Raw genomic sequence first — 52,582 nt, 5'->3', positions numbered from 1 at the left:
GACTTCGCAAATGTTTTGCTCTTGATTCAAAATCAAGAGACCCTACACATTTGATTCGTCGAAACTTTGTTCAGTTTTCAAAGGTCTAAATCGTTCGTTGATTACCTCAACGCAACTATTAAAGTTTATCATCATCAGAACAAGCTGTCAACATCTTTTTATAAATTATTTTGAATAACTATTCAATGTAAATGCTCACATCAATTTGAATATTCATAATAATGAGTAATGTTGCATATCGCTCTTAACGACAAGAAATATAATACCAAGAATAACGACCCGGGTCAACCCTTTTTATGAATTAATTTCAGAAAAGTTTTAAACACCGCTTAATGTCGCAATAGACTATATTTTACGGGGTTTTTATTAAGATAGCAAGCAAAAGTTCAATAAATCTCCCTTTAATTTTCAACGACTGTTTTTCAAAGTAAACCAACGCTAGCATAATGAATATTATTTCGCTGACAATCTACCAAATCAAGACAACCAATCAGTCAGCATTCCCCACCTCATCACCGTACTTTATCGGTTCACAACATCCGCGACGCGCCTACCATTCCAACTTTGCATTTACTTGGGACTCCAAAATTGGTAATACTTCATCGTTCACCATCAGCGTCAATTCACACTGCGCAACAATCGGCTTAATAATAGTGTACCGCGCTGTGGTCAAAACAAGTGACAGCTTATTTCCGCAACCAAAAAGGGATAACGCTGTCAGCGTTATCCCTTAGTTGATACGAGTTCGATTAATCAGAACTACTGCTTGAACTACTACTACTGTCACTTGAGCTAGACAGTTCTGGTGCATCCGTCTTATACAGACTCTCCGTTGATTTGCCCTTATGCTTCGAGAGAACACTCGTCTTCTTCTCAGCTTGGATCTCTTTCAATGATTTGAGGGTCTTAGTCAGCTTATAACTATAGTCCGACTTATTGACCTTCTTAAAGCCCTTAGGCGTGTAGAACCGTAGTAAGTCACCCTGGATGACCCGATCAGAGAGTGAGAGTTCCGTCGTCACATGATTTTGCATCTGTTTGACAGTATCCTTCTGCTTCGTCGTCATATCCGTTAACTTCTTACCGGTCTTCGAATCATAGACTGTCCCACTGATCTTCGTATATGTCGGTGAGACAAAATCCCCGTTCCGGAAAGCCACTGTCTGGTTATGCTGTTTCGACAGTAAGTCCGTTCCGAACTGGATGTAGCCCTTGTTCTTGATCCCTAACAGGTCAAAAATCGTTGGCAACGCATCAATTTCACCACCATACGTGTGGTTAATACCGCCCTTGATTCCTTCAGAATGAATCATAAATGGTACTTTCTGGAATTGAGCCAAGTCGAAACTCGTTACCGACTTTTTACCCAATAACTGTGCAATGGCAGCCTTATGGTTGTTTGAAATCCCATAATGATCCCCATAAAGCACAATCATACTATTCTTATATAAGCCGGCCTTCTTCAAGTAACTAATGAATTCGGCAAAGGCTTGATCAAGATAATGGGCCGTCTGAACGTAGCCATCAACGGTTGAATCCCCGGTCGTCGTCTTATCGATCGACTGGTTCTTCTTATCCAATTCGTATGGATAGTGGTTCGTCAACGTAATCAGCTTTGCGTAGAACGGTTGTGGTAATTGCTCCAAATACTTAACAGAGTCTTTGAAGAAGATTTTATCCTTCAAGCCATAACCAATATTGTAGTCTGACTTCTCTTTATAGTAAGAAGAGTAGAAGAAGTAGTTATACCCCCACGACTTATACGCGTTATCCCGATTCCAGAAACTAGCCACATCACCGTGGAAAGCCGCAGTCGTATAGCCCTTTTGTGACAGGATTGCTGGCGCTGCCTGGAACGTGTTCGACGTCCCATACTGCGTCATCGCTGACCCGGTTGGTAAACCAAACAAAGAGTTTTCCATCATCATTTCAGCATCAGAGGTCTTCCCTTGCGCCACTTGATGGTAGAAATTATCAAAACTCAAAGTACTCTTATCATGATAGAACTTGTTCAGGTTCGGGGTAACTTCCTTACCATCGACCTTATAATCAATTAAAAATTGCTGGAAACTTTCCAAATGAATCACGAAGACGTTCTTGCCCTTCGCTTTACCAAAGTATTTGACGTTCTCGCCAGCCTGGTTTTTCTTGAGGTAGGCTAGCACACTCTTCATATCACTACTACTTGCTTGGGCGCGCGTCGCACTTTCCTTTTCGGTCTGATAGAAGCTATACCCTGCATATGTGTTGAGTCCCAAGTACTTAACGATGTAGTTGTTATCAAAAGTCCGCGTCAATAAATCTGAACGGTCATGTTCAGACATGCCGAGGTCAACAGCAAACAACGCCACCCCAATCATGGTCAGTGTTGCCGCATACCGAATTTTGAAAGGCCGTGGATCGATCCGAATGACCTTGAAGGCTAATAACAGAATCAGCAACACGACATCTGCATAAACTAGGAAGTCGGTTCCATGAATGATCTGTCCCAAACTCTTTCCGAGGTTATTACTAGCAGCACCGGAACTCTTAATTACCCCCGCCGACATGAAATCAGAGAATTCCCGGTAATACAAGATATTGGCAAATAACCACGTCGTCTGTAGGGCGTCAATGATCATCATAATCCAATACTTTAAGCGACCACGGAAATATAGGGCAATACCGAGCAGCACGATCGCTGTCGGAAATGGATTCAAGAACAAGATAAATTCCTGAACGGGTCCCTTAACCCCTAAAGTAAACTCGCTCTTATAAGCGATATATGTCTTTAGCCAAAATAAGACCACGGTTAGGAGGTAAAAGCCCAACGTTGTGTTGACCTTCCCAACCGTGTTTTTTATAAATTTAGGCATGGTAATTTCTTCCTCCGTTATTGCTATTAACAAATCCATATTATAACGGTTGCGTACTAGTTAGCAATATCTTGAAGATTTCTTCAAAAATTCTTCAACATTACAACGCGTCATAATATGGATCTATCGAAAATCTATCTGGATTTTGGGGGAATCTAGTTATCCGTTAGCAAATCGTATAATTCAATTGCCACGAGGTCAATGTTATCAAATTCAAACGTTTGGTCTGGATTGAATTCTTGTAACGTGTACGTCGAGGTAGCGGGATCATACGCTACTTGCCCACGTTGAACGCCTTCCTTTTCGAACCGCCGTGATTGCACTTCGGTTGCTTCAGTTGTGCGCATGGCTTCTAGTCGTTTGAGAATTGCTGATAGTTCAGATTTATCCATTATACTAATCTCGCTCCTTCAAGTTTTGTTTACATTCTAGCAAAAAATAGGACTAATAACACGTTTTTTTAGTAGAAAGCCCATTTTTACCACAAATTTTCACACTTATAATTATACCCTAACTTCCTGCTAAGACGGTGAGAAGTTGTGCTAAAATTAGAACAACTTATAAATTAAAGGAGTTCGGATATATGACACTATTTAGAGACGATCTCAATGAAACCATCAGTCACATTCAAGTTTCAACCATCCGCCAGTTTGACGAAGAAGTTAGTGCGATACCTGATATGGTCAAGTTAACGCTCGGTGAACCCGATTTCAACACGCCTGAGCACGTTAAAGCGGCTGCTAAAAAGGCGATTGATGACAACTACTCCCACTATACTGGCATGGCAGGTCTGTTGGAGCTACGCCAAGCGGCCGCCCACTTTCAAGAGACAAAGTACGGCGTCCACTATGATGCTGAAGACCAAGTCTTAGTGACCGTGGGAGCGACTGAAGCTATCGCAACTGCATTAACGACGATCTGTAATCCTGGCGACGCCATTATCATTCCGTCCCCAATCTTTCCAGCGTACATCCCCATCATTCAAGAAGCACACGCCAAGCCCCTCTTCATGGATACAGGCGTTAACGATTTTGTCATTACGCCTAAGATGGTCGACGATTTTATTGCTGCTCATCCTGACGAGAACTTCAAGGGAATCGTGTTAAACTACCCGAATAACCCCACTGGTGTCACCTATGTTGAAGATGAAATCAAAGCGCTCGCCGACTGTTTCCATCGCCATAACTTGTGGGTCGTATCCGATGAAATTTACAGTGAACTGACTTACGGTAGCGACCACGTCTCAATTGCTAAATTCATTCCTGACGAAGTGATCCTGATCAATGGCTTATCGAAGTCTCATGCCATGACTGGCTGGCGAATCGGCTTCCTGTTTGCCTCTAAGGAAATGACGGCCCAACTTAAAAAAGTCCACCAATACTACGTCACTGCAGCAACCACGATTGCTCAGAAGGCTGGTGTTGAAGCCCTCACCAACGGAATCGATGATGCGCAACCAATGCGGCAAGAATACCAAGCTCGGCGTGATTTCGTTTATCAAACGATGTCGAAGCTCGGTTTCAAAATCGCACGTCCTACCGGAGCCTTTTATATCTTCGCGAAAATTCCAGCTGGCTTTGAACAAGACTCGATGGCATTCTGTAAAGACTTAGCACGCAAGAATCAGCTCGCGATTATTCCAGGGACTGGTTTTGGTGCCGAGGGGGAAGGCTACGTGCGTCTAAGTTACGCTGCTAGCATGGAAAAGCTCCACCAGGCCATGGATCGCCTCACTGCATATATGCAGGAACCTGCTAACTGTATCAACTAAGCAACGACAGTCCACCAACTAACTGTCCTAGGTCATCACTGTTAGTCATTTCAATGACTGAATTGGATTCAACTCAAAAAGGTGCGCCAACTACTCGTAAATTACGATAGTTGGCGCACCTTTATTTGTCTTCAGCATCACACGATCTATTAAGCGAGCATCACTTTGCGAACGCATACGTGCCCGTGGTGGTCCGTTTTGCGGGCGCTGTTGCCCATTGAAGTGGTCCAAGCATCGTCAGCGCTTCAGGCGTCCGATAAATGACTTCCTTCGTCGTTCCTGACAATGGATCCGTCAATCGCAATTTAAGAACGGCCGTATTAGCAGCCAGATAATTTGGCGCTGTCCGATGTAATGGCCACAAAGCAATTTTGGTCTGCGTCATTGGCTGCTTACTATTCACCCACAGTTTTGAATTGTACTTCGTCACCAGACGCACTTTGGTCTGCGTCCCCGGAATCTGATAATTGATGCTCTTAGGCACAACCTGCTTATACTGCTCGGTCGTTTTGAGCATCAGCCGCAAGTTGTTGTTCGCCGTAAACTGCCACGCACCGCCAAGTGTTGTTGCAATCATCCGGTGGCCGTTCTGCCGGTATGTAGCGACTAAGCAAGCACCGGCCTGATTCGTATAACCGGTCTTCAGTCCATCGACTGGCACGCGGGGATCATAGTACTCGGCGCCCTTCAGGATCTCCACCGAAGTTGGGACCGTATACTTATGAATTTTGACTGAACGTTGATTAGCAACTTGAATAACATCGGGGTAAGCATCAATCAAATGTTGCGCAATGGTCGTCACAGCCCTTGCTGACACCAGATTTTGGTCCTGATCGCTGGTTCCCTTGATTTTTAAATCGTAATTTTTTAAATCAGTATTATCAAGTCCCGAAGCGCTAATAAAACTCGCATCCAAATGCCATTTGGCCGCTTGTTGATTCATTAATTTAATGAACTTATCATTACTGCCAGCAACATACTCCCCCAGCGCAATGGCACCACTATTCGAAGACCCTACCAAGGTAGCTGCGAATAACTCCCTAACCGTAAACGTCTCCTTGGCAGGCATCGGCATTACGGATAAAGTTGCACTGGTTGCCATCTTGCGGACATTTTTGCGAATTGGGACTGCATCCGTCCACTTGATTTGACCATGCTCGATGGCCCGTTCAACTAAATACAGCGTCATGAGCTTACTCAAGGACGCAATTGGTAATTTCTGATCGGCATTCTGCGCATAAACGACCTGACCAGACTTGGCATCCATCACGTAGGCGGCTTTGACCTCATCCGCCTTACTACTGGTCGCGTGTGCCGCTACATTGCAGCTCAACACCCCGCTGACTGTCGCTGTCAACACTAGTCCCCATACCAACCGTTGTTTGATTAACTTTAACATAGTACCTTCCTTTAATTCGTAACCGCGAAAAATGGGTCGAACAATGATGTCGGCCCATTAAAATTACTGTTCTTGTGAATCCGACCGGCTAGGTGCCGCAATCGGAATTTCTTCTGCTTTTTCAGGCCGCATCGCCATGGCGATCATCCCTAAGAATAGTCCTAAATAATACGTTAAGATCCGCCAGATCAGCATCGCTAAAATCAGCTTACTGTGGCTGGGAATGAACTTAGCAAACAACGCCGTGAAACCAAATTCAGCACCACCGGCCCCACCTGGAATCGGGAATAGTGATGTCACTAAGAAGATCAACACGTTCAAACTAGTCACCATAATCAAATTAACATCATCGATTCCCATTGCCCGCATAATAAAATACGGAATCAGGTAGTAAAACAGTAGCTGTAAGAAGGTGACGATACAAACTTCGACCAGCATCCGCCAGTCCTTGGTCATTCGAACGCTTTCTTCGTAGAACGAATCGATTTTTTCACTAATATTGTTTTCAAACTTGGCAAATCGCTCAGCTTTCATAAACCAGCTGACCGGGATCAAGACGATCTTCACTGCTCGTTTTGTAAAGTTATACCAGTACATCACCAGCAACAGACCAACAATCACCGCAAAGTGAATCAGAAAACCTAACAAAACGTATAGTGACAGGTAACTTAACTTTTCAGCTAAGTAATGAAAACCAATTAACATGGCGAATAAGAAATTCAATACCACCATGGCCTGAAAAACAACAAACTTCATCAATGCAACTGAACTTGCCCGCCCAGCGTCAATCCCTGATTGTGCCATCACGAAGATTTGGGCAGGTTGGCCACCCGAAGAAAACGGGGTGATACCGTTGAATAGTTGCTCGGCTAAAGGAACGCGCAGGGCACTCTTAAAGCGATAGTTCCGATAACGGTGCCTGACAAACTTTTGCACCACCACGGCTTCCAGACCGAAGTATAGTCCGACACACCCTAACGCAACTAATAACCACCACCAATTCAAAGTGAGAATATCGTCCATTAGATTGCTTAGTTTGACATTGCGCAGTGAGTACCACGAAATGCCGACGCCTAACGCAACCATTACGAGTAATGACCAGATATTTTTTCTTGTCATTGACTACCCCTCTTTTGCCTGTTGCAAATAAAAATCATGCCAAACTTTGGCAAGGCGCTCTTCCGAATAATCCTGAGCAGCCAAAACCGCCTTGTCATGCAAGAATTGCAACCCGGCTGGATTATGGCGTAACTGGTCGATCTGTCGTTGCATATCATCAACATCACTGGCCGCTTGATAGTAGCCATCAATGATTGCCCGGTACAAATCTAAATCCCGGAGCAATACTGGTGTCCCACAACTGAAAGCTTCCAACACGGACATCGGAAATAACTCGTTATAAGAAGGCAGTAAGAAAAGATCCGCCATATTATAATAGTCCACCAATTTCTCACGAGGAACGATGCCTGGAAACGACAGATTAGCTGGCGGGTTATCCACCACCTGCTTCAACTCCTGATAACCATCCGTAATTCGGCCAAACGAGAACCCACCGGCCCATACAAACTGGATATCTGGATTCTGCTTTGCAAGCGTAATAAAATCAGGAACACCTTTCCGATCCTGAATCTGACCGGTCCCGATAATCATGAATTTATTTTGATCATAGCCGTATTGTTGGCGCAAGCGCAACTGTTTAGCCTTAGTCATTTCGTAAAATTCACGTTTGCTGACAAAATTCGGAATATACGTTACATCCGCTCTTTTGATATGGTATGCTTCCAATTTTGGAATGAAGGTCGGGTTCACCACCACAATGTGGTCCATCCGCTTATAAAATGAGATTAAATAACGATTGAAAATCATTTGGAATGGTCGTGGCAACTTCAAGCTACCCTCGAGCGTCTCTGGTAAGAAATGCACGTAACCGATTTTACGGCCTCGATTAGGCATAAACGTAGACAGGTAAAACATTGGATTAACCGTATGGTAATGTGAAACGGCGGAGCGCCCATATCGATTGACTTTAATATTAAATTCATCCTGCCAATGGGTCCGCAACAACCGCATCAATTCTAGATAGGCGCTGCCGACTCCCTGACCCTTGACGGAGTCAGCTTTTGAAAACATGGTAATGTCTAACATAATTCGTCCCCTTACGCGTCATACGTCGAATAAGCATCCCCGTTTTGGCGGTGCTCATTGACGATTTGACACACGTTAATTACTAATATTCGCCGATTTATCCGCTGATTCAGAATACGCCAGCTGTACGTCTTGATAGTAGTTGATCACTTGCTTGCCGAAATACTCTGCGGAAATTTGGTAAAGCTTCTTCTGCCGTGGCTTGGGATCGTTAAAAGTATTGGGATGTTGTAAATAACGCACAACATCCTTGATCAGATCGGTCTCACTTGTAAAGGTCGTCCCCAGTGACGGATCATCAAGTAATTGATCCGTGTACGGACTAGCAGCCACTACCGTTTTAAGGCCAGCAGCCATTGCTTCAATGTACGTCAGCCCCTGTGATTCTGAGTTCGAAGCCGAAACGAACAGGTCAGCCATCTGGTAATAGTTATAAACTTCATCATTATCAATTTCACCGGTAAATTGTACGTGCGCCGTTAAGCCGGCGTCTTGAACCTGATTTTCCAGTGTTTCACGTGCCGGACCATCACCTACAATCAGGAGTTGGGCATTCGGCACCTGTTCTAAGATCGCCGGTAGGGCTGCAATGACTTCGTGAATGTTTTTCTCGTAGGCCAAACGACTCAAGGAAAGTAATACTGGCGTATCAGACTGATAGCCGAGTCTTTGCCGATAATCCACCGTCGACTGCTGCTCGTACTGATTAATGTCGATTCCAGTCGGAATAATGCGAATTGGCGCTTTAACGCCGTAGCCCGTCAGTGTATTTGCAACCCGCTCACTCGGTGCTACAATCCCGTTCAGATGATAACAATACGCCCGTGTGGCCTCCTTAACGTGGTATGGCTTTAACAACTTACCATTCGCAATATAATGTAGATAATCCTCATACATCGTGTGGTACGTATGGATACATGGGACTTTTAATTGTTTGGCAACAAACTTACCAATCATCCCCATGGAGAATTCTGTCTGCGTATGAACAATATCCAGGCCAAGATCCTTAGCAACCTGGTAAGCCTTAAAAAGCCCGCGAACGGCGATGCGCCGATCCGTGAACGAAACAAATGGAATACTCGTAAACCGAAAAATATTGCGTTCATAAATATTCTTATCAACATGGGGATCCGTGGTCGTAAAGATATAGACTTGATGACCAGCCCGTTCGAGTTGATTGCGTAACACCTTGATTGACGTTGCGACCCCACTCACTTGTGGATAGTATGTGTCTGTAAATATCCCGATATTCACGTAGATTCTCCCCTTATTTCCATCAATTAACCGTGCTGCTAATCGATGTTGCTTAACCGCGCTTAGATCATTATTTCATGATCATCACGAATTCGACTTAATGCCTATATTATAAACATTATATTGGTTAAATATCCGAGTTGCAAATAATCTTAATATAAATTAAGAGTTCATGACAAAATCTATCTGACCAGCTACACCTATAGAAAATGAATTCGAAATGATGAATTGTAATCGCTAGGCATCACTCAACACCGCCATTACATCGTTTCCACTACACCAACTCTTCACCGTCAACAGCGAGTAGCAATGTGCCCTGTGTCCATCATTGACTAGCGCGGTCGCAACTATGGACAATTATCACAATGCCTAAATGTCCAGTCAATTCGCGTCATGTACTGTGCCAGCTCTCATCATACCGGTGCGGGTAGCCCACTCCCCCGTCGTGCTAAACCCGGGGCTAGTACAAACTGGTTAATGACCCGCATTTACCCACAAAAAAAGAGCAAATCCACAGATTTGCTCTTAGTTTGATTGTTTATTTACCGAAGACGTTCTTTTCAACTAATTCTTTGACTTCTTCGTTAGTAACACACTCGTTAAGTGCCTTATCAGCTAATTTAGCCATTTCCTTAGTATCAAGTTTCTTCATTAATGAACGTGTCTTAAGCACGGAAGTTGAACTCATTGAGAATTCATCCAAACCTAAGCCCATCAATAATGGCACCGCAATCTGATCCCCAGCAACTTCACCACACATACCCGTGAAGCGGCCGTTCGCGTGAGCAGCGTCAATAACATGCTTGATCAAACGCAACAACGATGGGTTGTATGGTTGATACAAGTATGACACTTGTTCGTTACCACGATCAGCAGCAAATGAGTATTGAATCAAGTCGTTAGTCCCAATACTAAAGAAGTCGACTTCCTTAGCAAACTGGTCAGCTAAAATAGCTGCCGCTGGGATTTCAATCATGATACCAAGCTTGATGTCGTCAGCAACAGGCGTACCAGCTGCAACCAACTTGGCTTTTTCTTCCTCAAAGATAGCTTTGGCTTTACGGAATTCGTCAAGCGTTGCAATCATTGGGAACATAATCCGTAATTGACCGTAATGTGACGCACGTAATAACGCACGTAACTGGGTCCGGAAGATGTCATCACGATCGAGGGAAATCCGAATAGCCCGATAACCCAAGAATGGGTTCATTTCATCAGGTAATGGCAAGTAAGGTAATTCCTTGTCACCACCGATATCCATGGTCCGAACAATAACGGGTTTGCCGTTCATCCCTTCGACAACCTTCTTGTAAGCTTCGAATTGGGTATCTTCGTCAGGTAATTCTGAACTGTTCATGTACAAGAATTCTGAACGGAATAATCCAATGGCTTCAGAGCCAGCATCCAAAACCCCATCCATATCGTCAGGTGTCCCGATGTTAGAAGCTAATTCAAAGTGCTTGCCGTCCTTAGAAACGGTGGCCTCGTTCTTCAACTTAGCCCATTCAGCCTTTTGCGCAACAAAGTCTTTAGCCTTTTGTTGGTAATCAGCAACTTCAGCATCCGTTGGGGCTACTAAAGCGTCACCGTTGATACCATCCAAGACGACCGTATCGCCTTCTTTGATATCAGTCGTGGCAGATTCAGATCCAACGACCGCTGGAATTTCAAGCGTCCGTGACATGATGGCTGAATGACTAGTCCGACCACCAATGTCAGTAATGAAGCCCTTAACATACTTACGATCAAGTTGAGCTGTATCACTAGGTGTTAAATCGTGGGCAACCACGATTACTTCGGAGTCAATTAAAGCTGGACTTGGTAAGGTTACCCCTAACAAGTGGCTTAAGACCCGCTTCGTTACGTCGCGAATATCACCGGCTCGTTCTTGCATATATGCATTATCCGTCATCGCTTCAAACATTGAAATGAAAGTATCAGTAACTTCCTTCAAAGCTTCTTCAGCATTGACTTTATCATCCTTGATCTTACCTTCAATTTGTCCGAGCATTTCTGGGTCAGACAAAATGGTGATATGAGCTTCAAAAACTTCTGCTTCTTCTTCACCCAAGTTTTCAACCGCTTTGTCTTTAATGACCTTTAGTTCAGCCTTGGAAGCATCGAAAGCGTCATGTAACCGTGCAACTTCAGCATCCGTATCGGAAACTGTTGTCTTTTCGAATGATAAATCTGGATCAACTAGCATATAGGCCTTAGCAATTGCAACACCATCACTGGCCGCAATTCCTTTTAGTACCTTTTCAGCCATTATTCAGATAATCCTTCTTTCTTCATCGTTTCAGTTAAAGCTGCGATAGCGTCGGCTTCGTCGGCACCTTCAGCAGAAATGGTAACGTCAGCGTCTTTACCAACACCGAGTGACATAACACCCATGATGGACTTTAAGTTAACGGACTTGTCTTGGTATTGCAACGTAATTTCTGAGTTGAACTTACTTGCTGATTGTACCAATAAAGTTGCGGGACGTGCGTGGATACCAGTGTCTGCGATAACGTGAAATTCTTTCTTTTCCATAACTATTCGATCTCCTTCAAGATAAATAAATTTAAAATTGGTTCCGAGTCAATTCGAGTTGCCGCCAACACGTATACTCAAGAGCCCTTAATAATGATGATAGCAATTATCCAATTAAAATACAAGCCCTTTCATTCAAGCTAGGCCTATTAATTGGTTGTCTTACCATCCTTCTCGAAATGGTAAACAATGCGGCCATCTAAGTCTGCCATACCAATGACTCGTTTACGATACTCATACTTCATATAGGCATCGTGAAAAGCCATAAATTCATCCGGCGTTACGGTAAAACTGTCGCGTTCGCCATGACGCAACGCTTCCATTAACTGGGTATAATCCGTTGCCAAACAATTACCGCCTCCTCAAAGTTAGGTTGACACATTACTGCATCATTATTTTGATATTTACGAACAAAGTTCTCCGCCGCTCACTGGCTGTTGACGGTCACCAATGAAAAACGATGCGCTGCAAACATCAAAACTGGTCAGGCTCGATACATGCAAAAAAACCGCTTTGTACTATAATATAGACAGACAGTTACATCATCACTTATCCTAACCAGATAATTAATATACAACGAATCCGGTTACATGACAAGCTATGAGTTGCGACTATCCAGACTATTCAGAAATAATTGAATCAATCAGCCATTGCGAATTATCCCGGCCGCACGTCCAGTTTTGACCCTGAGGCTTTTCACTTGCAACAGTCCGTAAATTCGCTATACTAATAGTCAAAGGTCAACAAAGGTCAAAGAGCCGATGAACCTTTAACTATGATCCTAATCGATTTAGTTATATTTCTGATGCGAAAGGTGTGTGACAGCATAATGCTTTGTGACAATTGCCATAAGAACGAAGCGACGATCCATTTATATACGAGCGTCAACGGTCAGCGGCGACAAATCAACCTTTGTCAAAATTGCTATCAACTGCTAAAGAATCAGGAACAGCAACCAAATAACGGAGTTGGAGGTGCTGATATGGCACAAGATCCATTCGGTTTTGGTGGTCTTGACGACATTTTCCGTGCAATGCAGGGTGGCGTTGATCCTAATAACGCTTACCGGCAACAACAGACCCCACCGACCCAGCCAGCTGGTCCTAATGGCGGCAATCGTCGTGGCAATAACAACGGCGGTGGCCTCCTTGGCCAATACGGCTTCAACTTAACAGCACAAGCTAAACAGGGCAAAATCGATCCAGTGATTGGTCGCGATACCGAAATTAATCGGGTTATCGAGATTTTGAATCGCCGGACCAAGAATAACCCCGTTTTAATTGGTGAAGCTGGGGTTGGTAAAACGGCGGTCGTGGAAGGACTAGCACAGAAAATCGTTTCTGGTCAAGTTCCACAAAAACTGTTAGATAAAGAAATTATTCGTTTGGACGTGGCTTCCCTTGTTCAAGGTACCGGTATTCGAGGTCAATTTGAACAACGAATGCAACAATTAATGAAGGAAGTTCAAAGCAATCCGAATATCATCCTCTTCATTGACGAAATCCATGAAATCATGGGTGCCGGTAATGCTGAAGGTGGTATGGATGCTGGGAACGTCCTGAAACCCGCCCTTGCCCGTGGTGATTTCCAATTAGTTGGGGCCACGACATTAAACGAATACCGCGACATCGAAAAGGATGCCGCCCTCGCCCGCCGGTTCCAACCGGTCACGGTCAACGAACCGAGCGTGGAAGAATCTATCAAGATTCTCGAAGGTATTCAGAAGAAGTACGAAGACTATCATCACGTTAAGTACGATCAAGATGCCATTGTGGCAGCCGTCAAGTTGTCAAATCGTTACATTCAAGATCGTTTCTTACCTGATAAGGCCATCGATTTACTCGATGAAGCTGGTTCACGTAAGAACTTGACGTTGAAGACGGTCGATCCAAAGACGATTCAAGAAAAGATCGACGAGGCAGAAAAGCAGAAACAGGACGCCTTGAAGAAGGAAGACTACGAAAAAGCCGCCTACTATCGCGATCAAGTTGCTAAGTTAGAAAAAGCTAAGCCCGATGAAAGTTCAGACCAGCCTAATAACGATACTGCCACTGTAACAGTCAAGGACATGGAACAAATTGTCGAAGAAAAGACAAGTATTCCAGTTGGTGACTTGCAGGCTAAGGAACAGGCTCAAATGAAGACCTTAGCACCCGACCTTAAGAGTACGGTTATTGGTCAAGACCAAGCGGTTGAAGCAGTTGCCCGGGCCATCCGGCGTAATCGAATCGGTCTGAACGGAACTGGCCGGCCAATTGGTTCCTTCATGTTTGTCGGCCCAACCGGGGTTGGTAAAACTGAATTGGCTAAACAACTTGCTAAGGAACTGTTTGGTTCTCAAGATGCCATGATTCGGTTTGACATGAGTGAATACATGGAACCACATTCAGTGGCTAAGTTGATCGGTTCACCGCCTGGCTATGTCGGCTACGAAGAAGCCGGTCAGTTAACTGAACAGGTTCGTCGTCATCCATATAGCCTAGTCTTACTAGACGAAGTTGAAAAGGCTCATCCGGATGTCATGCACATGTTCTTGCAAATCCTCGATGATGGCCGGCTGACCGACTCACAAGGTCGGACTGTCAGCTTCAAGGATACGATCATCATCATGACTTCCAACGCTGGGACTGGCGACAGTGAAGCTAATGTCGGTTTTGGTGCCGCTGCTGAAGGCAAGACGCACGATATCACTAGCCGGTTGACGGACTACTTCAAGCCAGAATTCTTAAACCGGTTCGATGACATCATTCAATTCAACGCTTTATCTAAGGAAAACTTGATGAAGATCGTTGGTTTGATGATCGAAGACGTCAACGGTATGTTAGCTAACCAAGGCTTACACGTCCACGTCACAGAACCTGTCGAGGAAAAACTCGTTGAACTAGGTTACAACCCTCAGATGGGGGCTCGCCCACTCCGGCGTGTTATTCAGGAACAAATCGAAGATCGCATCGCCGATTTCTATTTGGACCACGGCGACGTTAAGAACATGGTTGCAAAAGTTGAAGACGGCAAGATTGTTTTGGCGGCTGAGACGAAGTCCGAATAAGATAATTAAATTTAGAGCCAGAAGCGTAAACAATCGTTTACACTTCCGGCTCTTTTTTGTGCCTACCTCAAATCTTCATTGAGTCGCTATGAAATAGACCGCGTCTCTGCCATAATTAAACACCTAATTTAAAGTCCCATAATTGTCGTTCCAAATTATCACGCTCAATGCCAATATAGCGTTTTGTCACCTGCTCGCTGGAATGATTAAAAATCATCATCAATCCGGCAATGTCACGAGTCTTTTGATAATAATGATAGCCAAACGTCTTGCGCAACGTGTGCGTACCAATATCATCCCGCTCCAGGTACTCACCGGCCGTCTGAAAGACTCGATAGACACCATTAACGGTTAAAGCTCCGCCCCGACCACTACAGAATAACGGTTCATTTGCCCCCCGATACCGCGTAAAGTGGGCTAATTCCGTTTTGAGGTTTTTCAAAAACAACCAGCGCTTCTTGCCCGTTTTTTGTTCCATGATCATAACACGATCTTTGCCACGTACTTGCCCAACCTTCAGTCGTAAAATATCACTCATTCGTAATCCCGTGTTAATTCCAACCAAAACAATCATGCGATTACGCTCCCCATAACGCGCTTGTGAAACAGCCCATAAAAAATCATCGATTTCTTGGTCCGTTCTTAGCGGTTCAACATTATAATGCATACGCTCCATTACACCTCAATCAATCTTATTAAGTTTAAATTACTTAACCTAGAGTAAACTAAACAAAGTAATTGTTAACCTATAATGCTCCCCACTATTAAGTGCTAAAACAAAAGCGCGGGACAAAGAGTCTCCCCTTTATCCCGCGTTAAGGATATTACTTCACTTAATATCCGTGAACGTGTACATCTGCCTATAATTGCAAAGCTGATAATTGATCCGCTAACTGTGTTGCTGGCGTCGTGTCAAGTGATTTAGTCAATTGTGCATCAACATCTTTCATTCGATCCTGACCAGCCTTCGTAAGCGTTAAGACCCGTAAACGCCGGTCTTGTTTAATTGGTTGACTTTTCAACCATCCTTGGGTTATTAAGGTGCCAATGTTTTGTGCCAACGAGGCTTTCGCCACATTCAACGCATTTGCCACATCACCAATCTGGATACCAGGATGTTGTTCGACATAAACTAAGATCCGTAACTCGTTCAAACTAAGCCCTGTGGCGGACGACCAGTTCGACGTAAGTCGTTTTAAGTCCCGTTCAAGGTGCATGATATTCATAATATAATTAATTGGTTGTTGCATACTAACAGCATCCTTCCTGAAATTTGTACTTTTTTCATTAACCGTTCAAAACAAGCCATTGTCCCTTCGCATGATTTTTAAAAAAATATTGCGAATTGATTCCTGTTAAATCAATATTTTTGATACGATTCATCATTGCCGCTCGATAACCGTATCCTTGACGACCTCAATTAAGTCAACGTTTCACTCGCAATATTTTTTTAAAAATGGTGCGAATCAATTATTAAGACGAATAGTTATATTTGTTAACAAACTTTATTAACAATATTATTATTGCATAATTACAAAATTTACACAAATAACTTTGACTACCGGTCACAGTTTAGCTGGTCAAAAATAGCCGTCTATCCCCGATTTAATCGGCTTTTTGACAATTGATTCCATCAATATTTTTTACATATTAAATTTATATGTCAAGTTAACATGAGTTAATTATAATGGTTATTAATTAATAAACTTATCTAAACAGTTAATTAAATGTTCTACTGAATAATAAAACAGACGTCGAGTATTCGCACTCGCCGTCTGTTTTATTAGCCGTTACTCAGAAAATTCCGTAATTAACCCCGCGTCAACAGCCCGCTTGGTGTATATCGGGATTTCGTCTTCAGTTGCCCGGACAAAGTGCCCTGGTGCAATTTCGACCATTCGCCGCTTCTTACCGTCATGTTCGGTCGTTTCGTCATAAGGAACCTGCTTACGGTTACGTTCAAACTCTGGATCAGGTACCGGCACCGCCGAGATCAAACTCTCGGTGTACTTGTGTAACGGATGATTATACACTTCATCCGCAGGCCCAATTTCCAGAATCTTACCGTAATGCATAACGCCGATCCGGTCACTGATATACTTAACCATTGACAAATCATGCGCAATAAATAAATAAGTCAAGTTCTGCTTAACTTGTAATTCCTTCATCAAGTTAACCACTTGGGCTTGAATCGAAACGTCCAGCGCAGAAATTGGTTCATCAGCAATGATGAATTTAGGCTCTACCGCTAACGCCCGGGCAATCCCGATCCGTTGACGTTGACCACCTGAAAATTCATGTGGATAACGACTAGAGTGGTCCTTGTTAAGACCAACCGTCTCCAATAAGTCTTCAACTTGCTTGGTTCGGTCTGCATCATCCTTGGCTAAACCGTGAATATCAATCCCTTCCGCCACGATATCCTTGACTTTCATTCGTGGATTCAATGAGGCGTATGGGTCCTGGAAAATCATTTGGATCTCCCGGCGAAATTCATGGCGTTCCTTCTTAGTGTGTAATTTGGAAACGTCCTTACCGTCAAAAATGATTTCACCATCAGTTGGTTCATATAAGTGAATGATGGAACGTCCGGTCGTGGTCTTTCCTGAACCAGATTCACCAACTAACCCAAATGTTTCACCTTCATAAATGTCAAAGGAGACGTCATCAACGGCCCGGACTTCATCTTTTTTGCCGACATTAAAATACTGCTTTAAATGGCGAACTTCTAGAATTTTTTTACGTTCATCAGGCATGTCTACTTACTCCTTTGCTACGGGATTTGAAATTGGTGCTTGCGGTTTTTGCATGGCCGCAAACTTTTGCTGACGCCGAACGATTTCAGCAGGTGGCGTTACCTTTGGGGCATCTGGATGAAGCAACCAGGTTGCCGCGTAATGGGTATCAGAAACCTTAAAGAATGGGGGTTCCTTCTCCGTATCAATCTTCATCGCGTAATCGCTCCGCGCTGCAAAGGCGTCACCAACTGGTGGTTCCAACAAATCTGGTGGGGTCCCTGGAATCGCTGATAATGAGCCACTTTCAGTATCCAAAGTTGGCATCGAATTGAGTAACCCCCAGGTATAAGGATGTTGTGGATTGAAGAAGATCTCATCGACTGTCCCGTATTCCACGATTTTACCCGCATACATCACTGCGACCCGATCAGCCATTCCGGCCACGACACCTAAGTCATGGGTGATAAAGATAATCGACGTATCGATTCGATTTTGTAAATCCTTCATCAAGTCCAGAATCTGGGCTTGGATCGTCACGTCCAAAGCAGTCGTTGGTTCATCAGCAATCAGGACTTCAGGGTAGCAGACCAATGCAATCGCAATCACAATCCGTTGCCGCATCCCGCCTGAGAATTGGTATGGATAATCATTGATTCGGCCTTCAGGATTAGTAATCCCAACCAATTTCAACATCTCTAGCGCTTGGGCAATCGCTTCTTTTTTCTTCAAGCCCTTATGTTTCATCAAAGGTTCCGCAATCTGCATCCCAATCCGCATTGTTGGATCCAATGATGTCATTGGATCTTGGAAGATCATGGCAATATCCTTACCACGAATGTGTTGCATGTCTTTTTCGGACTTTTTAATAATATCTTCACCGTGGAACATAATGCTCCCACGTTTAATTTCAGCATTAGGTGCTAACAGGCCCATCAGTGAACGTGTCGTCACTGACTTACCAGAGCCTGATTCACCAACAATTGCCAAGGTTTCACCCTTACGTAAATCAAAGCTAACGTCACGGATGGCTTTAACTTCGCCCGCATAAGTATGGAAATTGATTTCCAAGTTGCGGACCTCAATCACATTTTCTGGTTTTTCCATAGTGCTGCCGTCCTCCTAACGTTTTGACTTTGGATCAAACGCATCGCGCATCCCGTCACCTAACAAGTTAAAGGCGAGCATCAAGATGATCAGCACGATGGCTGGGTACCACATCTGATATGGCAAGAATTGGAAGTTCTTCTGCCCATCAGAGATCAACGTCCCCAATGAAGCTTGTGGTGAACTGATCCCAATCCCGATATAACTCAAGAACGCTTCGAAGAAGATCGCACTTGGAATCGTGAACATCGTTTGAATAATAATGACACTTGAAAGGTTTGGTAACAAGTGTTTCCAAGCAATCTTGACGGGTGATTCACCCAGTGTCCGCGCAGCCAAAATAAAATCTTGGTTCTTCAATTGCAAGGTCTGTGCCCGAGTCAGCCGGGCCATCGTGGTCCAACCAGTGATCGCGATGGCCGCAATGATTGAGGCCATCCCAGTCTTCGTGAAGGCCGTGGCCATCAACACCATGATAACCAATTGTGGGATGGACGAGAGGATTTCAATCACACGTTGCATGAATAAATCGACGCGCCCACCTTTCCAACCGGAGAGTATCCCGAATCCGACCCCAATCGTCAGGTCAATCAAAGTAGCAATCAACGCAATTTCAAGTGAGATCCGGGTCCCATACATAATCCGCGCCAGTAAGTCCCGGCCCAGATAATCAGTCCCGAGAAGATAATGTACGTCAGACTTTGCACCGGCCGCCGCATACGCATCAACGTCCTTACCAGATTGAGTCAAGTGACCATTCAAGCCATGGATACTAACACCCGGAATCTTCGGAGGGAGGTTCGCATACCGTGGCGACTGTGCATTAGGATCAACATGGTAGACTGCCCGTCCACCAAATGCCACTAAGAATAAGAATACTAACACGATAAAGCTGATAAAAGCGGTCTTGTTAGACTTCAATCGCCGCCATACATCTTGGCCGAACGTTAAGGAAGGTGCTGCGATCCGTTCATTATCAGGACCCGCTTGTTTATCTAACGGCTCGAAGTCGCCGGGCTTAATATCGATACTACTTGGATTTTCTGCCATTAACTAGTCCCCATTTCCATTTAAACGAATCCGCGGATCAATAATTCCGTAGACAATATCGGTCAACAATAATAGTAAGCAAAGGAGTGCTGAATAGAAAATCGTCACACCCATGATGGTTGGGTAGTCGTTAACCAGAATTGATTTAACGAATTGTTCCCCAATCCCAGGTACTGAGAAGATATTTTCAACAACCATTGAACCCGTCATCAAGGCGGCGGCCAATGGTCCAATCAGCGTAACCATTGGAATCAAACTGTTCCGCAACGCATGGTGATACACGATACCAAACTTCGACAACCCTTTGGCTTTAGCTAGCTCAATATAATCCGAACTCAGCACGTCCACCATGTCGGTTCGGATAAACCGAGCCGTTTCGGCCAGCGGACTGGCGGCCAAAGCTAACGTTGGTAAGATCGTGTAAGCGAAGCCTTCCCAGCCAGCAACTGGGAACCAACCAGCCTTTAAGCCGAGGTAGTATTGTAACAGGATGGCTAACACGAAACTTGGAACTGCGATCCCTAAGATCGATAAGATGGTTGCTAAACGGTCGGCCCAAGTATCCTTCTTGATGGCCCCAACGGCCCCTAGGATAATCCCAAAGACGATTCCGACGACCATCGCTTGGCCACCTAACTGCATTGATGGTCCCATCCGGCTACCAATCAGGTAACTGACGGCTTGATCAGAGAACTGGAAGGATAGCCCTAAGCTCCCCTTGAAGATCCCGCCAATGTAAATGAAGTATTGCAACCAAACGGGTTTGTCCAACCCATATTGGGCCAAGATCGACGCCTTTTCGCTAGGGGTCAATTTAGCTTCATTTTGCAGCGGTGTTCCGGGCATTAACTTCATTAAGAAGAACGTGGCGGTCGCCACAATGAATAATGTCAGGAACAAGTAAAATATCCGCTTTAAAAGATACTTTCTCATGAGAATTCCTCGCATTCTATTAAAATCAACTTAAAAAATAATGACATCCCTCATTATAAAACAAAATGGTAAGGATTAACAATGTGTCAATCCTTACCCCTTTGCTTCACATTCATTCAGTTAAAGCACACACACTTTTTTCTGTGGATTTACATCATTATTTTACGGACATGTACTTGAAGTTGTAGTTTGAGCCCGCAGTGTTGTAGATGATGCCCTTCAGATTGCTCCGAGTCAACGTTGCTGAGGCTTGTTGATAGATTGGGATGACCCCTTGATCATTCATCAATTGCTTTTCAGCAGCAACCATGTCAGCCCAACGTGCAGTCTTGTTATTGGCATCGGCACCTTCCGCCTTCTTCACAGCATCGTCGTATGCGGCACTGTCATACTTCCCATTGTTGTATGAGTTGTCGGACGTGAAGAGTGACAAGAAGGAAATTGGGTCGGTAAAGTCAGCATTCCAGGCAGAGATAACCGTATCGAAGTTCCCGTTTTGTGACCGTTGAAGACGGGTCTTGAATGGGACGTTCTGGTTAGTAACGGTCAGACCAGGTAATTTCTCCCAAGCACCTTGAATAAATTCAGTAGACTTCTTACCACCATCAGTATCGTCAGAAAGAAGCTTGATGTTCAGCTTAGTTTCACCAATTTCTTTCATCCCTTCTTTCCACAACTTCTTAGCTTTCGTTAAGTTGTAGTCAACTGCAGAAGGAACGGCAGCGTCAGTCGTAAAGTCCTTACCAGTTGTCGGGTTTTTAGCTAAGTCTTCAGAAACGTAACCTTTAGAAACGGTCGAACCGTTACCTAACGTATTATTAACGTAGGACTTCCGGTTAATTGCTAATGACAAGGCCTGACGAATCTTCTTGTTCTGGAAAGCTTTGGCTAAAGTCTTATCGCTATCCTTACGATTAAATTCAACGTAGAAAGTTGAAGCCGTCTTCCGAACTAAGTAGTTCTTATCATTCTTATAATTCTTAACTTGTTCGTTGGAAAGTGTCGTAAAGTCGAGCTTATTGGAATTAAATAAGTTCAAGCCAGTTGAAGGATCCTTAACGACTTGGTACTTGATGCTGTCCATCTTAACAGCTTTCTTATCCCAATAATCGTTATTCTTCTTCAAGGTCCATGACAAGTTTGTCCCAGTCCAACCAGTCATCTTGTAAGGGCCGTTATAAACCATGGCCTTACTGCTCGTCCCATACTTAGAACCGTACTTCTTAACCACTTTTTCATTTTGTGGGAAGAAGTTGACAAAGCCCATCAGCTTGTCAAAGTAAGCAATTGGCTTATCCAAAGTGACCGTCAACTTGTAATCGCCATCAGCCTTGATCCCTAAACTAGAAACGGGCTTCTTGCCATTGACGATAGCGTCAGCGTTCTTAATCCCTGAATATAAGTATGCGTATTGTGACGCAGTCTTTGGATTAACGGTCCGTTGCCAACCATAAACAAAGTCTTTGGCAGTAACTTTATCCCCGTTACTCCATTTTGCGTTCTTCCGTAAAGTGAACGTATATGTCTTCCCACCATTAGTAACTTTAGTGGATTTCGCAATTCCGGGTGTGACCTTCCCGTTCTTACCGAGACGGTATAACCCTTCATTGGTGTTATTCAACGCGTTAGAACTAACCACATCGGTGGACTTAGAAATGTCCATCGTTGGTAATTCGGCTGATTCGGTCCAATTGGCCGTTTGCTTAGAACTTGAAGAACTCTTGCTTGAGCCACAAGCAGCTAAGAATAGTACGGATGCGCCGGCAACGACGGTTACTTTTGCAGCTGTTTTGAAATTCATATAACCCAACCCCTAACTTTAAAATAGTTTGTGTGTGCTTTTCCCTCGAAAAGTTAAAGTAATTGTATATTATAAATAAATTAAAATCAATCCTAAACTCTAATTTTTATCATTATTTCGTCATAATCGTCTTAATTATTTCATTTTGCGATTATTATCCATACTGATAAACATGCCTGAAATTACTGATATATAAGCAATTATATTCTCACATCAGTGTTCAATTATCAAGTGAACACAATCGGCAATTTTTCTTAATAAATAATTCAAATAACGATAAAAATGACGATATTAGGTCTTTTTTACGTTAGTCAAAACAGCTAAAAGTGCACAAATAAAAAAGAATGCTGATTTTTTATCAGCATTCTCTTATTATTAAACAATATTGGCTAGTTAAGTACTCGTACATCGGCATAAAACACACCAGCCCGTGAATTTACACCAACTTAGATTCTTTCCACATTAACCTCGAAACAAGCTGGTAGCCATTTTAGATGTGCGCCCATTTTAATCACGACTCAACCTGATTAATCAGCTCCGTCTAGCCTAGTTACCGAGATACCCAATCACCGAAGCAACAATCAAGATGATGAGAACAATCGTCGTAATCCAAACATATAAGTGGTCTTTTTCCACTGCAAAGGCGTAGATAGAGACCGCAACCCGCAAAGTTGGCGTTAAAATCAATAGAAATAAACCTAACATAATCACGGCATATGGTTTAAGTGCCACAATGCCGGCTAGAATATCAGCGACCGTATGGGGTTCCATACCATTTGCATAACCACCATTGCCCTGAATCAACATCAGAAGCATCCCAATAATAATCACGATTGCAGAAACAATGACGCCAATTCGTAGAATATACCCAATCATCATTTCAACGGCGTGCATCTCTTGCGCTTTAGTTGTTTTTTGCTTATCCATTAGATGGTCACCCCGAATCCTTTAGCAATCATTTGAATTCCCAGATAGAGCATCACGGGCACAAAGATCATGCGAATCAAGCGTGGCTTGAGCCGCGTCATGATTCGTGAGCCGATTAAGGCACCGACGATAATCCCGATAGCTAATGGGGCCGCGATTCCGGGTTTGATTGACCCATTAAAGAAGTAGACCATCGCACTCGCTGCCGCCGTCACCCCCATCATCAGGTTAGAAGTTGCTGATGACGGTTTAAGCGGCATATGCATAATCGTATCCATGGCTAGCACTTTGAACGCGCCACTCCCGATTCCCAACAAGCCACTGGCGAAACCAGCACCGAACATCATGGAAAAACCACCCGGCACGTTTTCAACCTGATAATCAACTTGCTTATTCAATGCTTTATCATAATAAGTACCATTTAAGTTCAACTGTGTCGCCAGCTTGTCATCTTTGACTGACGGTAATTCACCGTTCTTACTCATTAATTTACGAATCATATTATACGTCGTGAAAACTAACAGCGCCCCAAATAGGAAGTACAGGAATGTTGCATTAAGCACCCCCGTCAACACTGCCCCGAGGACGGCCCCGACCGTCGTCGCAATTTCAAGAAACATCGCGACGCGTAAGTTCAACATTTCATCACGTAAATATGCAATGGTAGAGCCCGAACTCGTGGCAATCACGGCGATAATACTGGCCCCAATCGCATACTTAATATCTAATCCCAAACCAAGTGTCAGGATTGGTGTGACGATCATGCCACCACCGATACCTAAAATAGCACCGAAAATTCCGGCAATTACCCCAACGCCGAGCATTAGCCCTAACGAATAAATCATTTCCTTCACCTTCACCCTTTAAATTTCAATTGTTAGTGTACCATTTAAACCGATTGATATCTAATTATTAAATGAAGGTTAGCGTATCCCCAGTACGACAGTCATTAGGCTTATTTTGCGTCTGAAAACACCACTGCAATTTCTAGCTAGTGTAATCGGTAACAACCCGAGTAAATCAGCAATTCACCCTTAACCGCGATTAAATTTTTAGATATCAAACTGATTAAACTAGTCTAGCGACTGCGCTTGCTGGAATTGTGCCATCAAACCGGCAACTAATGGGGTCGCTAAGGCTTCCGGGGTCGTTGCTAGGGCCAGTTGAGTCTGAAAACGATGATCCGCCAATGATCGAATCAGCACGTCACCACCGTCATAGGTTTCAGCCAATGACCGTGGCACCAGGGCCACTCCCAATTGGTGATTAGCCCAGTGCATCGCCGTGCGGGCATCATCACAAGTCATGATGTAAGTCGGTGTAACCGACGCTTCCAGAAAGGCAACGTGGAATAATTCATTAAAACGACGGTACTTGATCAATGGTAACGTAGCGAGGTCACTTAGTTGTAACTGGCGCCGCTTTTCAAACCGTGAATATCGCTTCGGAATGACTGCTGCCATCCGTTCTGCGGGAAAGTAACGACAGACTAGATGTTGCGCGTTGAACGGTGTTCGTAACACCGCCACGTCTAGCAACCGTTTATGCAGATCGTCTAACAACTCATACGTATTGCCTTCCGTAATCGCAAGCTGAACATCGGGATGTTGCCCTAACCACTTTAGTAATGCCGTATTCGGCATGACCCCTGCCGAGGATGAAACTGTCCCCAGATTAATGGTCCCCGTTACGCCGTGTGCCAGGGCCCGGACCTTGTTCTCCGCAGTCGCCGACAACTGCGTGAGCTGTTGGGCATACCCCACCAGTAGCTTGCCAGCTTCAGTAACAGTCACACCCTGAGGCAAGCGATTGAAGAGGGTGACGCCTAGTTCAAGTTCTAATTGCTTAATCTGATAGCTCAGTGGTGGCTGCGCCACGTGCAAGCGTTTGGCGGCCGCTGTCATCTGACCTTCCTCTGCCACGGCCAAAAAATATTGTAATTGTTTTAGATTCATCCGTTAACGCCCCCTGTTATTAAATATTAGTATACACGACTGACAAAGCGGGAATTTTACAATTTATTTAAGACGTGCCAGAACCCTTGTGAATGCGTTATACTAGTGATAATTAATTTATTAATGAAAGGAGTGGTCACGTGTCGTTTCTTGACCGACTTAAAGGAATGCTTCAGGCACTAAACAGCACGGAAGCCGCCACAAGCGCTACTGAGGCACCACGTTCCATTGCCGCACAAACTGCCGCAGCACCTACAGTTAACCAAACAGAAGCATTAGTTCTCGTTCACCACCTAGATCAGGATGGCAATGAACTGCAGGCTGCTGATATGATTGCTGGCACCATTGGCGAAGAGATTCACTTGCCAGCCGTCAGCATCACCGGCTACCACCTCGTCCATATCGAAGGCTTGACTCGCTGGTTTACGACCCCACAGGCTAGCATCACGTTGACTTACGAACGCCAAGCTGGCCAACCAGTCTGGATGTACGCCTATGACATTGACCGCCGCGAACTAATTGGCCGGCCGACCATGTACCGGGGGAAATTAGGAACCCCTTACGAAGTCAGTGCGCCGACCGTCGCCGGTTTTAAGCTCCTCCGTTCCGTAGGCGACGTGACTGGGGAATACACGACCACTTCCAAGACGGTCCTTTTTTTCTACCGCAATCAAAATTGGCAGCAAACTGACCTCAGTACTGGTTTTGTCCAAGTCAACAAGTTGACCGCCGTTTATCCGTATCCTGGGGCAACTACGACCAACTATTTAACTAAGCTCCAGCCCGGTAGCACTTATAAAACGTACATGCGCGTTCGCTTAGTCACTCACGAGACCTGGTATGCGATTGGCGATGATCAGTGGATTCCGGAGACGCACCTCCAATTAACTACCGGTGACACACTGTTACTCAAGTTGCCAGCCGGCTACCGCGTCCAAAATAAACGGCCTGTTCGCCAAACCGGCGTCGTCAGTTTTGTCCCTGGCAAACAGGTCCACACATACATCGAACCATATGGCCGCTATTTAACTACCGTCACTCATGGTGACACGGTCAATTTGATTGAGCGAATGGCCGACGACAACGGGGTCGTCTGGTATCGCCTGCAAGATCAAGGTTACTTGCCGGGCCGTTATTTAACGAAATTAGATCCACCGTTTGCTTAAACAAGACTTTTGTTCGATTAACGCGAACCATGCTAAAATGCGCCACTCGCTAGCTTCAATCTAATCTAGCGAGTGGCGCATTTTAATATCTACTTATCAACAATTATGCGCATCAACTCGATGCCCCGATTCGTCAGCAAGAAACCTTCCTGGCTGTGGTGCATGAAGACTAACCCTTCAAACTCACGATCACCAGCAAAGTTCGCCTCACCGACCTGACTAGTCGTCAAGTGTCCCAGTTTAGCCGCTGGAAGTGACGTAATACTCTCATCGGAGACCAGGTAGAGCCGACCAGTAACCTCGTTATATCCAATCGATTGAGCGAAGAACCCCGGATTATTAGCTAACCCCTGCGCGAGTTGTTCAAAATGTACACCAGTCGTCGAACTGATTGTGCCACGATAAAGCGTGACATTGCCATTTCTGAGCTGACTCGCATGCGTCCAATAATAGGCCTGCCCAGCGCGATCAAAAGTCAGTTCATCACCTAGACGCCCGCTACCAGTAGTAAAGGCAATTTTAAGATCCGGCGTCAGGGATTGCGGATTTAGTCGCGCAACACTTGCAAGCTGATCACGTGCCGTCGATGAAATAAACCACAGCTCGTTCGTCTTAGGATTTAAAGCTAGTGACTGAACGTGTCCCGCCGTAAACTCCGGCCCCACTTCAATGGCGGCCAGCACCCGACGGTCAAAAGCCGTCATCTTCCCGTCGAATTGGTGAGCTGCTGCTACTCGGACCATCGCCATCTTCCCTGATTGCCCAGCCCCTAAAGCCATCAGGCGTTGCCAATCATAGCGAACGACCCAGCCAGTCTGGTCGGCGCCACCCAACTGTTGATCATTGACGTACATGACGTACAAGTACCGATTGTCAGCTGAAAACGTCGCACTCTGTGGGTCATTCAACAAGCGGCTCCCTAACTGTTGCGGTAAATACAGTGCTGTTTTGAAATGATAATGGTCGCGATAGCCACTACTCTGGCGCAACGTGTCTGGCTGATTTTGTAGCCCCTGAGTCGCTAGATACGCGGCGGTAGGACGAAACAAAATATGCTCAGTGGTGTACCGTCCCGCCCCTTTTAAGGGCAAATAACTCAGCTTATTGGCCGCGCGCGTCACCCCGTGTTCCTGTTGATCCGTTGTCACCACGCGCATCGGTTGCCGCGTGGGTGTCTTAACATCAGTGACCCTGGTTCCGACAACTCGTACGGTGTCCGCCAACGCCCAGCTCAGTCGCCCAGCAGTCCCGTGACGCACCTGCCAATAAGTCACTAACCGCTTGTTTTGTGTCACCATCACCTGACCAACCCGTTGCCAGTGACTAGTCGTCCGGGCCGTCCCACGTGGCGTTAATTGCATCGTTGCACGATTTAATTGATATAAGCGCGTTTGTTTCGATTCAAGTTCACAATTCCGGGGCGCTAAGCTTTGCACCGCTGGCCACCGTACCAAGTTCGTCGCCGCATGCACCGTCACCGGCCCCCACAACCCCATTCCTAACATCAATCCTAACAGCCAGCGTCCCCTTATTTTCAATCTCATCGCCCCCTACAATCTAAATTGCAGATTGATTGTATCGTAATTCTCTCACCTTAGCAGTACTGCAACGTTGGTTTACATGGTGAATTTACATGGACCAATCAGCATGTCAGAAAAACCGCTCATCTCACTTCTATCTGGTGCCACTCACAAAAAATGATGACACCGCCAAATCAACTTGGCAGTCCCATCATTTTATGAATTATTCACATATTTGTTTGTGCTTTTACTTCTATCCGTTAAATCAAGAGCAGCCAGCTTAGGCCCGCTGGAAACAGTTCGGGTTAGCGTAAACCTGCTTAGTTCGTTCGTCCTACACCGACCTCCAGGCATTTCTGCCAATTGCCGGAACGTAGTGGGCATTGGCAGAAACGCCTTCCAGTCGGGATGGTATTCGAATGGCGGACGGAGATGTACCCAACTTTTGATGAATTGGTCGTTGCTTTTCATAATCGGTAATTTTGTCAATCAACTGTTAGGTCGAAGAAGATATTGTGATAGCTCACTATTTCGGAATCACCATAGTAATAATCGAACGCCTCGACAAAGTGGTTTGGGGAACCCTAACGTCTCGTTTAAAGTTCAAGTATCAAAATAGCCAACGACAAATTGTACCAAGTTAAGTGGTCGTTCATCAGCCATTCGAGCGGCTTACCGACCGGAGGGGCTGGGTGACAATGCTCAGTAGCCAAATTATTCTTAGCTGGAAGTGATTTTCTTCCGGCTTAGAATAAGACTCGTATTTGAGATAACGCGGGTTGTGCGTTAGCTCAAATCGACGTCGGCTGCGTTCCAGCAATTGTCACCCAGCCCCGGAGGTCGGAATAGGACGCGCACCGGCTGACAAACAGGAATCTAACTAAGTGTAAACAAAAATATAAATCCTAGAGTTTCGAGGTCAGCTTGACATCCGGATACTTATCCGCAAACCAGCGTTCGGCAAAGGCATTTTCGAATAAGAAGAGCGGTGCCCCGTAACGGTCCTTGACCAATAGATTCCGCGAACTAGACATCTTTTCATCCAATTGTTCGGGATCGATCCAACGGGCAGTCTTGCTACCCATTGGTTCCATGACAACTTCCGAATTATATTCATTTTGCATCCGGAATTTGAAGACTTCAAATTGAAGTTGACCGACTGCACCGAGAATATAGTCACCCGTTGAATATGAAGTGTACAACTGAACGGCACCTTCTTGAACCAGTTGTTCAATACCTTTATGGAAAGACTTCTGTTTCATGACGTTCTTGGCTGTAACGCGCATGAAGAGCTCCGGCGTAAATTGCGGTAACTTTTCGAATTGAACCGCATTTTTGCCAGCATAAATCGTATCTCCAATTTGGAAGTTACCTGTGTCGTAGAGGCCGACGATATCGCCAGCAACGGCAGTTTCCACCGTTTCACGGGTATCGGCCATGAATTGCGTAGAGTTGTTTAAGCGCATCTTCTTACCAGTCCGCTGCAAGACCACGTCCATCCCCCGGTCAAATTCACCAGAACAAATGCGGACAAAGGCGATCCGATCACGATGGTTCGGGTTCATGTTGGCTTGGATCTTGAACACAAAACCGGCAAATTCATCGTCGGTTGGCTGAACGACTTGGTCATCACGAGTCTTATGAGCAGCGGGTTTGGGCGCATACTGCAGATACGTCTTCAAGAACGTTTCGACCCCGAAATTGGTGAGGGCGGACCCAAAAAATACTGGCGTCATGTCTCCCGCCATTACTTTAGCTTCGTCAAAATCATTACCAGCTTCGTTGATCAATTCGACTTCATCCAACGTGTCACGATAAATACTGTCCTTGGTCAATTCATTACTAGGATCAAGCTCACCGTTCTCGTCTAGTGGTAAGAACGTTTCGCCATGAGCTTCATTATGATAAAGTTCCACACGGTGATTGTAACGATCGTATAAGCCCTTTAAGCCCTTACCCATACCCATTGGCCAGTTCATTGGATAAGTTTCGATTCCGAGGACTTCTTCGACTTCGTTCAACAAGTCCAATGGTTCGCGACCATCACGGTCCAACTTGTTCATGAACGTAAAGATCGGAATGCCCCGCATCTTACAAATTTGGAATAACTTCTTCGTTTGTGGTTCGATCCCCTTAGCCGAGTCAATGACCATGACAGCGGAATCGACCGCCATCAAAGTCCGATAAGTGTCTTCCGAGAAATCCTCATGTCCGGGCGTGTCCAAGATGTTGATCCGTTTGCCATCGTAATCGAATTGCATCACGGAACTCGTTACTGAGATTCCCCGCTTCTTTTCAATTTCCATCCAGTCAGACTTGGCAAAGTTCCCACTTTTACGGGCTTTAACCGTTCCGGCCTGACGAACAACGCCACCAAACAATAACATTTGTTCCGTAATGGTGGTTTTCCCGGCATCCGGGTGAGAAATAATCGCAAAGGTACGCCGGGTATTGACCGCGGCGGTTAATTCTGTCTTATTCATTAAAAATTCCTTTCATCATAACCTGTATATTCAACGTGCACGGTGGTACCGTCCCACCGTAAAAAAACATAGCCTTACATATTTTACTGATATTTGACCAAAAAATCCAGTACCACCGACTATCTTGCACCGATTCGGTGGGAATTCACTTAACAAAGTCATGACAGACCAGTTGCAATCGATTTCAGGGCCATACTTTTAAATTAAGGCCGCGTTTTATTTGGCATGTTAAATTAAGTTGTGTACAATGTATTTGTTTTTAAATAACTGTGATTTGGGAACGAGGAGGATTTTAATATGTCAGAAAAATTTGACGTTGTATATCTAGGTAGCGGTCACGGAACGTTTGACGGGGGCATTCCGTTAGCGGCTCGTGGCAAAAAAGTAGCCGTCATTGAAGCTGATTTGATTGGTGGTACCTGTCCTAATCGGGGTTGCAACGCTAAAATCACCTTAGACCAGCCGGTAGCATTAAAAAATCAAGTTGCTAACTTCCAAGGATACGGTCTGCGTGGTGAACCGACGATTGATTGGCAAGCCAACTTCGACCACGAACGCGACGTCATCGCCGGCTTACCAGATATGATTGCTGGCTTAATGACTAGTGCCGGCGTGACCCTCATCAATGGCCGCGGAACGTTCGTCGACGACCATACGATTCAGGTGGCGGACAAGACGTACACCGCCGATAAAATTGTCATCGCAACAGGTCAGCATCCACATCGTTTGGACATTCCCGGAACCGAACTCGCCCATGACAGTAACGACTTTTTGAATCTAACCACTTTGCCACACCACATCACCGTGATTGGTGCCGGCTACATCGGACTCGAATTCGCCAACATGGCACTAACAGCCGGCAGTCAGGTCACCCTACTCATGCGTGGTGATCAAGCGCTTCGTCAATTCCACCAACCATTCGTTGAACGATTATTGGCCATTCTCGTGGAACAAGGTTTAGTCCTAAAACGTGAATGGGTGCCAACTGCGATCAAGTCGACTGGTGACCACTTCGAAGTCCTCAGTGCGGATGACAAGGTTACAACGGACTGGATCTTAGATGCGACGGGCCGCCAGCCAAACACCGCAAACTTAGGACTTGAAAAAATCGGTGTGGACTACACAGCAGCGGGAATCACCGTCGATGACCACTTGCAAACGAGTGTCGCTGGCATCTACGCATCCGGTGACGTTCTCGCCAAGGATCAACCAAAATTAACACCCACTGCTATCTTTGAGTCGCAATACCTGACCCACCTATTCATGGGTGACACCAATGCCCCCATCAAGTATCCGGCCATTCCATCGGTCGTCTTCACGTCCCCACGATTGGCCCAAGTTGGTACACTTCCAACCAGTGACACTCATGATATCAAAGTTACCGTCAATGATTTAAAGGATGACTGGTTCCGGCAGACAACGCGCGATGTCACCGGCCATAACTTACTCGTGACGGATGACCAGCACCGGTTGATTGGTGCAGCTGAACTCGGTGAACAGGCCGAAAATACCATTAACACGTTGCTACCAGCGATCCAATATCAATTGACACCGGCGCAACGTGAACAACTCGTGACCCTCTTCCCAAGTATCGGCGCAGCCGTTTGGTCAGCAATTTAACAAATTTTTTCTTGGCAATCAGGCCTGTAAAACCGGGCTTGGTTGCCATTATTTTCAGTCTAATGAAAATAATTTACAAATATATGGTTGATTTATGTAAATAGTTTTATTACAATGTAAGCGAATACAAAAAGCACTTAATATTTTTCATATAAAAGAGGGGTTTCATCATGAAATTAGGATTGATTGGCTTAGGTAAAATGGGAATGAACTTAGCGTTGAACATGCAGGATAACGGGCACACGCCAGTGGGAATGGATCTTAACCCCACTAATCTTAGTACCGCCAGTGCTCACGGGTTGGCGACGGCCACGGATCTCACCAATTTGCTTGACCAGTTGCCAACACCACGGATCGTGTGGATCATGGTACCCGCTGGTAAGGCAACCAACAGCGTTATCGAACAGTTAGCCCAGACTTTAAGTGCAGGTGACATCGTCCTCGATGGCGGTAATTCGCACTATCAAGATAGTATCCGCCACGGCGAATTACTGGCAAGTCACCACATCAACTTCTTAGACGTCGGGACGTCGGGCGGTCAAGCTGGTGCACGCCACGACGGCAATTTTATGATTGGTGGCGACCTCGCCACTTTCCAAGTCGTCGAACCACTATTTAAAGCGATTGCCGCTCCCGATGGGTATTTGTACACCGGCCCTGTTGGCAGTGGTCATTACCTGAAGATGGTCCACAACGGAATTGAGTATGGTATGATGGCAGCAATAGGTGAAGGCTTTGACGTTTTACAGCATAGTCAGTTCACTTACGACAACGCGGCCGTCGCCAAAATGTGGAATAATGGCTCAGTCATTCGCAGCTGGTTAATGGGCTTAGCTCAAGATGCATTCAGCAAGGATGGTAATCTAGATGACATCAAGGGTGTTATGCATTCATCCGGTGAAGGTCGCTGGACCTTAGACACGGCCCTAGACCAACAAGTCGCCACCCCGGTCATTGCGATGGCCTTGATGATGCGCTACCGTTCAGAAACCGATGACACATTCACTGGTAAAGTTGTTGCCGCCCTACGTAACGAGTTTGGTGGCCACGCTGTCGATCACGAATAGGAGGAACGAAGCACCATGACTTACCTTATTGGAACTGATTTAGGAACGACAAGTACCAAATCCGTCTTGTACGACCACCAGGGTCACGTAATTGCGAGTGCCAACGTTGGCTACCCACTCTATCATGATACCGTGACCACGGCCGAAGAGGACCCGCAAGAAATCTGGCAGGCAGTCCAAGCGACCATCCATCAAGTAAGTGCTGGCATTGATCCCGAAGACATCGAAGGAATCGCCTTTTCATCCGCAATGCACAGTTTGATCCTACTTGACAGTCAGAAACAGCCGCTGACCCGGGTCATCACTTGGGCAGATAACCGGGCCGCACAAGACGCCGCTGAATTGAAAAGTCAACCCCTGGGCGATCGCCTATATCACCTTACGGGAACGCCGATTCACCCGATGAGTCCCCTGGTTAAGCTTCGCTGGCTTGCCCATCATTCACCGGAATTACTAGCACAAACCTGTCACGTGGTCGGAATTAAAGAATACTTGATTTACAAAATGACGGGCCAACTTCAAATGGATTATTCAATGGCCAACGCCACTGGCCTATTCAATCTTTATAACTTCGATTGGGAACCTGTCGCGCTCGACTATGCACACATCACCCGCACGCAGCTACCACCATTGGTCGATACCGACGCCGTGATCGATGGACTGACACCAGTCGCAGCATCAACCCTGGGACTCGCACCCACAACGAAAATTATCATGGGTGCAAGTGACGGTGCCCTTTCAAACTTGGGGGTGGGGGCTGATGAACCAGGAGTTGCGGCCATTACGATTGGCACTTCCGGTGCTGTACGGGTGATGACGAAACAACCATACTTGGATCCTGAAGGTCGACTATTTTGTTACTACGTCGCGCCGCACCACTGGATTGTTGGTGGGCCGATCAATAACGGTGGTCAAGTCTTCCGGTGGGTCCGCGATGAGCTCTTCACTACTGAAAGCCAAACCGCCCGTGCGAATCAACAAGATCCATACGACCAATTGACAGCGCTTGCCGCAACCGTTCCCGTCGGTGCCCACGGACTCTTATTTCACCCCTACTTAAGTGGTGAACGCGCGCCTCTCTGGAATGCGGATGCCCGCGGCTCACTGCTGGGCGTCACCACGACCACGACCAAAGCCGATATTGCGCGTGCGGTCTTAGAGGGTATCGTGATGAACCTGAATACCGTCCTACAATTGACGGCAGCCGCCGAACCAGTTCACGCGATTCGGGCCACTGGTGGCTTTGCCCGTTCAAGTTTATGGCGGCAAATTTTGACTGACGTATTGGGACAACCCATTACGATTCCAGCAAGCTTCGAAAGTTCCTGTCTAGCAGCGGCCGTGATTGGACTCAAGGCACTGGGGCATATTGATGATTTAACCGCGATTCACGCCATGATTGGTGCAACCGAGACTTATCAACCCAACGCCGCCAACCACCAGTTATATCATCAACACCAAGTCGTTTTTGACCACGTAACGGCGCAATTGGCACCGTTATATCACGAAATTGCTACTCTAAATCGTTAGGAGTGTCCACTATGCCATTTGTTGTTCTTACACTCGGCATCCTACTACTATTACTATTAATTATTAAATTCAAGCTGAATACTTATATTGCACTGATTGTTACGGCCGTCGTCGTCGGAATCGGACTAGGGATGCCATTAACTAAGATTGCTACTAGTATTCAGAACGGGATTGGCAGTCAACTGGGTGAGTTAGCACTAGTCTTCGGCTTCGGTGCCATGCTCGGCCGCTTAGTAGCCGATGCTGGTGGTGCTTACACGATTTCCACGACACTATTGGATATTTTCGGGCGCAAACGGCTACAAATTGCCATCGTAGTCGCCTCATTTATCATCGGGATTGCCCTCTTCTTCGAAGTTGGGATCGTCTTGTTGATTCCAATCGTCTTTGCCATTGCGATCGAAGCACAAGTTCCCGTTCTCTATCTGGGGATTCCCATGGGCGCCGCATTATCTGTCACTCACGGATTCTTACCACCGCACCCGGCACCAACTGCAATTGCGACGACGCTAAATGCGAACGTGGGTCATGTGCTACTATTCGGGATCATTATTGCGATTCCAACTGTTTATATCGCAGGACCGCTCTTTTCACGCTGGGCGCAAAAGATGGTTCCTGACGCATTCACCGGTAAACCACACCTGCCACTTAGCAGTAACAAACGTCAATTCAAAGTATCTGAAGCACCCGGGTTTGGACTCAGTGTCTTAACGGCGCTCTTCCCCGTGATTCTGATGACAATCACCACCGTCTACGAATTAGTCGTTGATCACGGTGTGACACCTAAAAACCCGTCGACCCTTGACCAAATCATTCGTTTGATTGGGGCACCCGGAATTGCCATGTTAATTTCACTATTATTCGCCCTCTGGTCAATGGGGATTCACCAACACAAGACCAATAAGGCCATCACGGCCACCATCGAAGATGCCACTAAGTCAATTGCCATGTTATTACTAATCATCGGTGGGGGTGGCGCCTTCAAACAGATCTTAATTGATGGGGGTGTTGGTAAGGCCGTGGCCCAGTTGTTCAGTGGCAGCAGCATCTCACCACTGATTCTTGGCTGGCTAGTCGCTGTCATCTTACGGGTCTCACTCGGCTCCGCTACCGTAGCGGCCCTCACGGCAGCCGGCCTAGTTGCGCCGTTAATGACGCAAGCTGGTATCGACCCCGCCCTGATGGTAATTGCCATCGGCTCTGGGAGTGTCGCCGCTTCTCACGTGAACGACGCTGGTTTCTGGATGTTCCGGGAATACTTCGACCTGACCGTCAAGCAAACGCTGCTTACATGGACGATGTTAGAAACGATCATCGCTGTCTGCGGTCTCGGAGGCGTGTTGGCGCTCAACGCCATCTTCCATTAAGCCCTTTGAACTGGCTGAATGCTAACTATAATCCGCATCGAACCAGTCCATGGTCATTTAGGCGTGACTTACTAATAACTGTTAATTAAAACACCGCTGTTACGCAGCTTGAAGTTGCGGGTAACGGCGGTGTTTTGTGACTGATAAATCATCTAGCTTAGTGGTTAATCCTTGGATTGCATCCCTAAATCGTGCTTGATACGCGTCGATGAGATGCCTTCAGTACGGGGCAAATAGACCACCTCGCAGTAGTCTTTTAGAAAATCAAACTTGCCGCGCCGATCGTCACCCATCACGAAAATATCAATATCGTTATCAACGACATCCCGGATTTTTTGATCCCAGCTTTTCTCAGGTAACACTTCATCGACATAGCGAATGGCTTGCAAAATATACTTACGATCCTCATACGAGGTGTACGCATGCTTACCCTTCTCAGCATTGAATTCGTCGGTCGAGACGCAAACGGTCAAATGATCGCCCAAGGCCCGTGCACGCTTAAGCAACCGAATATGGCCTTTATGCAACAAATCGAATGTCCCATACGTAATTACTTTCTTCAAAAAATCACTCCTTATGCCACATTCAAGCTTAATTCACCAATTATAGCACAGACTACTTTTTTGATTTAGTGGTCGTCGTCAAGTCTGCTTTAGTCGCCTTAGCAGGTTGCGGCTGATAGACCGTCGTTTGCTTGCGCAAGTGCTCCTCATTTCGTAACTCGACAATATTATAGAGGTAAATAACCACGGTCCGGACCACAGCATAGAACGGAATCGCTAAAATCATGCCAAGAATTCCGGCAATATTTCCCGCTGCTAGTAATAAAATAATGATCGTTAACGGGTGGATTTTGAGTGTCCGACCAATAATGTTGGGATAGATTAAGTTTCCATCAACCTGTTGAACAATCACGACTACGATAATCACGTACACTACCTGCATCGGTGACTTGGTGAAGGCCACGATGAGTGATGGCGCGATCCCAATGTAAGGTCCTACGTACGGAATAATGTTCGTCAATCCAGCAATCACGCCAAGCAATAACCCGTATGGTTGCGAGATCAACATGTAGCCAATCGCCGTAAACGTCCCCACGAAGAGACACTCAATAACCTGACCACTGATATAACTAGAAATCGTGTCGCCCATCTTTTGTAGTAAACCAATGACTTCAGGCCGCTGTTTCTTCGGTAAGAACCGACTGATAGCTGGAATGAATTTCTCACTATCCTTCAACATATAGAACAATACGACTGGAATCGTAATTGCCATGATCGTCACACTCGTAATCGTGGAAATCACCGTAACAACACTACTTGATAATGATGACAAAAAGTTCTGAGAATACTTACTGATTTCACCATTGAATTGCTTGGTGTACGAGCTAATGTCAATTCTTTTCAGTACCGAACTATTATTGATCAGCTTAGTAGCGGCTTTTTGCATCTCAGTGGCAATACTTGGTAGGTTATAAATCAGTTGTGTCACCTGACTGACTAACCGTGGCAATAGGGAAACCGCTCCCCACACCAGTAACCCGAATAATAGCACAAATACGATAGCCACAGCTCCGGTTCGAGAAATCCGAAACTTCTTGTAATGAACCTTAGTCAACAACTTGACCAAGGGATTCAACATATAAAATAAAAATCCTGAAATCAAAATTGGCATGAACACGACACTTAAAAACGTGCCGATTGGCTGAAACAAAAAACCAATGTTCGTGCAGACCCAGATCAAGGTCGCCACAATCAAAATTTCAAGTGACCAAAATAACAAGGCCGAATCTTTTAGGCGCTTAAACACTCGCGCTCCTCCCTTTCTTGGTGCAACTATTAATGCGTTAATTATACCCTATTTCACTTAGTCCGAATACGATTTCGATATTTCTCACAAAATCTATTTAAAATCAATGAGAATAATGGTAATTTAATTAATGAACGATAAACTTTCAAAGGAGCGCTACATTATGTCACGTAAAATTGCCATTATCGGAATGGGACACGTCGGTTCAACCGCCGCTCACTACATCGTCGCCAATGGCTTTGCCGATGACCTTGTCCTCATCGATACGAACACCAGCAAAGTTGAAGCAGACGCGCTTGATTTTCAGGATGCAATGCCTAATTTACCTTATCACACGAATATCATTATCAATGACTATAGCAGTCTCATTGATGCCGATGTCATTATCTCAGCTATCGGGAATATTAAGTTACAAGATTCACCAACTAATGACCGCTTCCTAGAATTACCCTTTACCAGCACACAAGTCAAAGACGTCGCTGCTAAAATCAAAGCCAGTGGTTTCAACGGAATTCTAGTCGTCATTACTAATCCCGTGGACGTCATCACGTCGATCTACCAAGCGGTTACCGGGTTGCCAAAGAATCATGTGATTGGGACAGGAACACTACTGGACTCCGCACGAATGAAACGAGCGGTCGCCAGTGCACTACACCTGGATTCACGGTCCGTGGCCGGCTACAACCTGGGTGAACACGGCAATTCCCAATTTACAGCTTGGTCAACGGTACGCGTGTTAGGTCAACCAATTACCAAATTAGCCGCTGACCGCGGTTTAAATTTGACCAAACTAGACGCCGAATCACGCGACGGTGGCTTCCGGGTCTTCCATGGCAAAAAATATACAAGTTATGGCGTGGCAACGGCCGCGGTGCGCTTAGCCAACACGGTCTTGAATGACGCCCTCACCGAACTCCCCGTTTCAAATTTCCGGGAAGAATACGGCGTATACCTTTCATATCCAGCCGTCGTTGGTCGTGACGGGATCGTCGAACAAGTTCAATTGGATCTCACGGACGAAGAATTGAAAAAATTACAAGTTTCAGCTGATTATATCAAGACCAAGTACGCTGAAAGTCAGACCGACTAATCAGCACTCAAACGTCAACGAACTAACAATCATTATGCTAACCGGTTAATACGTATACAACGTATTAACCGGTTTTTATTTATTTACTCTGTCAAAACAACGTTAACTTAAAAAACACCGTATCTTGCCAAACCATGTTAGGAAGTTTAACGCCGATTCGAAAAACCGTGCAATTGTCGGATTACCGTTTTATATTAATGAGCAGCTAAAAGGGGGAATTAATTTGACGTTCAAAAAAAGGTTATCCGCAACCACCATGCTGACCTTGATCAGCTTCAGTAGTCTGGCACTTGCTCAACCGGCCACCGCCACAACTAGACCAGTTGACGGTCGTCTACGTACCAGCCACGGAGTCACAATCTATCCGCAATTGCCAACTAATCAACACCAATTACGGCGCGGCTACTTCACCCGCCAACCCATAAACACGGCTTTCAAAATCACTCAGCAGCATCGTGGCCTTGGTGGATTTTACTTTCACATCATCGGCAATCGTTTTAATGGTTGGGTCGCCGCACGCACAGTAATACCGCTCATTAAGCATTTGACAAGACAACAATTTAAAACACCCGTCAACCGGGCAGCAAAATTGAGTATCTACACCACGACGCTGCCATTTTTAACCAACCGGCAGCTGCAACTGATCATGACTCATCAATTAAGTACGCGTCAAATGAATCAACTTCATCTACGTGTGGGCAAGCCCATCCGGACAACTCGTGGGCAATACATTCAAATCCTAGGACCACAGGGTCGGCATATCCGGGTTTCAGTCAACAAGATGCCATTAAGATTCACGCTGCCTACTTCGCACCAAAGTCAACATTTAATCACTCCAACCAAAACAGTTATGCCCCTTCACGCCAAGACTGGGAACACTTTAACAACGTCCAAGTCAGGCACGACTACTACGGGACAGTCCCAGAATCCTAACAACACTGTTAAATTTCGACACGCCGAGAACAACCCAGCACTAGCGCACCCCAACAGCCCAGCCGGACATCCCCAACATGTGAATGCACCAACACCAGTTACACCACCGAACCAGAAATCCACTTCAACGCTCCAGGGAAACCATTTTATGGGAACGCCAGTCAAATCATCAGCCCAGTCGAACGACCATCACACCATTCAACGACCAGTGATAGTCCAACCACATGCGACGATTCGGTTACATTCAAGTGCTGCCACGGCACCGACCCATCAAGCTCCAGTCAGTTCGGTAGCTACTCCGGCTAATGCTGCTTCCTCAGCCACCACAACTCAACCGGCAACCACAGCGGGGACGGTGCTTAGGCATCAGCAGATCCACACTAACCAGATTGCAACCGCTACGCGACCAGCAAGTCAACCTAGTACCAGCATAAGCCCTGTAAGTCAGGTGCCAATTAGGACCAGTGCAAACAGCACGTCAACACAAGTTAGTCAGGCCACTTCCGCACAAACTGACCACAAAACTGTGACATCAGCAGCTATACCACAAGCGGTCGCCGTGACATCAAGTACGCCGACTGCAACGGGAACGTCAGTTGTTAGTCAGAACAGTGCCACACAACCTGCCAGTCACACCACAACGTCAGCGGCCACACCAGAGACAGTCGCAACCCGGACATCAAGTGCAGCGACTTTAACCGGAACATCCGGCGCTAGTCAGGGTGGCGCCGCACAAACTGCCAGCCATACTACAATGTCAGCGACCGCACCACAAGCTGCCACAGCCGCGACATCGAGCACGTCGACTGCAACGGGTGCCTCCGGTACGATGTCAGTCAATATCGCACCCGTCACGAAATACACGGCTCAGCAAGCATTACAAGCCATCAATCAGCTCATGACCACTAATCATTTCATGGGCACCCTGCTCCTGACTAACAATGGACCAGCGGGAGTCAAAACTTTGACTTTTGGCTCAGCTGATTTGAATCAACACCTAGCCAATACCGTTGACGAGTCGTACCCACTAGCTTCATTAGAAAAATCAGTGACTGGTGCAGTTATTCAGCATTTGATCAATACTGGAAAATTGACAATGAACACAACTTTGGCTCATTTTTACCCGCAAGTACCCTATGCACAGTCGATTACGATTCGCCAATTACTCGACCATACTTCGGGGATTCAGATGGGTGAACCTGTCCCAGATCAGGCCTTGAGCACTGATCAACAAGCCATCGACTTCACATTGCAACATTTGACGTCTACTAACCAACACCAGTGGTCGTATTCCAACGCCAACTTCACCCTCTTAGCAGGTATCGTTGACCAATTAACGGGCCAATCGTTTAGTGCCAACCTCGAAGCTGATATTTTGCAGCCACTCAACATGCAGCACACGTTCGTTTATAACCAAGTACCAGCCACCGCTGTTCATCCGCTCCCATACACCTTCAGTAAAGGGGCCTCAACTCCCCGGTCAATTTCGACTAACTTACTGTCAAGCGAGCTTGGTTGTGGCAACCTCTATGCCAGTGTGGGTGACTTTTACACCTTCATTCATAATCTGGTCGATGGTCATCTGCTCACTTCGGCTGGATTCCGAGAACTGGCCGCCAACTTACAACCCACCTATTCTGGCGGAATCTACTACCGTGACGATGGGACAATTCGCATTGGTGGTGCCGACAACAGTTTATATAGCCTCTATATCGGCTCCAACGACAGCAAAATTGCCATGGTCTTCTTTGCCAACCAGGCAAAATGGGCGACCATGAACACAGTCGGCGTTCAAATTGAGAAAATCTTAGCACAATCCGCACTATTATAGGTACTACGACTTGCAAAAAAAGGCACCACCGACATGACTATGTTGGTGGTGCCTTTAGCTTATTGGACTAAGCGAACCTTGACTGGCACGATTAGTTCTTTGTTATTATTTAACTGAATTCCATGTCATGATGATTCGTTTTGGCTAATTGGCTGACAATCTGCAACCAGTCTTTCATACTAACCATTACCGCTGAATCTTGGGTACTGGGATTTTCCACCTCAATGGTATCGTGGCCTTGATTAACAATCGTTAACAACTGGTTGATATTCTTTTTTGCTAATGCGGTAGTAACTTTTTTCATACGCCCATCTCCCAATCCGTTCCATAATTGTTGCCATTGTGCACCATTCATTCAAACCCGTCAAGCGCTGCTAGCAATTATTCAAGTAACTGAGCAATATTTTACACTAAGCAGGTCCCAGTTGCACCTAAAAGAACCGAGTTTTACTTAAAATTAAAGTCGTGGGGTCTTGAACATCGACTTCAAGACGTTTCTGATAATTTTCATTTGTTCATTAGTAATCGGCTGGCCGTCGTATTCAAACTGGTTTTTCTTGTTTTCAATCACTTTTTTAAGATCAACAGCAGCGGTATTGGTCGCCTTAGCTGTCGGTTCTTTATCCTTACCAACCAATTTGGTATAACTCGTACCGAGCACTTGAGCAACTTCCTTAAGCGTACCGACTGACGGCGTGTGCTTTTTCCAACTATAGATGGCACTCGCACTTAAGCCTGCTAAGGTCGCTACTTCCGCTAAGGTCAATCCATTCTTCTTGGCAAATTGCCGAATATTCTTAAGTAATTCACCGTTATCAATCTTCAAAAAAGCCAAGTTCGTCACTCCTATCGGTCAAGATCTAATCAATTATTGTTAATCCACTCAAGCTGTAGACATTACTTAATCGAACCGCAACTCATTTGCAACAACTTTGTTACAATGAGCGCTTATGATGGGGTCAGCGTTATTGAATGAGATGGACATGGGGATTTTCGGGGAGGAAATACATATGAAACAACGTCTTATCACACTGATTGTTGCTATTTTAGGCCTCACGGTGGAGCTTTGGCAAGCACCAAACGTCGATGCCAGCTCAACGAATCGCGTCATTAAAACCACTAATCTTACTAAAAGCGCCTACCTGACGAAGAATACTCAGGGCGGCTTCTATAACATGAGTGGTGCCGCAAATAATCTTAAAATCCAGAGTCGGGGAACGCTTCGACAATATGGTAATACCACTTGGTTTGTCACCCAACAACGGCAAATTCGCTTAGCTAATAATACCACGGCTAATTATTATTTTATAACGAGTGCTAATACCCGTGTTCGTGGCTGGGTCAAGACCGGCTCCCTCAAGAAGAGCACCAGATCTTTCACCAACCTCTATAACGTGGCCAAATCAAAACTTGGCCATCGCTATGTCTATGGTGCGGTCGGTCCGAACACGTTCGACTGTTCCGGTTACACTAAGTATGTCTTCCAGCAAGCTGCGCAGAAAACCTTACCACGTGTGGCCCAAGCTCAGTACCGACAATATCCCAAAATTTCCAAACAGCGCGCCCAAAAAGGCGATTTAGTCTTCTTTGGTAGTGGCACAGGTTCGATATCACACGTCGGTATTTATGTTGGTGGTGGAAAGATGATTGACGCTCAGGACAATGGTGTCAAAAATGAAAAAGTCTACGTTCCGTGGTGGCACGCGGTTGGCTATTCGCGGCCAGTCAACTTTGGCGCTTAAAAGTGTAATTCCTATTTTCACCCGACCCACAGAGGCGACTTGTGGGCCGCTTTTTATTGTCCTAATTATCATGACTTGTGTCAACCATGACGGCTGGTAATCATCTCTTATTATTCAATGTCGAGACGCAACCAGAACACAAAAGGGAGCACCCCAGCACGGAGTCACTCCCTTTGTACTTTAATTACGCCGCTGACAGACCGTCAGCAGAGCTATTGCCGACGTGATAATTCTTGATAGCGACTATACCAGATATCAATGTAGTCTTGTGAAAACGGGCCTTTTTTGTTTTTGATCCAATCAACTAAGACTTTCACATTTGCTTTTAAAATGCGATCAGTATCAGCCGAATAACGCCATTGGGCACCGTGTTCTTCGTACTCATCAACATCCAACAACCGCCGCTCACCATCGGGAAAGACTTTGACATCCAAATCATAGTCGATGTACTTCAAAGCCTCTTTATCTAACACGTATGGTGATGCTAAGTTGCAATAGTATGAAACGCCGTTATCGCGAATCATCGCCACGATATTAAACCAATAATGCTTATGAAAATAAACGATTGCAGGTTCCCGCGTCACCCACCGGCGACCATCATCCTCGGTGACTAGTGTGTGATCGTTACAACCAATTAGTACGTTCTCGCTTGTTTTGAGTACCATTGTATCGCGCCAAGTTCGATGTAAACTTCCGTCGTGCTTATAGCTTTTGATCGTAATGAAGTCGCCTTCCTTAGGTCCCTTAGCCTCGCGCGCCATATTAACCCAACTTTCTAAAATGAGGGTAAATTTTCATCGAATTTCATTAAACATTATACCAGATTTTTATGGCGTGCGGGCAGGTAATTCAACCTTTTCATTCATCAGCAACTTGTTCGTCGATAAATCGATTGATATCGTCCATCATGAAGCCCTTTTGAAACAGGCTGCGTTTCGTGCGCATCATGCGTTCACGAAACGCATACTTGCGATTGCGTTGCCACAACTTTGCCCCCTGTGCAACGAGGGCTTCCCACTGTTCATCTTCGTCGGGTTCTAATGCCAAACTCGCAATCGCGGCCGTAATCGTGTCATTATCAAAGCCCTTCGTCATCATACCTTGGCGAACTTTCTGTTGCATGGTCTTAAAAGCTTGGCGGTGATACCGTTTTGCCAGTTTACGCGCAAGTTCACTGGCATTATCGATCTGCTCTTCAGCACTAAACTGCCCGGCCAGCGCGTCATCAATCAGCTGCTCTCCCACACCCTTTTGTCGTAAGTTCTGCCGAATCACCCGTGGCCCCTTGTCACTGGTCCGTTTGGCCGTCCGCACAAAGGCATCCGCATACTGTTGGTCGTTCAATAACCGCAACTCACGTAATTGTTGCATCGTCGCGTCGATAACCGACTCGTCAATTTCTTCATCCCGTAACTTGTCATGAACTTCTTTTTCGGTACGCAACTGATGTGAGAGATAATCCAGCGCGCGCGTATACGCTTTGGAGACATCGTCCGCCGCAATCATCGCTGCTTGCAGTTGTTCATCAACTTCCATGCCCTTAAAAACGCGGAACTTGATCATCACCGACTCACTGATTGGAAAAGCGTACTGCTCGTCTAAATAAATGTTATAACGTCCAGCTCGCTTTTGCGCGACAATCTTCGTGACCTTCTTAGTCAACGACACCAACTCCCATCATTTAATCTTTACTCCTATAGTTTACCGAAAAATCGCCGCGTCAAACAACTAATTTCTCCAGGAAGTGCTAAGATGCCAAAGTGCTTTAAGACTTGGTCAGTATACGACTGCATCATCTCGTGATCCGTGTCCGCCATTGAAGGTACCGATTGATCGGGCACTAATCGCCGGCGATGATGTTCCTGGAGCGCCGCTTGTAATTGACCAGCCTTCGCAAGTTGGCGAGTGGCCACGCGCTCGCTCATATCCACTTGAATCGTAATTTGACCATCATAAACTAAGGCCGTCATAAATCCTTGAGCCTCGATATGCTTCAAATAATGCCGATTGTACCAGCTGGTTGTTCCCCGTTTGGCCGTACTTAACGGCATCAGGATCGCATCACCGTGAATCACAGGTAACTTGTGTTTCGATAAACCGAGTTCACCGGCGAGTTGCTTGATCAACTGTGTCCCAGATAACCCCAGACGGCCAGCGTAATTCATCATGATCTGGCGCGTCGTCAGTTTTGTCTTGATCAATCCCTGTTGACGATCAAAGATTAGCGTATTTTCAACACATGTCAGGTGTTTTATGTCAAGTAGAAAAAGTGTCTCCAGCACGTCGATTGTGGCAAGTTCTGGGCGTTGCGCGATGATTAATAATCGTTGTGGCTGTCGGGTGTCCCAAGTACCAGCGTGGCACTGCCAAAAAGTGTTAACGTGATGCGGAACGTCAATATTTTGGTTCATAGATGGTAAATCCCCCTCAAAGTCGGTATTTATCTCTAACATTCACCAGCCGAGCCCCCGCTGTCCGCGGTTATTTTAGATTAATCACATCATAACAATTACGTACAATCTAGGAAAGTAGTTGGTCTGTAATCTATCCAAATCTCATTGGAACATTAATAATGAAAATAAATCGTCACTTTTCAGTCCATTTTCACGACCTGCGTCAGTTGCGATCGCTCGCTACACTGATATCAACCTTGGCCAAGGAAATCGCTCATAAATGGGGTTATTTAGATGCACGCTGACCGTTTTGATAATCAAATGGCTTTCGATTTACTCGCCCGACCCGAGCACCAACATTTACTATACGGCGCTTTAAAAGCCGCCCAAGTCACCAAATACCACCCGCAATTCGAAGATTGTGTAACCGTGGCCCACCTGACTTGGCTGTCTGCTTACCAGAACTACGCGCCCGAATTGCCCGCTAATTTACCAGATTTTCGTAAATTTGCATTTCGCCGTATCAAGTGGCGAACTGTCGACTATCTACGTAAACAAACTTTGCGCACCCAGTCGCAAGTCAACTTGGAACACGCACTGCCCATTACCATTGATCCCATGACCGAACAAGAGACCCATTGGCAATTAACCGCCCTCTTAACAGAACTCCTTGTCCAATGTCGGCCAGGTGAGCGGATTTATCTCACCGAATTCTTTTTCGAGGAACAGACCGTTAGCAGTATCATGCGGCGCCACCAGGTCAGCCGCCGAACAGTCTACAACTGGCGGGCCAGTCTGCTCGTCAAGGCCCACAAGCTTTACCAGCAACAAACCACCAATTAACTAATGAGACTGTCGCAGTTTGAAAGGAACTCACGATGCATATTTGGATGAACACACATGTACTGCTCACAGTAACTGATTCTAATCAACGCCAGTTCCACCAACACTGGTTAGCAGATCGCGAACTGACCGACAGCGACTTTACTACCTTGATTACCATTCTGACCCCACTATTCGCTGAGAAGATCATCAGTATTACCGTTCGAACCATCACCGAGTTTGCGGATTAAATGGGGGCTAGTCAAAAAAGTTTAGGCAAACCTTGCACAAATCGTCAGGCTCAACCGTCTGTATTAATGTAAGCTGGCCAGCCTACCACCACAAAATTCAAGGAGGAACTCATCATGACTAAAACTTGGTTAAAAGCAACCCTGACTGTTCAAACAACTACGGAATTGGACGAACAACGTAAGCAAACCTTTAACGCAATCGCCCAAGACGCAACTGACGAACAACTTGCCGCTTTTGGCAAGATCGTCGAAGTCTTGACGGGCGACCAGTTCACGGCCGCTAACTTGGCCAACGCCTACCGCTACGATCCACAACCCATCGCTTAACACACCCATAATAATAGGAGGAAGCGCCCATGAAAACTTTAGACTTAAGCTTTAAGACTAGCACAAACAAGGTTCACCACTTGAAGTTACACTACGCCAACGACAACTTGAGTAAAGACGTTGTTAGCAAGGCAATGGCGGACCTCGCTGCCACCAAGCTATTCGTGAAGGATGGCGAAAACTTAGTCGCCGAACCGCTTGCCGCTAAGTACGTCGAAACCATCGAGACACCAATCGTCACTGCACCAAAGGCTTAACCTCGCGTTACCTGCAATTACAAGAATCCCCGGTCAGTAATTGACCGGGGATTCTTTGGTTATCATTTAAAGTCGTCTTACTCTTGGCAATCACTTCAGAGCTAAATATCACAAGATAGCCGCATTGCCTTCGTCTCTTGACGGTCGACAGGGTAAATCTCGATAATAATACTGTTACCGACCGGATGCCAATCAATTGCTTTAACCAGTGCCCGCATAAACGTCCGCGTGATCTGAGTCTTGATTGAAATACCGCTACGCTCAATGTCATCATAGAAAATGACCCGTTGATCTAGCTTATCAACCTTAAAGTAGTAGTACGCATAATGGGCCGTCCCCCGTTTCAAAATTAAGTGGTACGAATTATTATAATCCGCGGGAAAAACCGTGATCCAATCGTCATTCATATCGGACATCCTTTTCACTTGAATTTGAGCTCTAATCTAATTGTACCTTGAACGGTGGTGAAAACCTAGAGAGAATGTGTGAGAAATCACGCGAGAAAGCCACCGTAGCAACCTAAAATTTGCCAGCTTACTTTCGAACGATGGGCCAATATCAGCAGCCATTGTAACCATAGCCACAAAAAGATTCATTAATTTGGACTATCTTCTACTTAATGACCGTGATAAGAACGAGCTCTTTACGCTTCATTCAGCTTATAACTTATTCTAACCGTATGTCTTAAATTACGCGATTGCTAGGTTAACACATAGTTAATGCTTAGCAAATATTTATTCACCAATTGGCAGAGTCATCACTATCATACCGTTTTTAGTACTATAATCACCTCAATTATTTTTTCATAGATTGATTCACTTTCCCCTCATATTTTATCCCGGTCACAATTATTAGGCCTAAACCCATAACTCATTAGAATACGTAGCTGATATTTTTTCTGTTCATTAACTAATTTTACGACGCACCACTTTTACTAACAGTTGCGCGCTTTTAAGTTGCTAATAATTGCAACTGGGTGAAATACTGGTAAATTATAGTTAACCAAAGTTCAATTAGTCAAATCTAACCCTCAAAGAATTACAGCTTAAATATTGGTTTATTCCAGTACAATATTTGCTATAATGAGATTAGCAAGGCTGCAAAGTTAATCGTATCAAGCATATTTACTTGATAGCTATTTTGTACTATAATCATTAGGTTGTATCAATATGGTTCATACATAGTCAGTTTGTGGTAACCCGAACAGTAGTAATAGATTAACCTGGCTGTGATTTACGGGGGAAAATATTTAAAGGAAGCATAGGGTGTTACTTATGGAATTGAAGGAACGAGAAATCAGACCGATTACGATTGACGCCGGGCGTCAGCATCGTCGTTATGGTTATCGGTTCATTAAACGCGTGTTTGACTTTGTCGCTAGCCTCTTAGGCCTCATCATCTTATCACCACTCTTCTTGCTAATTGCAATTGCGATTAAAGTTGAAGATCCTAAAGGCGCCGTCTTCTACTCGCAGACACGGTTAGGTCGTGGCGAAGTCCCATTCAAGATGTATAAATTTCGCTCGATGGTTTCCAACGCCGATGAATTGTTGGAAAAATTACTTAAAGATAACGAGATTGATGGTGCCATGTTCAAAATGCAGGATGATCCCCGCGTAACTAAGATTGGGCGATTCATCCGTAAGTATAGCATTGATGAACTACCACAATTGCTAAACGTCCTTCAAGGCTCGATGAGCTTAGTTGGACCCCGGCCGCCATTGCCACGGGAAGTCGAAGAATATTCCGACTATGACAAACAACGGTTAGCCGTCAAGCCAGGTTGTACCGGTCTATGGCAAGCAACCGTTCGTAACAGTGTCGGTTTTGATGAAATGGTTAAGTTAGACTTAACTTACATTTCTAAACGGAGTGTCGCATTTGATGTCTACATTCTGTTCAAGACCGTGGTCATTATGTTCAAGCCTAATGGCGCTTATTAAACATAAAAAACAAAACGCGCAACCAAACTCAAGGGGGAATTTGGTTGCGCGTTTTTGTAACCCATTGATTTGAACACACCACGCACCATTCGCTCGCCATACCATCAAAATCATCTCCCCTCTCCTGCAATCATCATTGATTCCACGACCCTACCGGCCAAATTTTCAGTCCTTGATCATAAGTGCACACGAACACAACTCACTGGGGTGCTCCAAGTATTACGCCAGTCTCCCAATTTAATTATCGTTGATATAACTATGTCACTCCGCAGTTAATTAACAATAAAAATACTTTCTAATTTATAAAATAATAAGTTTGTTAATAACCAACCCTAGCCAGTTAAAACCACTATCAACCGGCTAATTGGCTGTGATACAATGAATTGAATGTTGAGAAATTCGACGTTAGACTGCTTAACTGCCACAAGGAGCCACTCATGCGAATCATAAGGAATTACTTTTATACAGCGGGGTATAACCTCTTAATTTTACTAACGCCCCTCCTAACCGTCCCGTATATCTCACGGGTCTTAGGGCCGACCGGCGTCGGTATCAATGCAACGACCAATTCGATCATTACTTACTTTCTATTGTTCGGAACGGTCGGTATTACAATTTATGGTAATCGCGAAATTGCCTTTATTCGCGATAATCGGGGGCAACGCTCACAAACTTTTTGGGAAATTGAAATATTACAGTTATTGACCATCAGTTGTGCTTATCTCGCCTTTTTAGTTTTTCTTTTTTTTGAGCACCAATTGCAAATTTATTTTTTCTATCAATCATTTTATATTATTGCGGGTGCTGTTGATATTTCTTGGTACTTTATGGGTCTCGAGGATTTCAAGAAAACCGTGCTCCGTAACATGCTCGTCAAGATTGCTTCTGTGATTGCGATTTTCATATTCGTGAAGACTCGGCAAGATACCGGAATCTACATTTTGATTTTAGCGGGCTCACAAGTTTTGGGCAATCTGACACTGTGGCCATACTTACGACATAGTGTCGAACGGCCCAACTGGCGTCAATTGAATCTCTTTCGGCATCTGCGGCCCTCATTAGCATTATTCGTGCCACAAATCGCAACGACGGTTTACCTTGCCTTGAATAAGACCATGTTATGGCAAATGGATTCGCTAACCGCCGCCGGATTTTATGATTACTCCGACAAGTTGATCAAGCTCGTTTTAGCGCTCGTGACAGCGACTGGAACAGTCATGTTACCCCACATTGCCAACCTCTTCATGAAGCAACAACTTGAACGCGTCAAACAATACTTATACATGTCCTTTGACTTTGTGCTCGCGATTGCGATTCCAATGGCTCTCGGCGTGGCAGCGGTCGCAACGACGCTCGCACCCCTATTTTTTGGACGGGCATTTGGGGCAGTCGACCGACTGTTGATGATTGAGGCACCCGTCATCATCCTAATTGGGATGAGCAACGTGCTTGGTCAGCAGTTTCTGCTACCGACTAAGCAGACTAAGACCTATACGATTTCCGTCACTATCGGGGCCCTCGTCAACATCGCTTGCAACATCCCACTTATTTGGTTTTGGGGCGTGGCCGGTGCCATGTGCGCCACTTTGATTTCGGAAGTTTGTGTCACTGGCTACCAACTATTCATCACTCGACATGTCTTGCATGCGCAATCTCTATTTACTGGAATTTGGAAATACACACTTGCTGGTGGATTAATGTTTACATTTGTATTTCGCCTAAACGTCACCATGACAGCTTCCTACTTAAACCTTTGTTTACAAATTGGTGTAGGTGTCTTATTGTATCTTGGACTGATATTACTATTACAACCGCCTGTATTACGCAACGCTATCAAATTACGCAACAATCTTCATTAACTTCATATGTCGTCTCTATACATCAATTACAAAGGCCCAACAAAGTTAAATAAGTTATTGGGTCTTTGAGATTAAAGTGCCCCATAAATTGGAGTAAATCCAATTTATGGGGCACTTTAGGGTTGCTTTTTAGTTGTTTAGTATAATTAACTGTTGCTTTAAGTATCTGAGCTGTTTCATTAATGTAGCCAGTTCGTGATTACAATCAAAAGCTTGTAGATTTGCCTGTATTTGCCGAGCAACTTTCCCAATAGTTTCTTGACCAGTAGTAGTCAATGACAACCAAACTATTCGTCGATCGCTTTGATCAATTTGTGGCTGAATCAAATTATCTTGAATGAGATGCCAAGTATTCCTAGAAATTAGTGTGCGAGTGACCTTGAATACTTTTGCTAACTCACTAGCACTAGCTTGTTCATGTTGCTCAAGATAGACTAATACTTCCCACTCACGCATGGAAATCCCGGTTGTTACAAGTCCTTGTATTGACATTTGGTGCACTTGCTTCTGAATAGATTGTAGTGTTTCTAAACTTTCAAACTGGGCTTTGATTTGTTGATGATTTAGCATATACTTCTGCCCTACTCTTTGTGCTGTCGCTTAGCCATACCAAGGAGACCTAATAGGCCACTCATGGCTAATAACAATAAACCACTAAGCGTCATATGTTGTTGATCCGTTTCATTAGTTTGTGGTAATCGTTGACCCACAAACTTAATGGTTATTGTTTGAACCGACTTATCAGATGTCATCGGTTGATCTGGTTTTGCTGGTGTCGTTAGCTGTCCTGGTTTAACCGGTTGTGTCGATGTTGTTGGTTGACCTGGTTTAACCGGTTCTGTCGGTGTTGTTGGTATCGTTGGTTGTTCTGGTTTAACCGGTTTTGTTGATGTGCTATCAGCCTTATAAACTACCGTAAATTCAAGGTCACTGGAATCACCAGTAACGGTCTGCGTACTAATTTTGCTCTGATCTGGTGTGTAGCCCTTAATTGCTGGACTATCCACGGCCGCAAATTGTTGCGCTGCCGACCAACCCCCATATGTCTTTTCACCC

47 protein-coding genes are annotated in these 52,582 nt (G+C 45.3%); 16 read left to right on the top strand and 31 right to left on the bottom strand.

Annotated elements, in window-relative coordinates; genetic code table 11:
* Positions 1-749: 749 nt before the first annotated feature.
* Both MZO41_RS09585 and MZO41_RS09580 read right to left on the bottom strand, forming a co-directional pair.
* A complete protein-coding gene (locus tag MZO41_RS09585; RefSeq protein WP_003644210.1) occupies positions 750-2,855 on the bottom strand; it encodes an LTA synthase family protein in 2,106 nt (701 codons plus the stop codon).
* Positions 2,856-3,010: 155 nt separating this feature from the next.
* Positions 3,011-3,247, bottom strand: coding sequence for a YkuJ family protein (locus tag MZO41_RS09580; RefSeq protein WP_003643297.1), 237 nt, complete (start codon positions 3,245-3,247; stop codon positions 3,011-3,013).
* 191 nt (positions 3,248-3,438) lie between these two features.
* Here MZO41_RS09580 and MZO41_RS09575 point away from each other — a divergent pair, with 191 nt between their 5' ends.
* Positions 3,439-4,626 carry a pyridoxal phosphate-dependent aminotransferase gene (locus MZO41_RS09575; protein WP_003643296.1) on the top strand — a complete coding sequence of 396 codons (1,188 nt, stop codon included), beginning with the start codon at positions 3,439-3,441 and terminating at the stop codon, positions 4,624-4,626.
* 160 nt (positions 4,627-4,786) lie between these two features.
* Here the strand turns inward: MZO41_RS09575 and MZO41_RS09570 are convergent, their stop codons facing one another.
* The 7 genes from MZO41_RS09570 to ykzS form a co-directional block, all read right to left on the bottom strand.
* Entirely contained in the window at positions 4,787-6,025 is a 1,239-nt protein-coding gene (locus tag MZO41_RS09570) for a D-alanyl-D-alanine carboxypeptidase family protein (RefSeq protein WP_003646542.1), read from the bottom strand.
* Between the two features lie 63 nt (positions 6,026-6,088).
* Positions 6,089-7,144 (bottom strand): lysylphosphatidylglycerol synthase transmembrane domain-containing protein, encoded by a 1,056-nt coding sequence (locus MZO41_RS09565; protein WP_003643294.1) that lies wholly within the window; start codon positions 7,142-7,144, stop codon positions 6,089-6,091.
* Between the two features lie 3 nt (positions 7,145-7,147).
* A complete protein-coding gene (locus MZO41_RS09560; protein ID WP_003643293.1) occupies positions 7,148-8,170 on the bottom strand; it encodes a glycosyltransferase family 4 protein in 1,023 nt (340 codons plus the stop codon).
* A gap of 75 nt (positions 8,171-8,245) precedes the next feature.
* A complete protein-coding gene (locus MZO41_RS09555; RefSeq protein WP_003643292.1) occupies positions 8,246-9,424 on the bottom strand; it encodes a glycosyltransferase family 4 protein in 1,179 nt (392 codons plus the stop codon).
* A 538-nt stretch (positions 9,425-9,962) separates the two neighbouring features.
* A complete protein-coding gene (gene ptsP / locus MZO41_RS09550; RefSeq protein ID WP_003646541.1) occupies positions 9,963-11,693 on the bottom strand; it encodes a phosphoenolpyruvate--protein phosphotransferase in 1,731 nt (576 codons plus the stop codon).
* A complete protein-coding gene (locus tag MZO41_RS09545) occupies positions 11,693-11,959 on the bottom strand; it encodes a phosphocarrier protein HPr (protein ID WP_003638282.1) in 267 nt (88 codons plus the stop codon). The genes ptsP and MZO41_RS09545 overlap by 1 nt, the downstream gene beginning before the upstream one ends.
* Positions 11,960-12,108: 149 nt before the next feature.
* On the bottom strand, positions 12,109-12,306 hold the full coding sequence (ykzS, locus tag MZO41_RS09540; protein ID WP_128650862.1) for a protein YkzS: 198 nt from the start codon (positions 12,304-12,306) through the stop codon (positions 12,109-12,111).
* 482 nt (positions 12,307-12,788) lie between these two features.
* Between ykzS and MZO41_RS09535 the strand changes: the two genes are divergently transcribed.
* The gene (locus MZO41_RS09535) at positions 12,789-15,008 is read left to right on the top strand and encodes an ATP-dependent Clp protease ATP-binding subunit (RefSeq protein ID WP_003644206.1); all 2,220 of its coding nucleotides are present in this window, start codon (positions 12,789-12,791) and stop codon (positions 15,006-15,008) included.
* 115 nt (positions 15,009-15,123) lie between these two features.
* Here MZO41_RS09535 and MZO41_RS09530 read toward each other — a convergent pair whose 3' ends face one another.
* The 10 genes from MZO41_RS09530 to MZO41_RS09485 all read right to left on the bottom strand — a co-directional run bounded on the left by MZO41_RS09530 (position 15,124) and on the right by MZO41_RS09485 (position 25,516).
* Complete coding sequence (locus MZO41_RS09530; RefSeq protein ID WP_003646539.1) at positions 15,124-15,675, bottom strand: tyrosine-type recombinase/integrase; 552 nt, start codon at positions 15,673-15,675, stop codon at positions 15,124-15,126.
* Between the two features lie 193 nt (positions 15,676-15,868).
* Positions 15,869-16,258: a MarR family winged helix-turn-helix transcriptional regulator gene (locus MZO41_RS09525; RefSeq protein WP_003643287.1), complete on the bottom strand. Its 390-nt coding sequence runs from the start codon at positions 16,256-16,258 to the stop codon at positions 15,869-15,871.
* Positions 16,259-16,798: 540 nt separating this feature from the next.
* The gene (locus tag MZO41_RS09520) at positions 16,799-17,764 is read right to left on the bottom strand and encodes an ABC transporter ATP-binding protein (RefSeq protein WP_003643241.1); all 966 of its coding nucleotides are present in this window, start codon (positions 17,762-17,764) and stop codon (positions 16,799-16,801) included.
* Positions 17,765-17,770: 6 nt separating this feature from the next.
* Positions 17,771-18,850: an ABC transporter ATP-binding protein gene (locus MZO41_RS09515; RefSeq protein WP_003643240.1), complete on the bottom strand. Its 1,080-nt coding sequence runs from the start codon at positions 18,848-18,850 to the stop codon at positions 17,771-17,773.
* Between the two features lie 15 nt (positions 18,851-18,865).
* Positions 18,866-19,900 (bottom strand): ABC transporter permease, encoded by a 1,035-nt coding sequence (locus tag MZO41_RS09510; RefSeq protein WP_003643239.1) that lies wholly within the window; start codon positions 19,898-19,900, stop codon positions 18,866-18,868.
* Between the two features lie 3 nt (positions 19,901-19,903).
* Positions 19,904-20,833 carry an oligopeptide ABC transporter permease gene (gene opp3b / locus MZO41_RS09505; protein WP_003644204.1) on the bottom strand — a complete coding sequence of 310 codons (930 nt, stop codon included), beginning with the start codon at positions 20,831-20,833 and terminating at the stop codon, positions 19,904-19,906.
* Between the two features lie 157 nt (positions 20,834-20,990).
* Positions 20,991-22,634: a peptide ABC transporter substrate-binding protein gene (locus tag MZO41_RS09500; protein ID WP_003643237.1), complete on the bottom strand. Its 1,644-nt coding sequence runs from the start codon at positions 22,632-22,634 to the stop codon at positions 20,991-20,993.
* A gap of 546 nt (positions 22,635-23,180) precedes the next feature.
* Entirely contained in the window at positions 23,181-23,561 is a 381-nt protein-coding gene (locus MZO41_RS09495) for a DUF1634 domain-containing protein (RefSeq protein WP_003643236.1), read from the bottom strand.
* Positions 23,561-24,406, bottom strand: coding sequence for a sulfite exporter TauE/SafE family protein (locus MZO41_RS09490; protein WP_003644203.1), 846 nt, complete (start codon positions 24,404-24,406; stop codon positions 23,561-23,563). The genes MZO41_RS09495 and MZO41_RS09490 overlap by 1 nt, the downstream gene beginning before the upstream one ends.
* Before the next feature lie 228 nt (positions 24,407-24,634).
* The gene (locus MZO41_RS09485) at positions 24,635-25,516 is read right to left on the bottom strand and encodes a LysR family transcriptional regulator (protein ID WP_003643233.1); all 882 of its coding nucleotides are present in this window, start codon (positions 25,514-25,516) and stop codon (positions 24,635-24,637) included.
* Positions 25,517-25,656: 140 nt separating this feature from the next.
* Between MZO41_RS09485 and MZO41_RS09480 the strand changes: the two genes are divergently transcribed.
* Complete coding sequence (locus MZO41_RS09480; protein WP_003643232.1) at positions 25,657-26,682, top strand: MucBP domain-containing protein; 1,026 nt, start codon at positions 25,657-25,659, stop codon at positions 26,680-26,682.
* A gap of 89 nt (positions 26,683-26,771) precedes the next feature.
* Here MZO41_RS09480 and MZO41_RS09475 read toward each other — a convergent pair whose 3' ends face one another.
* The gene (locus MZO41_RS09475; RefSeq protein ID WP_013355423.1) at positions 26,772-28,226 is read right to left on the bottom strand and encodes a hypothetical protein; all 1,455 of its coding nucleotides are present in this window, start codon (positions 28,224-28,226) and stop codon (positions 26,772-26,774) included.
* Positions 28,227-29,107: 881 nt separating this feature from the next.
* Positions 29,108-30,685, bottom strand: a complete 1,578-nt coding sequence (locus MZO41_RS09470) for a peptide chain release factor 3 (protein WP_003643227.1) — start codon at positions 30,683-30,685, stop codon at positions 29,108-29,110.
* Positions 30,686-30,982: 297 nt separating this feature from the next.
* Here MZO41_RS09470 and MZO41_RS09465 point away from each other — a divergent pair, with 297 nt between their 5' ends.
* The 4 genes from MZO41_RS09465 (at position 30,983) to MZO41_RS09450 (ending at position 36,269) form a co-directional block, all read left to right on the top strand.
* Entirely contained in the window at positions 30,983-32,305 is a 1,323-nt protein-coding gene (locus MZO41_RS09465; RefSeq protein ID WP_013355421.1) for a dihydrolipoyl dehydrogenase family protein, read from the top strand.
* A gap of 170 nt (positions 32,306-32,475) precedes the next feature.
* Entirely contained in the window at positions 32,476-33,372 is an 897-nt protein-coding gene (gnd, locus tag MZO41_RS09460; RefSeq protein ID WP_003644199.1) for a phosphogluconate dehydrogenase (NAD(+)-dependent, decarboxylating), read from the top strand.
* 15 nt (positions 33,373-33,387) lie between these two features.
* The gene (locus MZO41_RS09455; RefSeq protein ID WP_022638562.1) at positions 33,388-34,902 is read left to right on the top strand and encodes a gluconokinase; all 1,515 of its coding nucleotides are present in this window, start codon (positions 33,388-33,390) and stop codon (positions 34,900-34,902) included.
* 11 nt (positions 34,903-34,913) lie between these two features.
* Entirely contained in the window at positions 34,914-36,269 is a 1,356-nt protein-coding gene (locus MZO41_RS09450) for a gluconate:H+ symporter (protein ID WP_003643223.1), read from the top strand.
* Between the two features lie 164 nt (positions 36,270-36,433).
* On the opposite strand, the gene tagD is transcribed toward MZO41_RS09450, so the two are convergent.
* Entirely contained in the window at positions 36,434-36,832 is a 399-nt protein-coding gene (tagD, locus tag MZO41_RS09445) for a glycerol-3-phosphate cytidylyltransferase (RefSeq protein WP_058906901.1), read from the bottom strand.
* A gap of 52 nt (positions 36,833-36,884) precedes the next feature.
* The gene (locus MZO41_RS09440) at positions 36,885-38,078 is read right to left on the bottom strand and encodes an AI-2E family transporter (protein WP_003643221.1); all 1,194 of its coding nucleotides are present in this window, start codon (positions 38,076-38,078) and stop codon (positions 36,885-36,887) included.
* A 163-nt stretch (positions 38,079-38,241) separates the two neighbouring features.
* Here MZO41_RS09440 and MZO41_RS09435 point away from each other — a divergent pair, with 163 nt between their 5' ends.
* Complete coding sequence (locus MZO41_RS09435) at positions 38,242-39,168, top strand: L-lactate dehydrogenase (RefSeq protein ID WP_013355418.1); 927 nt, start codon at positions 38,242-38,244, stop codon at positions 39,166-39,168.
* Between the two features lie 223 nt (positions 39,169-39,391).
* Positions 39,392-41,932, top strand: coding sequence for a serine hydrolase (locus MZO41_RS09430; protein WP_013355417.1), 2,541 nt, complete (start codon positions 39,392-39,394; stop codon positions 41,930-41,932).
* Positions 41,933-42,041: 109 nt separating this feature from the next.
* On the opposite strand, the gene MZO41_RS09425 is transcribed toward MZO41_RS09430, so the two are convergent.
* Both MZO41_RS09425 and MZO41_RS09420 read right to left on the bottom strand, forming a co-directional pair.
* Entirely contained in the window at positions 42,042-42,236 is a 195-nt protein-coding gene (locus MZO41_RS09425; protein ID WP_003645953.1) for a type II toxin-antitoxin system Phd/YefM family antitoxin, read from the bottom strand.
* A 153-nt stretch (positions 42,237-42,389) separates the two neighbouring features.
* On the bottom strand, positions 42,390-42,767 hold the full coding sequence (locus MZO41_RS09420) for a helix-turn-helix domain-containing protein (RefSeq protein ID WP_003644196.1): 378 nt from the start codon (positions 42,765-42,767) through the stop codon (positions 42,390-42,392).
* A gap of 175 nt (positions 42,768-42,942) precedes the next feature.
* Between MZO41_RS09420 and MZO41_RS09415 the strand changes: the two genes are divergently transcribed.
* Positions 42,943-43,674, top strand: a complete 732-nt coding sequence (locus tag MZO41_RS09415; protein WP_003643215.1) for a C40 family peptidase — start codon at positions 42,943-42,945, stop codon at positions 43,672-43,674.
* 212 nt (positions 43,675-43,886) lie between these two features.
* Here the strand turns inward: MZO41_RS09415 and ntdP are convergent, their stop codons facing one another.
* The 3 genes from ntdP to MZO41_RS09400 all read right to left on the bottom strand — a co-directional run bounded on the left by ntdP (position 43,887) and on the right by MZO41_RS09400 (position 46,127).
* Positions 43,887-44,435, bottom strand: coding sequence for a nucleoside tri-diphosphate phosphatase (ntdP, locus tag MZO41_RS09410; protein WP_003643214.1), 549 nt, complete (start codon positions 44,433-44,435; stop codon positions 43,887-43,889).
* Between the two features lie 97 nt (positions 44,436-44,532).
* Positions 44,533-45,336: a recombination regulator RecX gene (gene recX / locus MZO41_RS09405; protein ID WP_003645955.1), complete on the bottom strand. Its 804-nt coding sequence runs from the start codon at positions 45,334-45,336 to the stop codon at positions 44,533-44,535.
* Between the two features lie 32 nt (positions 45,337-45,368).
* Positions 45,369-46,127: a competence protein ComK gene (locus MZO41_RS09400; protein WP_058906902.1), complete on the bottom strand. Its 759-nt coding sequence runs from the start codon at positions 46,125-46,127 to the stop codon at positions 45,369-45,371.
* 234 nt (positions 46,128-46,361) lie between these two features.
* Here MZO41_RS09400 and MZO41_RS09395 point away from each other — a divergent pair, with 234 nt between their 5' ends.
* The 4 genes from MZO41_RS09395 to MZO41_RS09380 all read left to right on the top strand — a co-directional run bounded on the left by MZO41_RS09395 (position 46,362) and on the right by MZO41_RS09380 (position 47,724).
* Positions 46,362-46,910 (top strand): sigma-70 family RNA polymerase sigma factor, encoded by a 549-nt coding sequence (locus MZO41_RS09395; protein ID WP_013355415.1) that lies wholly within the window; start codon positions 46,362-46,364, stop codon positions 46,908-46,910.
* Between the two features lie 47 nt (positions 46,911-46,957).
* On the top strand, positions 46,958-47,140 hold the full coding sequence (locus tag MZO41_RS09390; protein WP_224272044.1) for a hypothetical protein: 183 nt from the start codon (positions 46,958-46,960) through the stop codon (positions 47,138-47,140).
* Positions 47,141-47,254: 114 nt separating this feature from the next.
* Positions 47,255-47,467 (top strand): DUF1659 domain-containing protein, encoded by a 213-nt coding sequence (locus MZO41_RS09385; protein WP_003644190.1) that lies wholly within the window; start codon positions 47,255-47,257, stop codon positions 47,465-47,467.
* A 29-nt stretch (positions 47,468-47,496) separates the two neighbouring features.
* Entirely contained in the window at positions 47,497-47,724 is a 228-nt protein-coding gene (locus MZO41_RS09380) for a DUF2922 domain-containing protein (protein WP_003643208.1), read from the top strand.
* Positions 47,725-47,825: 101 nt separating this feature from the next.
* On the opposite strand, the gene MZO41_RS09375 is transcribed toward MZO41_RS09380, so the two are convergent.
* The gene (locus MZO41_RS09375; RefSeq protein WP_011101326.1) at positions 47,826-48,131 is read right to left on the bottom strand and encodes a hypothetical protein; all 306 of its coding nucleotides are present in this window, start codon (positions 48,129-48,131) and stop codon (positions 47,826-47,828) included.
* Positions 48,132-48,998: 867 nt separating this feature from the next.
* Here MZO41_RS09375 and MZO41_RS09370 point away from each other — a divergent pair.
* Together MZO41_RS09370 and MZO41_RS09365 are read left to right on the top strand one after the other, a co-directional pair.
* Positions 48,999-49,667: a sugar transferase gene (locus MZO41_RS09370; protein ID WP_003643206.1), complete on the top strand. Its 669-nt coding sequence runs from the start codon at positions 48,999-49,001 to the stop codon at positions 49,665-49,667.
* Between the two features lie 437 nt (positions 49,668-50,104).
* Positions 50,105-51,526, top strand: coding sequence for a flippase (locus tag MZO41_RS09365; protein ID WP_013355414.1), 1,422 nt, complete (start codon positions 50,105-50,107; stop codon positions 51,524-51,526).
* Between the two features lie 129 nt (positions 51,527-51,655).
* On the opposite strand, the gene MZO41_RS09360 is transcribed toward MZO41_RS09365, so the two are convergent.
* Both MZO41_RS09360 and MZO41_RS09355 read right to left on the bottom strand, forming a co-directional pair.
* The gene (locus MZO41_RS09360) at positions 51,656-52,096 is read right to left on the bottom strand and encodes a MarR family transcriptional regulator (protein WP_003643204.1); all 441 of its coding nucleotides are present in this window, start codon (positions 52,094-52,096) and stop codon (positions 51,656-51,658) included.
* Between the two features lie 11 nt (positions 52,097-52,107).
* Positions 52,108-52,582, bottom strand: a 475-nt coding sequence (locus tag MZO41_RS09355; RefSeq protein WP_252129677.1) for a mucin-binding protein, incomplete at its 5' end; no start/stop codon positions are given.

Origin of the sequence: Lactiplantibacillus sp. C232, from assembly GCF_023806725.1 — a bacterium.
GTDB lineage: Bacteria > Bacillota > Bacilli > Lactobacillales > Lactobacillaceae > Lactiplantibacillus > Lactiplantibacillus plantarum.
This window is presented reverse-complemented; position numbering and strand designations above follow the sequence as displayed.

Coding starts and splice junctions, on each gene's coding strand:
- MZO41_RS09585 (WP_003644210.1), bottom strand. CDS start 2,855: ATGCCTAAATTTATAAAAAACACGGTTGGGAAGGTCAACACAACGTTG.
- MZO41_RS09580 (WP_003643297.1), bottom strand. CDS start 3,247: ATGGATAAATCTGAACTATCAGCAATTCTCAAACGACTAGAAGCCATG.
- MZO41_RS09575 (WP_003643296.1), top strand. CDS start 3,439: ATGACACTATTTAGAGACGATCTCAATGAAACCATCAGTCACATTCAA.
- MZO41_RS09570 (WP_003646542.1), bottom strand. CDS start 6,025: ATGTTAAAGTTAATCAAACAACGGTTGGTATGGGGACTAGTGTTGACA.
- MZO41_RS09565 (WP_003643294.1), bottom strand. CDS start 7,144: ATGACAAGAAAAAATATCTGGTCATTACTCGTAATGGTTGCGTTAGGC.
- MZO41_RS09560 (WP_003643293.1), bottom strand. CDS start 8,170: ATGTTAGACATTACCATGTTTTCAAAAGCTGACTCCGTCAAGGGTCAG.
- ptsP (WP_003646541.1), bottom strand. CDS start 11,693: ATGGCTGAAAAGGTACTAAAAGGAATTGCGGCCAGTGATGGTGTTGCA.
- MZO41_RS09545 (WP_003638282.1), bottom strand. CDS start 11,959: ATGGAAAAGAAAGAATTTCACGTTATCGCAGACACTGGTATCCACGCA.
- MZO41_RS09535 (WP_003644206.1), top strand. CDS start 12,789: ATGCTTTGTGACAATTGCCATAAGAACGAAGCGACGATCCATTTATAT.
- MZO41_RS09530 (WP_003646539.1), bottom strand. CDS start 15,675: ATGCATTATAATGTTGAACCGCTAAGAACGGACCAAGAAATCGATGAT.
- MZO41_RS09525 (WP_003643287.1), bottom strand. CDS start 16,258: ATGCAACAACCAATTAATTATATTATGAATATCATGCACCTTGAACGG.
- MZO41_RS09520 (WP_003643241.1), bottom strand. CDS start 17,764: ATGCCTGATGAACGTAAAAAAATTCTAGAAGTTCGCCATTTAAAGCAG.
- MZO41_RS09515 (WP_003643240.1), bottom strand. CDS start 18,850: ATGGAAAAACCAGAAAATGTGATTGAGGTCCGCAACTTGGAAATCAAT.
- MZO41_RS09510 (WP_003643239.1), bottom strand. CDS start 19,900: ATGGCAGAAAATCCAAGTAGTATCGATATTAAGCCCGGCGACTTCGAG.
- opp3b (WP_003644204.1), bottom strand. CDS start 20,833: ATGAGAAAGTATCTTTTAAAGCGGATATTTTACTTGTTCCTGACATTA.
- MZO41_RS09500 (WP_003643237.1), bottom strand. CDS start 22,634: ATGAATTTCAAAACAGCTGCAAAAGTAACCGTCGTTGCCGGCGCATCC.
- MZO41_RS09495 (WP_003643236.1), bottom strand. CDS start 23,561: ATGGATAAGCAAAAAACAACTAAAGCGCAAGAGATGCACGCCGTTGAA.
- MZO41_RS09490 (WP_003644203.1), bottom strand. CDS start 24,406: ATGATTTATTCGTTAGGGCTAATGCTCGGCGTTGGGGTAATTGCCGGA.
- MZO41_RS09485 (WP_003643233.1), bottom strand. CDS start 25,516: ATGAATCTAAAACAATTACAATATTTTTTGGCCGTGGCAGAGGAAGGT.
- MZO41_RS09475 (WP_013355423.1), bottom strand. CDS start 28,226: ATGAGATTGAAAATAAGGGGACGCTGGCTGTTAGGATTGATGTTAGGA.
- MZO41_RS09470 (WP_003643227.1), bottom strand. CDS start 30,685: ATGAATAAGACAGAATTAACCGCCGCGGTCAATACCCGGCGTACCTTT.
- MZO41_RS09465 (WP_013355421.1), top strand. CDS start 30,983: ATGTCAGAAAAATTTGACGTTGTATATCTAGGTAGCGGTCACGGAACG.
- gnd (WP_003644199.1), top strand. CDS start 32,476: ATGAAATTAGGATTGATTGGCTTAGGTAAAATGGGAATGAACTTAGCG.
- MZO41_RS09455 (WP_022638562.1), top strand. CDS start 33,388: ATGACTTACCTTATTGGAACTGATTTAGGAACGACAAGTACCAAATCC.
- MZO41_RS09450 (WP_003643223.1), top strand. CDS start 34,914: ATGCCATTTGTTGTTCTTACACTCGGCATCCTACTACTATTACTATTA.
- MZO41_RS09435 (WP_013355418.1), top strand. CDS start 38,242: ATGTCACGTAAAATTGCCATTATCGGAATGGGACACGTCGGTTCAACC.
- MZO41_RS09425 (WP_003645953.1), bottom strand. CDS start 42,236: ATGAAAAAAGTTACTACCGCATTAGCAAAAAAGAATATCAACCAGTTG.
- MZO41_RS09415 (WP_003643215.1), top strand. CDS start 42,943: ATGAAACAACGTCTTATCACACTGATTGTTGCTATTTTAGGCCTCACG.
- ntdP (WP_003643214.1), bottom strand. CDS start 44,435: ATGGCGCGCGAGGCTAAGGGACCTAAGGAAGGCGACTTCATTACGATC.
- MZO41_RS09400 (WP_058906902.1), bottom strand. CDS start 46,127: ATGTTAGAGATAAATACCGACTTTGAGGGGGATTTACCATCTATGAAC.
- MZO41_RS09395 (WP_013355415.1), top strand. CDS start 46,362: ATGCACGCTGACCGTTTTGATAATCAAATGGCTTTCGATTTACTCGCC.
- MZO41_RS09390 (WP_224272044.1), top strand. CDS start 46,958: ATGAACACACATGTACTGCTCACAGTAACTGATTCTAATCAACGCCAG.
- MZO41_RS09385 (WP_003644190.1), top strand. CDS start 47,255: ATGACTAAAACTTGGTTAAAAGCAACCCTGACTGTTCAAACAACTACG.
- MZO41_RS09380 (WP_003643208.1), top strand. CDS start 47,497: ATGAAAACTTTAGACTTAAGCTTTAAGACTAGCACAAACAAGGTTCAC.
- MZO41_RS09375 (WP_011101326.1), bottom strand. CDS start 48,131: ATGAATGACGATTGGATCACGGTTTTTCCCGCGGATTATAATAATTCG.
- MZO41_RS09370 (WP_003643206.1), top strand. CDS start 48,999: ATGGAATTGAAGGAACGAGAAATCAGACCGATTACGATTGACGCCGGG.
- MZO41_RS09365 (WP_013355414.1), top strand. CDS start 50,105: ATGCGAATCATAAGGAATTACTTTTATACAGCGGGGTATAACCTCTTA.
- MZO41_RS09360 (WP_003643204.1), bottom strand. CDS start 52,096: ATGCTAAATCATCAACAAATCAAAGCCCAGTTTGAAAGTTTAGAAACA.